Annotated in this window: 61 protein-coding genes (1 of these 61 only partly in view); 14 read left to right on the top strand and 47 right to left on the bottom strand. The window is 59.2% G+C overall.

From position 1 onward, the window contains the following. Positions 1–176: 176 nt before the first annotated feature. The 28 genes from rplQ to rpsJ all read right to left on the bottom strand — a co-directional run bounded on the left by rplQ (position 177) and on the right by rpsJ (position 13,800). The gene (gene rplQ / locus AAHA41_RS16650) at positions 177–560 is read right to left on the bottom strand and encodes a 50S ribosomal protein L17 (RefSeq protein ID WP_005307999.1); all 384 of its coding nucleotides are present in this window, start codon (positions 558–560) and stop codon (positions 177–179) included. Positions 561–603: 43 nt separating this feature from the next. Then, a complete protein-coding gene (gene rpoA, locus AAHA41_RS16645) occupies positions 604–1,593 on the bottom strand; it encodes a DNA-directed RNA polymerase subunit alpha (protein ID WP_005307997.1) in 990 nt (329 codons plus the stop codon). A 25-nt stretch (positions 1,594–1,618) separates the two neighbouring features. Beyond that, positions 1,619–2,239: a 30S ribosomal protein S4 gene (gene rpsD / locus AAHA41_RS16640; protein ID WP_005342696.1), complete on the bottom strand. Its 621-nt coding sequence runs from the start codon at positions 2,237–2,239 to the stop codon at positions 1,619–1,621. A 40-nt stretch (positions 2,240–2,279) separates the two neighbouring features. Next, positions 2,280–2,669, bottom strand: coding sequence for a 30S ribosomal protein S11 (gene rpsK / locus AAHA41_RS16635; protein ID WP_005307993.1), 390 nt, complete (start codon positions 2,667–2,669; stop codon positions 2,280–2,282). Between the two features lie 14 nt (positions 2,670–2,683). After that, the gene (gene rpsM / locus AAHA41_RS16630) at positions 2,684–3,040 is read right to left on the bottom strand and encodes a 30S ribosomal protein S13 (RefSeq protein ID WP_005307991.1); all 357 of its coding nucleotides are present in this window, start codon (positions 3,038–3,040) and stop codon (positions 2,684–2,686) included. Between the two features lie 139 nt (positions 3,041–3,179). Further along, a complete protein-coding gene (rpmJ, locus tag AAHA41_RS16625) occupies positions 3,180–3,293 on the bottom strand; it encodes a 50S ribosomal protein L36 (RefSeq protein ID WP_005319705.1) in 114 nt (37 codons plus the stop codon). 27 nt (positions 3,294–3,320) lie between these two features. Next, positions 3,321–4,649: a preprotein translocase subunit SecY gene (gene secY / locus AAHA41_RS16620; RefSeq protein WP_005340602.1), complete on the bottom strand. Its 1,329-nt coding sequence runs from the start codon at positions 4,647–4,649 to the stop codon at positions 3,321–3,323. Between the two features lie 8 nt (positions 4,650–4,657). After that, the gene (rplO, locus tag AAHA41_RS16615) at positions 4,658–5,095 is read right to left on the bottom strand and encodes a 50S ribosomal protein L15 (RefSeq protein WP_033115582.1); all 438 of its coding nucleotides are present in this window, start codon (positions 5,093–5,095) and stop codon (positions 4,658–4,660) included. Positions 5,096–5,097: 2 nt separating this feature from the next. Further along, a complete protein-coding gene (gene rpmD, locus AAHA41_RS16610) occupies positions 5,098–5,277 on the bottom strand; it encodes a 50S ribosomal protein L30 (RefSeq protein ID WP_005307985.1) in 180 nt (59 codons plus the stop codon). A 6-nt stretch (positions 5,278–5,283) separates the two neighbouring features. Next, entirely contained in the window at positions 5,284–5,784 is a 501-nt protein-coding gene (rpsE, locus tag AAHA41_RS16605; protein ID WP_005342686.1) for a 30S ribosomal protein S5, read from the bottom strand. 14 nt (positions 5,785–5,798) lie between these two features. After that, positions 5,799–6,152 carry a 50S ribosomal protein L18 gene (rplR, locus tag AAHA41_RS16600; protein WP_005340606.1) on the bottom strand — a complete coding sequence of 118 codons (354 nt, stop codon included), beginning with the start codon at positions 6,150–6,152 and terminating at the stop codon, positions 5,799–5,801. A gap of 9 nt (positions 6,153–6,161) precedes the next feature. Further along, positions 6,162–6,695, bottom strand: a complete 534-nt coding sequence (rplF, locus tag AAHA41_RS16595) for a 50S ribosomal protein L6 (protein WP_033115583.1) — start codon at positions 6,693–6,695, stop codon at positions 6,162–6,164. 13 nt (positions 6,696–6,708) lie between these two features. Beyond that, the gene (gene rpsH / locus AAHA41_RS16590; protein ID WP_033115584.1) at positions 6,709–7,101 is read right to left on the bottom strand and encodes a 30S ribosomal protein S8; all 393 of its coding nucleotides are present in this window, start codon (positions 7,099–7,101) and stop codon (positions 6,709–6,711) included. A gap of 20 nt (positions 7,102–7,121) precedes the next feature. Then, positions 7,122–7,427, bottom strand: coding sequence for a 30S ribosomal protein S14 (rpsN, locus tag AAHA41_RS16585; protein WP_005340609.1), 306 nt, complete (start codon positions 7,425–7,427; stop codon positions 7,122–7,124). A gap of 10 nt (positions 7,428–7,437) precedes the next feature. Beyond that, positions 7,438–7,977, bottom strand: coding sequence for a 50S ribosomal protein L5 (gene rplE / locus AAHA41_RS16580; RefSeq protein WP_033115585.1), 540 nt, complete (start codon positions 7,975–7,977; stop codon positions 7,438–7,440). 13 nt (positions 7,978–7,990) lie between these two features. Further along, a complete protein-coding gene (gene rplX / locus AAHA41_RS16575) occupies positions 7,991–8,308 on the bottom strand; it encodes a 50S ribosomal protein L24 (RefSeq protein WP_005307977.1) in 318 nt (105 codons plus the stop codon). An 11-nt stretch (positions 8,309–8,319) separates the two neighbouring features. After that, positions 8,320–8,688: a 50S ribosomal protein L14 gene (gene rplN / locus AAHA41_RS16570; protein ID WP_005307975.1), complete on the bottom strand. Its 369-nt coding sequence runs from the start codon at positions 8,686–8,688 to the stop codon at positions 8,320–8,322. 147 nt (positions 8,689–8,835) lie between these two features. After that, positions 8,836–9,084 carry a 30S ribosomal protein S17 gene (gene rpsQ / locus AAHA41_RS16565; protein ID WP_005307966.1) on the bottom strand — a complete coding sequence of 83 codons (249 nt, stop codon included), beginning with the start codon at positions 9,082–9,084 and terminating at the stop codon, positions 8,836–8,838. After that, a complete protein-coding gene (gene rpmC, locus AAHA41_RS16560) occupies positions 9,084–9,275 on the bottom strand; it encodes a 50S ribosomal protein L29 (RefSeq protein WP_005307965.1) in 192 nt (63 codons plus the stop codon). Before rpmC ends, rpsQ begins: the two co-directional genes overlap by 1 nt. After that, positions 9,275–9,688 carry a 50S ribosomal protein L16 gene (gene rplP, locus AAHA41_RS16555; RefSeq protein WP_005340612.1) on the bottom strand — a complete coding sequence of 138 codons (414 nt, stop codon included), beginning with the start codon at positions 9,686–9,688 and terminating at the stop codon, positions 9,275–9,277. The genes rpmC and rplP overlap by 1 nt, the downstream gene beginning before the upstream one ends. Positions 9,689–9,701: 13 nt before the next feature. After that, on the bottom strand, positions 9,702–10,415 hold the full coding sequence (gene rpsC, locus AAHA41_RS16550) for a 30S ribosomal protein S3 (RefSeq protein ID WP_005307962.1): 714 nt from the start codon (positions 10,413–10,415) through the stop codon (positions 9,702–9,704). Between the two features lie 3 nt (positions 10,416–10,418). Next, positions 10,419–10,763 (bottom strand): 50S ribosomal protein L22, encoded by a 345-nt coding sequence (gene rplV, locus AAHA41_RS16545; RefSeq protein WP_005319741.1) that lies wholly within the window; start codon positions 10,761–10,763, stop codon positions 10,419–10,421. Positions 10,764–10,773: 10 nt separating this feature from the next. Beyond that, positions 10,774–11,052, bottom strand: coding sequence for a 30S ribosomal protein S19 (gene rpsS / locus AAHA41_RS16540; RefSeq protein ID WP_005307960.1), 279 nt, complete (start codon positions 11,050–11,052; stop codon positions 10,774–10,776). A gap of 22 nt (positions 11,053–11,074) precedes the next feature. Next, the gene (gene rplB / locus AAHA41_RS16535) at positions 11,075–11,896 is read right to left on the bottom strand and encodes a 50S ribosomal protein L2 (protein WP_041209710.1); all 822 of its coding nucleotides are present in this window, start codon (positions 11,894–11,896) and stop codon (positions 11,075–11,077) included. A 15-nt stretch (positions 11,897–11,911) separates the two neighbouring features. Continuing rightward, positions 11,912–12,211: a 50S ribosomal protein L23 gene (rplW, locus tag AAHA41_RS16530; RefSeq protein ID WP_342690021.1), complete on the bottom strand. Its 300-nt coding sequence runs from the start codon at positions 12,209–12,211 to the stop codon at positions 11,912–11,914. Beyond that, positions 12,211–12,816: a 50S ribosomal protein L4 gene (gene rplD, locus AAHA41_RS16525; RefSeq protein ID WP_005340616.1), complete on the bottom strand. Its 606-nt coding sequence runs from the start codon at positions 12,814–12,816 to the stop codon at positions 12,211–12,213. The genes rplW and rplD overlap by 1 nt, the downstream gene beginning before the upstream one ends. A gap of 17 nt (positions 12,817–12,833) precedes the next feature. Continuing rightward, positions 12,834–13,466, bottom strand: a complete 633-nt coding sequence (gene rplC / locus AAHA41_RS16520) for a 50S ribosomal protein L3 (RefSeq protein WP_005307947.1) — start codon at positions 13,464–13,466, stop codon at positions 12,834–12,836. Between the two features lie 22 nt (positions 13,467–13,488). After that, positions 13,489–13,800 carry a 30S ribosomal protein S10 gene (rpsJ, locus tag AAHA41_RS16515; RefSeq protein ID WP_005307944.1) on the bottom strand — a complete coding sequence of 104 codons (312 nt, stop codon included), beginning with the start codon at positions 13,798–13,800 and terminating at the stop codon, positions 13,489–13,491. Between the two features lie 356 nt (positions 13,801–14,156). Here rpsJ and AAHA41_RS16510 point away from each other — a divergent pair, with 356 nt between their 5' ends. Next, complete coding sequence (locus tag AAHA41_RS16510; RefSeq protein ID WP_201962757.1) at positions 14,157–15,071, top strand: DMT family transporter; 915 nt, start codon at positions 14,157–14,159, stop codon at positions 15,069–15,071. A gap of 39 nt (positions 15,072–15,110) precedes the next feature. Here the strand turns inward: AAHA41_RS16510 and envZ are convergent, their stop codons facing one another. Both envZ and ompR read right to left on the bottom strand, forming a co-directional pair. Next, the gene (gene envZ, locus AAHA41_RS16505; RefSeq protein WP_323068822.1) at positions 15,111–16,421 is read right to left on the bottom strand and encodes a two-component system sensor histidine kinase EnvZ; all 1,311 of its coding nucleotides are present in this window, start codon (positions 16,419–16,421) and stop codon (positions 15,111–15,113) included. After that, positions 16,418–17,140 carry a two-component system response regulator OmpR gene (gene ompR / locus AAHA41_RS16500; protein ID WP_033115589.1) on the bottom strand — a complete coding sequence of 241 codons (723 nt, stop codon included), beginning with the start codon at positions 17,138–17,140 and terminating at the stop codon, positions 16,418–16,420. The genes envZ and ompR overlap by 4 nt, the downstream gene beginning before the upstream one ends. A gap of 247 nt (positions 17,141–17,387) precedes the next feature. Here ompR and greB point away from each other — a divergent pair, with 247 nt between their 5' ends. Both greB and AAHA41_RS16490 read left to right on the top strand, forming a co-directional pair. Next, the gene (gene greB / locus AAHA41_RS16495) at positions 17,388–17,861 is read left to right on the top strand and encodes a transcription elongation factor GreB (RefSeq protein WP_033115590.1); all 474 of its coding nucleotides are present in this window, start codon (positions 17,388–17,390) and stop codon (positions 17,859–17,861) included. A 110-nt stretch (positions 17,862–17,971) separates the two neighbouring features. Beyond that, positions 17,972–20,275 carry a Tex family protein gene (locus AAHA41_RS16490; protein WP_323068823.1) on the top strand — a complete coding sequence of 768 codons (2,304 nt, stop codon included), beginning with the start codon at positions 17,972–17,974 and terminating at the stop codon, positions 20,273–20,275. Between the two features lie 57 nt (positions 20,276–20,332). Here AAHA41_RS16490 and AAHA41_RS16485 read toward each other — a convergent pair whose 3' ends face one another. The 4 genes from AAHA41_RS16485 to bioH all read right to left on the bottom strand — a co-directional run bounded on the left by AAHA41_RS16485 (position 20,333) and on the right by bioH (position 22,544). Further along, the gene (locus AAHA41_RS16485; RefSeq protein ID WP_033115592.1) at positions 20,333–20,611 is read right to left on the bottom strand and encodes a hypothetical protein; all 279 of its coding nucleotides are present in this window, start codon (positions 20,609–20,611) and stop codon (positions 20,333–20,335) included. A gap of 85 nt (positions 20,612–20,696) precedes the next feature. Further along, positions 20,697–21,473, bottom strand: coding sequence for a putative metalloprotease CJM1_0395 family protein (locus tag AAHA41_RS16480; protein ID WP_323068824.1), 777 nt, complete (start codon positions 21,471–21,473; stop codon positions 20,697–20,699). A gap of 1 nt (position 21,474) precedes the next feature. After that, entirely contained in the window at positions 21,475–21,708 is a 234-nt protein-coding gene (locus AAHA41_RS16475; RefSeq protein ID WP_041209715.1) for a flagellar hook protein FlgE, read from the bottom strand. 71 nt (positions 21,709–21,779) lie between these two features. Then, positions 21,780–22,544, bottom strand: coding sequence for a pimeloyl-ACP methyl ester esterase BioH (gene bioH / locus AAHA41_RS16470; protein ID WP_323068825.1), 765 nt, complete (start codon positions 22,542–22,544; stop codon positions 21,780–21,782). Between the two features lie 38 nt (positions 22,545–22,582). Here bioH and AAHA41_RS16465 point away from each other — a divergent pair, with 38 nt between their 5' ends. Both AAHA41_RS16465 and nfuA read left to right on the top strand, forming a co-directional pair. Further along, entirely contained in the window at positions 22,583–23,308 is a 726-nt protein-coding gene (locus tag AAHA41_RS16465; protein ID WP_323068827.1) for a ComF family protein, read from the top strand. A gap of 80 nt (positions 23,309–23,388) precedes the next feature. Continuing rightward, the gene (nfuA, locus tag AAHA41_RS16460; RefSeq protein WP_033115597.1) at positions 23,389–23,967 is read left to right on the top strand and encodes a Fe-S biogenesis protein NfuA; all 579 of its coding nucleotides are present in this window, start codon (positions 23,389–23,391) and stop codon (positions 23,965–23,967) included. An 81-nt stretch (positions 23,968–24,048) separates the two neighbouring features. Here nfuA and gpsA read toward each other — a convergent pair whose 3' ends face one another. From gpsA to AAHA41_RS16445, 3 genes are read right to left on the bottom strand one after another with little or no spacing between them, the layout of a single operon-like run. Further along, on the bottom strand, positions 24,049–25,053 hold the full coding sequence (gene gpsA / locus AAHA41_RS16455; RefSeq protein ID WP_323068828.1) for an NAD(P)H-dependent glycerol-3-phosphate dehydrogenase: 1,005 nt from the start codon (positions 25,051–25,053) through the stop codon (positions 24,049–24,051). A gap of 2 nt (positions 25,054–25,055) precedes the next feature. Then, entirely contained in the window at positions 25,056–25,526 is a 471-nt protein-coding gene (secB, locus tag AAHA41_RS16450) for a protein-export chaperone SecB (protein WP_033115599.1), read from the bottom strand. Positions 25,527–25,585: 59 nt separating this feature from the next. Further along, a complete protein-coding gene (locus tag AAHA41_RS16445; RefSeq protein WP_033115600.1) occupies positions 25,586–26,017 on the bottom strand; it encodes a rhodanese-like domain-containing protein in 432 nt (143 codons plus the stop codon). Between the two features lie 244 nt (positions 26,018–26,261). Between AAHA41_RS16445 and gpmM the strand changes: the two genes are divergently transcribed. Further along, on the top strand, positions 26,262–27,791 hold the full coding sequence (gene gpmM / locus AAHA41_RS16440) for a 2,3-bisphosphoglycerate-independent phosphoglycerate mutase (RefSeq protein WP_323068830.1): 1,530 nt from the start codon (positions 26,262–26,264) through the stop codon (positions 27,789–27,791). 9 nt (positions 27,792–27,800) lie between these two features. Then, complete coding sequence (gene envC / locus AAHA41_RS16435; protein ID WP_041209720.1) at positions 27,801–29,129, top strand: murein hydrolase activator EnvC; 1,329 nt, start codon at positions 27,801–27,803, stop codon at positions 29,127–29,129. Between the two features lie 112 nt (positions 29,130–29,241). Here the strand turns inward: envC and AAHA41_RS16430 are convergent, their stop codons facing one another. After that, a complete protein-coding gene (locus tag AAHA41_RS16430) occupies positions 29,242–29,892 on the bottom strand; it encodes a Qnr family pentapeptide repeat protein (protein WP_323068832.1) in 651 nt (216 codons plus the stop codon). Positions 29,893–29,980: 88 nt separating this feature from the next. On the opposite strand from AAHA41_RS16430, the gene AAHA41_RS16425 reads away from it, so the two are divergent. Then, positions 29,981–30,988: a substrate-binding domain-containing protein gene (locus tag AAHA41_RS16425; protein WP_033115604.1), complete on the top strand. Its 1,008-nt coding sequence runs from the start codon at positions 29,981–29,983 to the stop codon at positions 30,986–30,988. Positions 30,989–31,101: 113 nt separating this feature from the next. After that, positions 31,102–31,491 carry a nuclear transport factor 2 family protein gene (locus tag AAHA41_RS16420; protein ID WP_323068834.1) on the top strand — a complete coding sequence of 130 codons (390 nt, stop codon included), beginning with the start codon at positions 31,102–31,104 and terminating at the stop codon, positions 31,489–31,491. On the opposite strand, the gene AAHA41_RS16415 is transcribed toward AAHA41_RS16420, so the two are convergent. The 4 genes from AAHA41_RS16415 to AAHA41_RS16400 form a co-directional block, all read right to left on the bottom strand. After that, the gene (locus AAHA41_RS16415) at positions 31,480–32,172 is read right to left on the bottom strand and encodes an AraC family transcriptional regulator (RefSeq protein WP_323068836.1); all 693 of its coding nucleotides are present in this window, start codon (positions 32,170–32,172) and stop codon (positions 31,480–31,482) included. The genes AAHA41_RS16420 and AAHA41_RS16415 overlap by 12 nt on opposite strands. A gap of 140 nt (positions 32,173–32,312) precedes the next feature. Next, positions 32,313–32,954 (bottom strand): bifunctional 4-hydroxy-2-oxoglutarate aldolase/2-dehydro-3-deoxy-phosphogluconate aldolase, encoded by a 642-nt coding sequence (locus tag AAHA41_RS16410; RefSeq protein WP_005342660.1) that lies wholly within the window; start codon positions 32,952–32,954, stop codon positions 32,313–32,315. A gap of 9 nt (positions 32,955–32,963) precedes the next feature. Beyond that, on the bottom strand, positions 32,964–34,760 hold the full coding sequence (edd, locus tag AAHA41_RS16405; RefSeq protein ID WP_323068838.1) for a phosphogluconate dehydratase: 1,797 nt from the start codon (positions 34,758–34,760) through the stop codon (positions 32,964–32,966). Beyond that, positions 34,757–35,266, bottom strand: a complete 510-nt coding sequence (locus AAHA41_RS16400; protein WP_005340649.1) for a gluconokinase — start codon at positions 35,264–35,266, stop codon at positions 34,757–34,759. Before AAHA41_RS16400 ends, edd begins: the two co-directional genes overlap by 4 nt. Before the next feature lie 245 nt (positions 35,267–35,511). Here AAHA41_RS16400 and gntU point away from each other — a divergent pair, with 245 nt between their 5' ends. From gntU to AAHA41_RS16380, 4 genes are all read left to right on the top strand, one after another. After that, complete coding sequence (gene gntU / locus AAHA41_RS16395) at positions 35,512–36,852, top strand: gluconate transporter (protein WP_041209725.1); 1,341 nt, start codon at positions 35,512–35,514, stop codon at positions 36,850–36,852. Between the two features lie 150 nt (positions 36,853–37,002). After that, positions 37,003–38,352, top strand: coding sequence for a CDP-diacylglycerol--serine O-phosphatidyltransferase (pssA, locus tag AAHA41_RS16390; protein ID WP_019445053.1), 1,350 nt, complete (start codon positions 37,003–37,005; stop codon positions 38,350–38,352). 189 nt (positions 38,353–38,541) lie between these two features. Further along, positions 38,542–40,611 (top strand): ATP-dependent DNA helicase RecG, encoded by a 2,070-nt coding sequence (recG, locus tag AAHA41_RS16385; RefSeq protein ID WP_019445054.1) that lies wholly within the window; start codon positions 38,542–38,544, stop codon positions 40,609–40,611. 58 nt (positions 40,612–40,669) lie between these two features. Next, on the top strand, positions 40,670–42,769 hold the full coding sequence (locus tag AAHA41_RS16380) for an AsmA family protein (protein ID WP_323068840.1): 2,100 nt from the start codon (positions 40,670–40,672) through the stop codon (positions 42,767–42,769). Between the two features lie 56 nt (positions 42,770–42,825). On the opposite strand, the gene AAHA41_RS16375 is transcribed toward AAHA41_RS16380, so the two are convergent. After that, positions 42,826–43,734 (bottom strand): bifunctional GNAT family N-acetyltransferase/hotdog fold thioesterase, encoded by a 909-nt coding sequence (locus AAHA41_RS16375; protein WP_323068842.1) that lies wholly within the window; start codon positions 43,732–43,734, stop codon positions 42,826–42,828. Between the two features lie 170 nt (positions 43,735–43,904). On the opposite strand from AAHA41_RS16375, the gene AAHA41_RS16370 reads away from it, so the two are divergent. Next, positions 43,905–44,585 (top strand): methyltransferase domain-containing protein, encoded by a 681-nt coding sequence (locus AAHA41_RS16370; RefSeq protein WP_323068933.1) that lies wholly within the window; start codon positions 43,905–43,907, stop codon positions 44,583–44,585. Here the strand turns inward: AAHA41_RS16370 and dtd are convergent. The 4 genes from dtd to AAHA41_RS16350 all read right to left on the bottom strand — a co-directional run. Continuing rightward, the gene (gene dtd / locus AAHA41_RS16365; RefSeq protein WP_033138812.1) at positions 44,574–45,011 is read right to left on the bottom strand and encodes a D-aminoacyl-tRNA deacylase; all 438 of its coding nucleotides are present in this window, start codon (positions 45,009–45,011) and stop codon (positions 44,574–44,576) included. The genes AAHA41_RS16370 and dtd overlap by 12 nt on opposite strands. Positions 45,012–45,103: 92 nt before the next feature. Beyond that, positions 45,104–45,976, bottom strand: coding sequence for a virulence factor BrkB family protein (locus AAHA41_RS16360; protein ID WP_041209731.1), 873 nt, complete (start codon positions 45,974–45,976; stop codon positions 45,104–45,106). A 176-nt stretch (positions 45,977–46,152) separates the two neighbouring features. Beyond that, the gene (locus AAHA41_RS16355; RefSeq protein WP_323068845.1) at positions 46,153–47,394 is read right to left on the bottom strand and encodes a malic enzyme-like NAD(P)-binding protein; all 1,242 of its coding nucleotides are present in this window, start codon (positions 47,392–47,394) and stop codon (positions 46,153–46,155) included. Positions 47,395–47,632: 238 nt separating this feature from the next. Next, positions 47,633–47,999 carry the final stretch of an aromatic amino acid transporter gene (locus tag AAHA41_RS16350; RefSeq protein ID WP_071913996.1) on the bottom strand. 860 nt of this gene lie beyond the right edge of the window, so the window shows 367 of its 1,227 coding nt (coding positions 861–1,227); its start codon lies off the right edge, out of view — the gene reads right to left on this strand; its stop codon occupies positions 47,633–47,635.

The following is a 47,999-nucleotide window of genomic DNA, read 5'->3' as shown; positions in this document are numbered from 1 at the left end:
TTGAGGCAGTTGAGGCAGTTGAGGCAGTTGAGGCAGTTGAGGCAGTTGAGGCAGTTGAGGCAGTTGAGGCAGTTGAGGCAGTTGAGGCAGTTGAGGCAGTTGAGGCAGTTGAGGCAGTTGAGGCAGTATCAAAATCTCTTAAAAGAAAAGCCGGGACAAGCCCGGCTTTTTCTTTATCACTCAGCAGCTGCTTCAGCAGCGGCCGGGCGGTCTACCAGCTCAATATAAGCCATAGGGGCGTTGTCGCCAGCACGGAAACCGCATTTCAGAATGCGAGTATAACCGCCGGCGCGCTCCAGGTAGCGCGGGCCCAGTTCATTGAACAGCTTAGCCACGATCGCGTTGTCGCGAGTGCGGGCAAATGCCAGACGACGATTAGCAACGCTATCAGTCTTGGCAAGGGTGATCAGCGGTTCAACTACACGACGCAGCTCTTTTGCCTTAGGCAGAGTCGTCTTGATGATCTCATGACGAACCAGGGAGCTGGCCATGTTGCGGAACATAGCCTGACGATGGCTGCTGTTCCGGTTCAGTTGACGACCACTCAAACGATGGCGCATGACCTTATCCTTCTAACTAAATCTGTGAAACCCGTAATCTGGATTACTCGTCAGCGATGCTGGCGGGCGGCCAGTTCTCAAGGCGCATGCCAAGAGACAGACCACGGGAGGCCAACACGTCCTTGATCTCAGTCAGGGACTTCTTACCGAGGTTAGGAGTCTTAAGCAACTCAACTTCGGTACGCTGTACCAGATCACCAATATAGTGGATAGCTTCTGCCTTCAGACAGTTCGCAGAACGAACTGTCAGCTCCAAATCATCGACAGGACGCAGCAGAATCGGATCAAACTCGGGTTTCTCTTCTTTCTTCTCGGGCACGCTGACATCGCGCAGATCCACGAAGGCTTCCAGTTGCTCAGCCAAGATAGTGGCAGAACGACGGATGGCTTCTTCAGGATCCAGAGTACCATTGGTCTCCATGTCGATAACCAGCTTGTCCAAGTCGGTACGCTGTTCCACACGTGCTGCCTCAACATTGTAGGCAATACGAACGATGGGGCTGAACGCGGAGTCCAGCAGCAGGCGACCAATCGGACGCTCTTCGTCATCGTTGTGAACACGAGCAGAAGCAGGCACATAACCACGACCGCGCTGAACTTTCAGGCGCATGCTGATTTCAGCATTTGCACCAGTCAGGTGGCAGATTACGTGCTCCGGGTTTACGATCTCGACTTCATCACCGTGAGTGATATCACCTGCGGTAACGGGGCCTGTTCCAGACTTGGTCAGGGACAGAGTTACCTCGTCCTTGCCTTCCAGCTTCACAGCGATACCTTTCAGGTTGAGCAGGATTTCAAGAATGTCTTCCTGTACACCTTCTTTGCTGCTGTACTCATGCAGTACACCGTCAATTTCGACTTCAGTAACTGCACAACCGGGCATAGAAGACAGCAAAATACGACGCAGGGCGTTACCCAGCGTGTGACCAAAGCCACGCTCAAGTGGCTCAAGAGTCACTTTCGCATGAGTCGGGCTAACTTGCTCGATGTCAACTAGCCGCGGTTTAAGAAAATCTGTTACAGAACCCAGCATTGTGTCCTCTCTTTAGAAGCTAGCTTTACTTGGAGTAAAGCTCGACGATCAGCTGTTCGTTAATGTCGGCAGACAGGTCGGAACGCTCCGGCAGGCGCTTGAAGGCACCTTCCATTTTAGCGGCATCAACCTCTACCCAAGTCGGCTTCTCGCGCTGACCAGCAACCTCAAGGGCAGCTTTGATACGCGCTTGCTTCTTAGCCTTCTCACGAACGCAGATCACGTCCTCAGGGGAAACCTGGAAAGAAGGAATGTTCACAACGCGGCCGTTTACCATGATGGCCTTGTGGCTCACCAGCTGACGAGATTCAGCGCGGGTAGCACCGAAGCCCATGCGGTATACGACGTTGTCCAGACGACCTTCCAGCAGCTGCAACAGGTTTTCACCGGTGTTACCCTTTTGACGGGCAGCGTCGCGGTAGTAGTTGCGGAACTGTTTTTCCAATACGCCGTAGATACGACGAACTTTTTGTTTCTCGCGCAGTTGCACACCGTAGTCGGACAGCCGCGGCTTACGAGCGCCGTGCTGACCAGGAGCGGTGTCAATCTTGCACTTAGAATCAATCGCGCGAACACCAGACTTCAGGAAGAGGTCTGTGCCCTCACGACGGCTAAGCTTAAGCTTAGGACCGATATATCTTGCCATCTTCTTTCTCCAACAATCCTAGACCAAGTAGCTACCAGCGTTACACGCGGCGCTTCTTGGGAGGACGACAACCGTTGTGCGGGATCGGAGTCACATCAGTAATGTTAGTGATGCGGAAACCAGCCGCGTTCAGGGCGCGGATGGAAGACTCACGACCGGGACCCGGACCTTTGACCATGACTTCCAGGTTCTTGACGCCATATTCTTTGGCCATCTCACCAGCGCGTTCAGCAGCTACCTGAGCAGCGAACGGGGTGGACTTACGAGAACCGCGGAAACCGGAACCACCAGAAGTAGCCCAAGACAGAGCGTTGCCCTGACGGTCAGTAATGGTCACGATTGTGTTGTTGAAAGATGCATGAACGTGCGCAATACCGTCGCTCACTTGCTTTTTAACGCGCTTGCGAGCACGAGTCGGAGTTTTAGCCATTTTCTACCTTCCCGTTACTTCTTGATAGCCTTGCGCGGACCCTTACGGGTACGAGCGTTGGTCTTGGTACGTTGACCACGAACAGGCAGGCTACGACGGTGACGCAAACCACGGTAGCAACCCAGATCCATCAAACGCTTGATGTTCATGGAAATCTGACGACGCAGGTCACCTTCAACGGTGAATTTACCTACTTGTTCACGCAGACTCTCGATCTGAGCTTCGTCCAGGTCTTTAATTTTCACATTCTCAGCGATACCGGCTGCGGCACAGATGGCCTTGGAGCGGGTACGACCGACGCCATAAATAGCAGTCAAAGCAATGACTGCATGCTTATGGTCAGGAATGTTAATGCCAGCGATACGGGCCACTATTCACTCCTACATATAGTAGATTACGACCACCACAAAGCCCGTGAGCGGATACGTGGCGGTCAACCAATACACAACAAAAGTTGGCTGGCTATATTAGCCAGCACAACTATTTGTTGCAAGTACTAACCGTAAAAAATTAGCCTTGACGCTGTTTATGCTTAGGCTCGCTGCAAATCACACGCACCACACCGTGACGCTTGATGATTTTGCAGTTACGGCAGATTGCCTTAACGGAAGCACGAACTTTCATTGCTTAACTCCGTAACTACGCCGACCTTTAGCGGCCGTAGCCCTTCAGGTTGGCCTTCCTCAGGACGTCACCATATTGATGAGACATCATATGGGTCTGAACCTGAGCCATGAAGTCCATGATAACCACCACGATAATCAGCAGCGAGGTGCCACCGAAGTAGAACTGTACGTTCCAGGCAGTCATCAAGAACTGGGGTACCAGACAGATAAAGGTTATATAGAGTGCACCTGCCAATGTCAGGCGAGTCATAACCTTATCGATATAACGTGCTGTCTGCTCGCCCGGGCGAATCCCCGGGATAAAGGCTCCACTCTTCTTCAGGTTATCTGCTGTCTCGCGGGGGTTGAACACCAGCGCGGTATAGAAGAAGCAGAAGAAGATAATGGCTGCTGCATAGAGCATCTCGTAAAGCGGCTGACCCGGCTGCAGGACCATAGAGACCTGTTGCAGGATGTCGGCTACTTTACCCTCGCCCTGACCAAACCAAGAGGTAATGGTCCCCGGGAAGAGGATGATGCTGGATGCGAAAATCGCAGGAATCACACCGGCCATGTTGACTTTCAACGGCAGGTGCGTGCTTTGCGCGGCGAATACCTGGCGGCCTTGTTGACGCTTGGCATAGTTAACGACGATACGACGCTGACCACGCTCCACGAACACCACAAAGTAAGTCACTGCGAAAACAATCAAGCCCAGCAACAACAACAGCAGGATGTGCAATTCCCCTTGACGTGCCTGTTCGGCCGTAGCGCCAATGGCATGCGGCAGACCAGCAACGATACCTGTGAAAATAATCAACGAGATACCATTACCAATCCCACGCTCGGTAATCTGCTCCCCCAACCACATCAAGAACATGGTACCGGTGACCAGACTCACAACCGCTGTGAAATAGAAGCCAAGACCCGGATTAGTCACGAGTCCATGCATCATATTCGGCAGACCGGTTGCAATACCAATGGCCTGGAAAGTTCCCAAAACCAGCGTGCCCCAACGGGTATATTGGCTAATCTTGCGACGGCCGGATTCACCCTCTTTCTTGAGTTCAGCAAGAGCGGGATGAACCACAGTCAGCAGCTGGATAATGATCGACGCCGAAATGTACGGCATGATCCCCAACGCAAGAATAGAAGCACGCGAGAGTGCACCACCACTGAACATGTTGAACATCTCAATGATGGTGCCCTTCTGTTGCTGGAACAACTCGGCCAGTACGGCGGCGTCAATACCAGGAATCGGCACATAAGAGCCTGCACGGAAAACGATAATCGCCCCGAGAACGAAGAGCAGACGGCTCTTCAGTTCACTCAGACCACCCTGTGCTTTAACATCCAATCCTGGTTTCTTAGCCATTGTACTGATTATTCCTCGATTTTACCGCCAGCGGCCTCGATGGCTGCGCGTGCACCTTTGGTGACGGACAGACCACGAACGGTCACAGCACGGTCAATGTTGCCAGACAGAACAACTTTAGCGAACACGATGTTTTTAGTAATAACACCGGCTTGCTTCAGAGTGCTCACGTCGACCACATCACCTTCTACCAGGGCGATTTCGTTCAGGCGCACTTCGGCAGAAACCAAAGATTTGCGAGAGAAGAAACCGAACTTCGGCAGACGGATTTTCAAAGGCATCTGGCCGCCTTCGAAACCGTTGCGAACTTTGCCGCCACCGGAACGAGAGGTTTGGCCTTTAACACCACGACCACCAGTCTTGCCCAGGCCGGAGCCGATACCACGGCCACGACGATGTTTTTCAGGCTTGGAACCAGCGGCCGGAGACAGAGTGTTCAGACGCATGCTTAGCCCTCCACCTTAACCATGTAATAAACCTGGTTGATCATACCGCGTACGCAGGGAGTATCTTCCAGCTCAACGGTGTGACCAATGCGACGCAGACCCAGACCACGCAGAGTCGCCTTGTGCTTGGGCAGACGGCCGATAGAGCTGCGAGTTTGAGTTACTTTTACAGTGTTAGCCATGTCGCATTACCCCAGAATTTCTTCAACGCGCAGACCACGCTTGGCAGCGATCTGTTCCGGTGATTGACCGTGAACCAGAGCGTCTACAGTTGCGCGAACAACGTTGATTGGGTTGGTGGAACCGTAGGTTTTAGCCAGCACGTTGTGGATACCAGCAACTTCCAGAACAGCACGCATAGCGCCGCCTGCGATGATACCAGTACCTTGAGAGGCCGGCTTCATGAACACGGTGGAACCGGAGTGAACACCTTTCACCGGGTGGTGCAGGGTGCCGTTGTTCAGCTCAACCTTGTTCAGGTTACGCTTGGCCTGTTCCATTGCTTTTTGAATAGCAGCCGGAACTTCACGGGCTTTACCGTAACCGTAACCTACACGGCCGTTACCATCACCCACCACGGTCAACGCGGTGAAGGACATGATACGACCACCTTTAACAGTTTTCGAAACACGGTTTACTGCAATCAGCTTTTCTTGCAGTTCGCCGGCTTGAGATTCGACTTTAGCCATCTTCGACTCCTAGCTTAGAACTGAAGACCAGCGTCACGTGCAGCAGCTGCCAGAGCAGCGATACGGCCGTGATACTTGAAACCGGAACGATCGAAAGATACGTTCTGAACGCCTTTGGCAATAGCACGCTCAGCGATAGCTTTACCTACAGCGGTAGCAGCATCTGCGTTACCGGTGTATTTCAGAGCTTCACTGATGGCTTTCTCTACTGTGGAAGCAGAGGCCAGAACTTCGGAACCGTTGGCTGCAATAACCTGCGCATAGATATGACGCGGGGTACGGTGAACAACCAGACGGGTAGCTCCCAGTTCCTGCATCTTTTTCCGAGCACGAGTAGCACGACGGAGACGAGCTGCTTTCTTGTCCATAGTGTTACCTTACTTCTTCTTAGCTTCTTTAGTACGCACTTGCTCGTTGGCATAGCGTACACCCTTGCCCTTGTAGGGCTCCGGAGCGCGGTAAGCACGGATATCGGCGGCGACTTGGCCAACCAGCTGCTTGTCAACGCCACGCAGAACGATTTCGGTCTGGGACGGGCACTCAGCGGTTACACCAGCCGGCAGCTCATGCTCTACCGGGTGAGAGAAGCCCAGAGCCAGAGCGACAGCATTGCCCTTGATGGAGGCTTTGTAACCTACACCAACCAGCTGCAGCTTGCGCTCGAAGCCTTGGGTAACACCGATTACCATGTTGTTGACCAATGCACGGGCAGTACCGGCCTGAGCGTCAGCACCAGCGATGCCGTCGCGCGGGGCGAACTTCAGTACATTGTCTTCTTTGGTCACTTCTACACCGGCGTGAATAGAACGAACCAGAGAACCTTTACCACCTTTGATGGACAGTTCCTGACCGTTCAGAGTCACTTCTACGCCAGCAGGAATAGTGACGGGTGCCTTAGCAACGCGAGACATTTCCGACCTCCTATTAAGCGACGTAGCAGATGATCTCACCACCCATGCTTGCTTTGCGAGCAGCACGGTCGGTCATCACACCTTTAGACGTGGACACGATAGCAACACCGAGACCGCCCATAACTTTCGGCAGATCAGTAGTGCGCTTGTAAATACGCAGGCCGGGACGGCTCACGCGTTGGATCAGTTCTACAACCGGCTTGCCCTGGAAATATTTCAGTTCAATTTCCAGTTCCGGCTTCACGTCACCAGCTACGGTGTAGCCAGCGATGTAACCTTCTTCTTTCAGCACTTTGGCAATAGCCACTTTCAGCTTGGAAGAAGGCATGGAAACCGCAACTTTGCTCGCCGCCTGACCGTTACGGATGCGGGTCAGCATATCCGCGATCGGATCTTGCATGCTCATAGTCTAACTCCCGAGATTCTTTACCAAGAGGCCTTTTTCAGGCCCGGAATTTCGCCCTTCATGGCATGCTCACGCACCTTGATGCGAGACAGGCCAAACTTGCGCAGGAAACCGTGCGGACGACCAGTAATGTTGCAACGGTTACGCTGACGGGACGGACTGGAATCACGGGGCAGCTGTTGCAGTTGCAGAACAGCATCCCAACGCGCTTCTTCAGAAGCGTTCATATCAACGATGATAGCTTTGAGCTCGGCACGCTTGGTTGCGTACTTGGCTACCAGCTTGGCACGCTTTGCTTCGCGCGCTTTCATGGATGTTTTAGCCATAACCCTAACCTTACTTGCGGAATGGGAAGTTAAAGGCAGCCAGCAGAGCACGGCCTTCTTCATCGGTATTCGCGGAAGTGGTGATGGTGATATCCAGACCACGGACGCGATCGACTTTGTCATAGTCGATTTCCGGGAAGATGATCTGCTCACGCACGCCCATGGAGTAGTTACCACGACCGTCGAACGCTTTAGCGTTCAGGCCACGGAAGTCACGGATACGCGGTACGGAGATGCAGATCAGCCGTTCCAGGAACTCCCACATACGCTCGCCACGCAGGGTTACTTTACAACCTATCGGGTAGCCTTCACGAATCTTGAAGCCCGCAACAGATTTGCGAGCTTTGGTGATCAGCGGCTTCTGACCGGAAATGGCAGCCATATCGGCAGCAGCATTTTCCAGCAATTTCTTGTCAGAGATCGCTTCACCAACACCCATGTTCAGGGTGATTTTCTCGATCCGAGGGACTTGCATGATAGTCTTGTAACCGAACTGCTTGGTCAGTTCACTTACTACATCGGATTTGTAGTAATCATGCAGTTTCGCCATCGTTAAACTCCAATTACTTCACAAGTTCGCCGGTGGATTTGAAGAAACGAACTTTTTTGCCGTCTTCAATCCGGAAACCAACGCGGTCAGCTTTGCCAGTGGCAGAGTTGAACAGCGCTACGTTAGATACATCGATGGGGGCTTCTTTGGTGACGATACCGCCAGCCTGACCCAGTGCGGGTACCGGCTTCTGGTGTTTCTTCACCTGGTTGATGCCTTCCACGATTACCTTACCTTTAGCAATCAGAACTTGAGTGACTTTGCCACGCTTGCCCTTGTCTTTGCCGGTAAGAACAATCACTTCGTCTTCGCGACGGATTTTAGCTGCCATCGTTCGACTCCTTACAGTACTTCGGGTGCCAGGGACACAATCTTCATGAACTTCTCATTACGCAGTTCACGGGTCACCGGGCCAAAAATACGAGTACCGATCGGCTGTTGGTTGTTGTTAAGCAACACAGCCGCATTGTTGTCGAAACGGATGACTGAGCCGTCCGGACGACGAACGCCTTTACGGGTGCGTACGACCACCGCGTTATACACATCACCTTTCTTCACTTTACCGCGAGGAATAGCTTCCTTGATGGAAACTTTGATGATGTCGCCGATGCCGGCGTAACGGCGGTGCGAACCACCCAGAACCTTAATACACATTACACTGCGAGCGCCGGAGTTGTCGGCAACACCCAGCATACTTTGCATCTGGATCATCTTAGTGCTCCGCTTTGTTTACTTCTTATCCCTTTCGGGATCTGGCTGCCTTCAAAAGGCGCGAAACTATAACACAGGATTTTTAGAAAAGGTAGCCTAAAAAACAAACGGCCCCTGAAAGGGGCCGTTTGGGCTAAAAAGTACCGATTAGGCCTTTTCTACAACGGCAACCAAGGTCCAGGACTTGGTCTTGGACAGCGGGCGGCATTCGCGGATTTCCACGAGGTCACCAGCTTTGCACTCGTTGTTTTCATCATGTACGTGCAGCTTGGTAGTGCGCTTGATGATCTTACCGTAGATCGGGTGCTTTACCTTGCGCTCGATGGCAACAGTGATGGACTTGTCCATCTTGTCGCTGATTACACGACCCTGCAGAGTACGGATTTTGTCAGTCATTACGCACCTGCCTTCTCAGTCAGTACAGTCTTGATACGTGCGACGTCACGACGCACTTGTTTCAGAGTGTGAGTCTGAGCCAGTTGGCCGGTGGAAGCTTGCATGCGCATGTTGAATTGCTCACGCAGCAGGCCCAGCAGCTCCTGGTTCAGTTCTTCGACGCTCTTTTGACGCAGATCTTGGGCTTTCATCACATCACCGTCTTAATTACGAAAGTGGTCTGAACAGACAGCTTGGCTGCGGCCAGGGCGAACGCTTCACGCGCCAGAGCCTCAGGTACACCGTCCATCTCGTACAGAACCTTGCCAGGCTGGATCGGGCAAACCCAGTATTCCACGTTACCCTTACCTTTACCCATACGAACTTCGAGGGGCTTTTCGGTAATCGGCTTGTCCGGGAACACACGGATCCAGATCTTACCCTGACGCTTAACGTGACGGGTCATGGCACGACGGGCTGCTTCGATTTGACGAGCAGTCAGCTGACCACGAGATGTCGCCTTCAGGCCAAAGGTACCGAAGGATACTTCGTTACCAGAGGTGGCCAGACCGCGGTTACGACCTTTGTGGGTCTTGCGGAATTTAGTACGCTTTGGTTGCAACATTTACCGAATCTCCTTACTTGGCAGCGCGGCGCTTGTTGTCACGCTTGGGCTTCGCAGGAGCTTGCTCTTGAGCAGCGGCAGCGTTGACAGCAGCCAGACCGCCCAGAACTTCGCCCTTGAAGATCCAAACTTTAACGCCGATCACACCGTAAGTGGTGTGGGCTTCAGAAGTTGCGTAGTCGATGTCGGCACGCAGGGTGTGCAACGGCACACGACCTTCACGGTACCATTCGGTACGCGCGATTTCAGCGCCGCCCAGACGACCGGAAACTTCCACTTTGATGCCCTTGGCACCCAGGCGCATTGCGTTCTGTACGGCGCGCTTCATAGCACGACGGAACATTACACGACGCTCCAGCTGGGAAGTGATGCTGTCGGCAACCAGTTTGCCATCCAGCTCCGGCTTGCGGACTTCGGAAATGTTGATCTGAGCAGGCACGCCAGCAATAGTGGCTACAGCTTTGCGCAGCTTCTCAACGTCTTCGCCTTTCTTACCGATCACAACACCCGGACGAGCGGTGTGAATGGTCACACGGATGCTCTTGGCCGGACGCTCGATGGTGATCTTGGACAAGGACGCGTTTTTCAGTTCCTTGGTCAGGAACTGGCGTACTTGAAAATCGCTGTACAGGTTGTCAGCGAAGTCTTTGGTGTTCGCGAACCAGGTAGAATTCCAAGGCTTGGTAATACCCAGGCGAATGCCATTAGGATGTACTTTCTGACCCATTGCTTATCTCCCAGCCTTAGCGTCGGATACCACTACGGTGATGTGAGCGGTACGCTTGAGGATACGATCCGCGCGACCTTTGGCACGAGGACGGATGCGCTTCATGGAGGGACCTTCGTCGACCATGATAGTAGCAACACGCAGGGCGTCGATGTCGGCGCCTTCGTTGTGCTCAGCGTTTGCAATGGCAGATTCCAGCACTTTCTTCACCAGAACAGCAGCCTTTTTCGGGCTGAAGGTCAGGATGTTCAGAGCCTTGTCTACGGACAGACCACGTACTTGATCGGCTACCAGACGAGCTTTCTGGGCAGAAGTACGGGCATAACGGTGTTTAGCGATAGCTTCCATCATTTATCCCTTAGCGCTTCTTAGCCTTCTTATCAGCAGCATGGCCGCGATAAGTACGAGTCGGTGCGAATTCACCCAGTTTGTGACCGATCATTTCTTCGGTAACGAAAACCGGAACGTGCTGACGACCATTATGGACAGCGATGGTCAAACCGATCATGTTCGGGATGATCATTGAACGACGGGACCAGGTTTTAACCGGCTTTTTATCCCCGCTTTCCACCGCTTTCTCTACCTTCTTCAGCAAGTGCAGGTCGATAAATGGACCCTTCTTGAGAGAACGTGGCATGGTGATTCCTCTATGTTAACAATTACTTGTTACGACGACGTACGATGTACTTGTCGGTACGCTTGTTCTTACGGGTCTTGAAGCCTTTAGCCTTCTGGCCCCATGGGGACACAGGCTGCATGCCCTTGTTACGACCCTCACCACCACCGTGCGGGTGGTCAACCGGGTTCATCGCCATACCGCGAACGGTCGGACGAATACCACGCCAGCGGTTTGCACCGGCTTTACCCAGTTGACGCAGCATGTGCTCGGAGTTACCGACTTCGCCGATGGTAGCGCGGCACTCGGCCAGAACTTTACGTACTTCGCCGGAACGCAGACGCAGAGTTACATAGTTACCTTCACGAGCCAGGATCTGGATGAAAGTACCAGCGGAACGAGCCAGCTGGGCACCTTTACCAGGCTTCATCTCAACAGCGTGAACGGTAGAACCGACCGGGATGTTGCGCATCGGCAGGGTGTTACCTACCTTGATTGCGGCATCAGCACCAGAAGCGATTGCATCACCAGCTTTCAGGCCTTTCGGAGCCAGGATGTAACGACGCTCCCCGTCTGCATACAGCACCAGGGCGATGTTTGCGGTACGGTTCGGATCGTATTCCAGGCGCTCAACTTTAGCCGGGATACCGTCTTTGTCGCGCTTGAAGTCGATCAGACGGTAGTGCTGCTTGTGACCACCGCCGATGTGGCGAGTGGTGATGCGGCCGTTGTTGTTACGACCACCGGTTTTGTCTTTCTTGTCCAGCAGAGCTGCAAAGGGCTTACCCTTGTACAGTTCCTGGTTGACGATCTTGACGACGTGGCGGCGGCCCGGAGAAGTAGGCTTGCACTTAACGATTGCCATTTTTCAGAACTCCTCTTACTCGGCTGCGCCCATGAAGTCGATGTCCTGACCAGCTTTCAGGGTCACATAAGCCTTTTTCCAATCGGAACGACGGCCTACGCGTGCACCTGCGCGCTTGGTCTTACCCTTCATGTTCAGGGTACGGACGGTCTCAACTTCGACCTCGAACAGTTTCGCAACTGCAGCTTTGACTTCCGCCTTGGTGGCATCAACAGCAACTTTGAACACGATAGTGTTCTGCTTTTCTGCAACCATGGTGCTCTTTTCAGAGATGTGCGGAGCCTTCAGAACTTTCAGCAGACGCTCTTCACGGATCATGCCAGCATCTCCTCGATTTGCTTAACTGCGTCAGCAGTCATCAGAACCTTGTCGAAAGCGATCAGGCTGACCGGGTCGATACCGGCAACGTCACGCACGTCAACTTTGTACAGGTTGCGAGCAGCCAGGAACAGGTTCTCATCGACTTCAGCAGTCACGATCAGAACGTCAGTCAGTTCCATTTCTTTCAGCTTGGCGATCAGTTCTTTGGTCTTCGGAGCTTCGATGCCGAACTTCTCAACAACGATCAGGCGCTCTTGACGTACCAGCTCGGACAGGATGCTACGGATAGCGCCGCGGTACATCTTCTTGTTTACTTTCTGGCTGTGATCTTGCGGCTTAGCAGCAAAAGTCACACCACCGGAACGCCAAATGGGCGAACGGATGGAGCCAGCACGGGCACGACCAGTACCCTTCTGACGCCACGGCTTTTTGCCGCCACCAGACACTTCAGAGCGAGTCAGCTGCGCACGAGTACCCTGACGGGCACCAGCGGCATAAGCAACGACAACCTGGTGAACCAGAGCTTCGTTGAATTCGCGCCCGAAGGTAGTCTCGGAAACTTCAAGAGCGCTCTTGGCGTCTTTCATTACCAATTCCATTACTATCTCCTCAGACGTTACGCTTTGACGGCAGGTTTAACGATCACGTTGCCGTTGGTTGCACCCGGTACTGCACCTTTGATGAGCAGCAGGTTGCGTTCAGCGTCAACACGAACCAGTTCCAGGTTCTGAGTCGTTACACGCTCAGCACCCATGTGACCAGCCATCTTTTTGCCCTTGAATACACGGCCCGGGGTCTGGTTTTGACCGATGGAGCCAGGTACACGGTGGGACAGAGAGTTACCGTGGGTCATATCCTGGGTACGGAAGTTCCAGCGCTTAACAGTACCGGCAAAACCTTTACCCTTGGATGTGCCGGTAACGTCTACCAGCTTAACGTCAGCGAGAAGATCTACTTTCAGCTCGCTACCAACAGTGAAAGTTTCACCGTTGTTCAGGCGGAATTCCCACAGACCGCGACCGGCTTCTACACCAGCTTTGGCGAAGTGGCCAGCTTCCGGCTTGGTTACGCGGCTAGCTTTCTTGGAGCCAGTGGTAACCTGAATAGCGTTGTAGCCGTCGGTTTCTACAGATTTGACCTGAGTTACACGGTTAGCTTCAACTTCGATAACAGTCACCGGGATAGAAACGCCATCTTCAGTGAAGATGCGAGTCATACCCACTTTGCGACCTACAAGACCGATTGTCATTGTTATCAACCTCTTTCCGTAATTAACCCAGGCTGATCTGGACGTCTACACCAGCTGCCAGATCCAGACGCATCAGGGCGTCTACGGTCTTGTCAGTCGGCTCAACGATGTCTACCAGACGCTTGTGAGTGCGGATCTCGTACTGATCACGCGCGTCTTTGTTGACGTGCGGGGAGATCAGAACGGTGAAACGCTCTTTGCGAGTCGGCAGCGGGATAGGACCGCGAACCTGCGCGCCAGTGCGCTTAGCAGTTTCAACGATTTCCGCAGTGGACTGATCAATCAGACGATGATCAAAAGCCTTCAGGCGGATACGGATTCTTTGGTTCTGCATTGACAGAGCTCCAATAGATAAAAGAACATAAATCAACACCGCCCGACCGAGATTACTCCCGCCAGAGGTGTGATTTTTCACGTTTCTCCCCATATCGGGGAGACTGTATGGCTGGTTCCCACAAAGGGGATACTCAGCAAGCAGACATATCGTCTGGCTGGCCTCATGGGCAAGCGGAGGGGATTATACGGATTTTTCAAATTTGCGCAAGTGAAGGCGAACAGATTGTGCGCAATTTTATGTGACAGATGGATCTCGCACTCACCGCCTCTGCTCCCCTGTCGGTAGCACTGACGACAAGCCGGCAAGCAGGCTGATAGACTGGGCTCCGCCTTCGTCAATGGAACGACTCCCACATGCTCAAAGATCAAAAGAAAGCCTATCAATATGGCCTCTGTGCCGTTGCGCTCTGGTCGACGGTCGCCAGTGCCTTCAAGATATCGCTCACCTACTTTGAACCGGTGCAACTACTGCTGGTCGCGGCGTTTACCTCGACCCTGACGCTGACAGCCATCGTGGCTAAGCAGGGTAAACTGGGTCTGCTGGGCAGCTACATCAAGGCACGCCCGCTTTACTATCTGGCGCTGGGTGTACTCAATCCCTTCCTCTATTACCTGCTGCTGTTCAAGGCCTATGACCTGCTGCCTGCCCAGCAGGCGCAGACCCTCAACTACACCTGGGCCATCACCCTCAGTCTGCTGGCCGTTCCCTTCCTCGGTCAGAAACTGCGTCGTCGCGATGGCGTCGCCATCGTGCTTGGCTACTTTGGCGCGCTGGTGATCGCCACCAAGGGGGATATATTCGGCCTGCAGTTCGACAGCCCGCTCGGCGTAACGCTGGCACTGGTGTCGACTCTGATCTGGGCCAGCTACTGGATCCTCAATACCCGCAATCAGGGGGATCCCGTTGTCAGCTTGCTGCTTGGCTTCATCATCAGCCTGCCCTTTATCGTCGCCGCGACCTGGCTGCTTTCCGATTTTGCCATGACCGCCTGGCAGGGATGGGCAGGCGCCATCTATGTAGGTCTGTTCGAGATGGGTTTCGGTTTCGTGCTCTGGTTGATGGCGCTGCGCCACGCCACCAACACCGCCCCCATCAGCAACCTTATCTTCATCTCGCCGTTTGCCTCGCTGGTGCTGCTCAACCTGCTGATCGGCGAAACCATTCACCCCGCCACCCCTATCGGGCTGGCCCTCATCGTCGCGGCCCTGCTTATCCAGCAGCTGAAATATGGCAAGCGCTATCGCAATACCGCCAAGCCACAAGCCTGACCAAGCAGAAGGGGCGTATCTCTCGATACGCCCCTTCTCTCAATCCATCCACTCCTGCGGCTGGTTCTTGGGTAACCGCAGCTCGACCAGCAAGCCACCCAGCTCGGATCGTCCCAACCTGATGGTGCCGTGATGCTGGGCCATGATCTTGGCTACGATGGCCAGTCCCAAGCCGCTCCCTCCCACGGTGCGAGCCACATTCCCCTGAGTAAAGGGCTTGAGTACCCGGGTGTAGTCCTGCTCCGGGATACCCGGGCCATCATCGGACAAGCGCAGGCGAACCCAGTGACCATCGTCTTTCAGCTCGGCATGCAGGCTGCCTGCCCCATAGCGTAGCGAGTTGCCTGCCAGATTGGTCAGCACCCGCCGCATACTGATCGGGTTGCAGACGACTCGCACCGCATCCTTCGGCAGGGCGAGGTCAACTTCGAGCCCCTGCTCGGTGTGCATCAACAAAGTGTCGTGTACCAGCTGAGTCAAATCGGCCGGTGAAAACTGCTGCCCTTCATCGGGACGGATGTAGTCGATGAACTGATCGATGATGGCATTCGATTCATCGATATCGGAGTTGATGCTCTCCTTGAGGTACTCGTCGCCCGACGACATCATCTCGGTCGCAAGACGAATCCGGGTCAGCGGGGTGCGCAGATCGTGGGACACCCCCGCCATCATCATATTGCGCTCCTCTATCAGGCTCTTGATGGAGTGCGACATATGGTTGAAGGTACGGGTCAGACGGCGAACTTCACGGGACCCCTGCTCGCCCAGCGCCTCGGGGAACTCCCCTTTGGCCACCGCAACGGCTCCCTCCTCCAGATCCTCCAGCGGGCGAACCAGCTGACGGGCAAAACGCCAGGCGGCAAAGAGGGTGATCACCAGCAGCACGCTCATATAGAGGATAAGCGGCTCGATATCGTCATCTTCAATCTCGGTCAGCCGGATTCGGACCCAGGTTTTGTTGGCCTGGGGAGGCTGGATCCAGATGATGTAGTGATCCTGGATCTCGACCCGCACCTTGGTCTTGCCACCAAGCTCGCGACTGATGTTCTCCTCCAGATAGGCATAGGGCTTGGAATCGTTAAGTCCATGCTGCTCCGCTTCGCTCTGGGTGTAGATATCGCTGCCGGTCGCCACATAGACCAGCGCCTCGGCGTCATCGCTCAGCGCCAGCTGATTGCTCTCGACCGGAAAGATGAGTTTGACCTGATTGGCAAGCAGGTGACTGATCTGCTTGACCGTCGGGGCCAGCAGATAGTTGTAGAAGGTAACGTAGGAGACTGCTTGATAGACGATCAGCACGGCCGCCAAAAACCAGAGCATGCGTGAAAACATGCTCCCGACTTTTTTCATGCTCTTTCACCATCAGGCACAAAGACGTAGCCCAGACCCCAGACAGTCTGCAGATAACGCGGCTGGGTCGGATCCTGCTCCAGCAGACGGCGCAGGCGCGACACCTGCACGTCGATGCTGCGCTCGGTGGCTGTGTATTCGCGACCCCGGGCCAGATTCATCAGCTTGTCGCGGGAGAGCGGCTCGCGCGGGTGGCTCACCAGCACCTTGAGCACGGCAAATTCACCGCTGGTCAGCGCCATCGGCTCACCATCGCGGCTCAGCTCGCGGGTCGCGAGATTGAGCTGATAGACCCCGAAGTTGACCACCTTCTCGGCGGCGGAGGGAGCACCGGGCAACTCGACGGTATGACGGCGCAGCACAGCACGGATCCGGGCCAGCAGCTCGCGCGGATTGAACGGCTTGGGCAGGTAGTCATCCGCCCCCATCTCGAGCCCGACGATGCGATCGACATCATCCCCCTTGGCAGTCAGCATCAACACAGGGATCTGGTTGCCCCCCTCGCGCAAACGGCGGCAGATGGAGAGACCATCCTCGCCGGGCAGCATCAGGTCGAGCACCATCAGGCTGAAGTTTTCACGGGTCAGCAGACGATCGGCCTGCTCGCCGTTGGCAACGCCACGCACCACGAACCCCTGTTCGGTGAGGTAGCGCTCCAGCAGGGAGCGTAATTTCAGATCGTCGTCCACCACCAGGACCTTGTATTGCTGCTGACTCATTGGATTGCCTCGTCGCCTTAATCTGCCTCCAATACTAGGGCGGGGCACTGCGGGAGCAAAGCATAAATATGTTACCGGTTATTGCTTGATGATTGCGGAAGCGGAAGTCAATCGAACGAAAATCGTATTGGCCATATCTTGTCGCAGCCACCCGGAGACCATGATTTCACTCGACAGCAGAGGGACAAAAGCTAATATTCCCGTGCAGTTAGCACCACCTCTCTATCAGACCAGGTCAGAGATCATCATGAAGACAAAGCTGATCACCCGCGAAGGTTACAACAAACTGAAGGAAGAGCTCGATTTCCTGTGGCGTCAGGAGCGACCCGAGACCACCCGCAAGGTAGCTTGGGCGGCCAGCCTCGGTGATCGCAGCGAGAATGCCGACTACCAGTACAACAAGAAGCGGTTGCGGGAGATCGACCGGAGGGTCCGTTACCTGCGCAAGTGTCTGGAAGAGCTGGGGATTGTCGATTACGCCCCCGCTCAGGAGGGCAAGGTCTTCTTCGGTGCCTGGGTCGAGGTGGAGAACGACGAGGGCGAGACCAAGCGCTTTCGCATCGTCGGCTATGACGAGATCTTCGAGCGCAAGGATTACATCTCCATCGACTCCCCCATGGCCCGCGCCCTGCTCAAGAAAGAGGTCGGCGACGAAGCCATCGTGCGCACGCCAGTCGGTGACGTCTGCTGGTATGTCAACGACATCAGTTACCCGCGCTAGCCCGTCCCCGATGCCAGCCATGTGGTTGGCATCCCCTCCTGCGCGCCCTATAGTGCTGGCACTTGGCGCCATTGAGCCAGACCCGACCACAGAGGTTCTTAACAGAAACCATGACACAGACTATCGAACATCTGATCGCCGCCGAGCTCAATGCTCGCCCGCAACAAGTCGAAGCCGCTGTACGCCTGCTGGATGAAGGCGCGACCGTGCCCTTCATCGCCCGTTACCGCAAAGAGGTGACCGGCGGTCTGGACGACAGCCAGCTGCGTACCCTGGAGAGCCGACTCGGCTACCTGCGCGAATTGGCAGATCGCCGCCAGGTGATCCTGCGCTCCATCGAGGAGCAGGGCAAACTGACCCCCGAGCTGGCCCGCGAGCTGAACGAAGCCGACAGCAAGACCCGGCTGGAAGACCTCTATCTCCCCTACAAACCCAAACGCCGCACCAAGGGGCAGATGGCCATCGAGGCGGGGCTGGAACCGCTGGCTGACCTGCTGCTGAGCGACCCGATGAAAGAGCCCGAACAGGAGGCGGTTCGCTTCCTCAACGCCGAGCAGGGGATCACCGACAGCAAAACGGCTCTCGATGGCGCCCGCTACATCCTGATGGAGCGCTTTGCCGAGCAGGCCGACCTGCTGGAGAAGCTGCGCGACTACCTGTGGCAAAACGCTACCCTGCGCGCTCGCATGGTGGCTGGCAAGGAGCAGGAAGGGGCCAAGTTCAAAGACTACTTCGAGCACGACGAACCGCTGCACAAGGCCCCCTCACACCGGGTGCTGGCCATGCTGCGGGGCCGCAACGAGGGTGTGCTCAATCTGGCGCTGGTCGCGGGTGACGATGAGGGTGCCAGCCCTTGCGAGGGGATTATTGCCCATCACCTCAAGCTCAACCTGCAAAATCGCCCGGCCGACAAGTGGCTGCAAGGGGTGGTGAGCTGGACCTGGAAGATCAAACTATCGCTCCAGATGGAGACCGAACTGATCGGTCGCATCCGCGAGTCGGCAGAGGACGAGGCGATCAAGGTATTTGCCATGAACCTCAAGGATCTGCTGATGGCGGCTCCGGCCGGCATGCGTTGCACCATGGGGCTGGATCCCGGCATCCGTACCGGCGTCAAGGTGGCCGTGGTCGATGCTACCGGCAAGCTGGTCGATACCGCGACTATCTATCCGTTCGAACCCAAACGCCAGCTCGACCAGAGCCTCAAGACCCTGAGCGAGCTGTGCCAGAAGCACAAGGTCGAACTCATCAGCATTGGCAACGGCACTGCCTCTCGGGAGACCGACCGCCTGGTGAGCGATCTGTTCGAACGCTATCCGACCGCCAAGGCGCAGAAAATTGTGGTAAGCGAAGCGGGGGCCTCGGTCTATTCCGCCTCCGAGCTCGCCTCTCTGGAGTTCCCGGATCTCGACGTCTCCCTGCGCGGTGCAGTATCCATCGCCCGCCGTCTGCAGGATCCGCTGGCCGAGCTGGTCAAGATCGATCCCAAGAGCATAGGTGTGGGTCAGTACCAGCACGATGTCGGCCAGAGCCAGCTGGCCCGCCGGCTCGATGCCGTGGTCGAGGATTGCGTAAACGCGGTCGGGGTAGATGTGAACACCGCTTCGGTCGCCCTGCTCAACCGGGTCTCCGGCCTCTCCCAGACCCTGGCCCAGAACATCGTCGCCTACCGCGACGAACACGGCGCCTTCCAGAATCGTCAGCAACTACTGAAAGTGAGCCGGCTCGGCCCCAAGGCGTTCGAGCAGTGTGCTGGCTTTCTGCGTATTCGTGGCGGCAGCAACCCGCTGGACGGCTCATCGGTACACCCGGAATCCTACCCTGTGGTAGAGCGGATCCTCGCCAGGCTGGAGCAGACCGTGGATAGCCTGCTCGGTAACAGCAGCCTGCTGCGTACCCTCAAGCCTGCCGACTATACCGACGAGCAGTTCGGTGTACCCACCGTCACCGACATCATCGGCGAACTGGACAAGCCGGGCCGCGACCCGCGCCCCGAGTTCAAAACCGCGACCTTCAAGGAAGGGGTGGAGAAAATCAGCGATCTGGTGCCCGAGATGGTGCTGGAGGGGGTGGTCACCAACGTCACCAACTTTGGCGCCTTCGTCGATATCGGCGTCCATCAGGATGGCCTGGTGCACATATCTTCCCTCACTGACCGCTTCGTAAAGGATCCCCGCGAGGTGGTCAAGGCGGGTGACATAGTGCGAGTGAAGGTGCTGGAGGTGGACGTGCCGCGCAAGCGGATCAACCTGACCATGCGCCTTGACGAGAAGGCTGGCCAGCCGGCACGCAAACCGGCCGAGCCGCGCCACTCCGGTAACACCAAGCCGAAACAGGCGCCCCGGCAGAGTGCTCCGACCGAGGGTGCCATGGGCAACGCCTTCGCGGCCGCCCTCTCCAAGCTGAAGAAATAAGCACCCCAGAAATGCAAAAAGCCCCGCAAGGGGCTTTTTTGTCACTGTTACTCAGCGTTATTGGGCCAGTGCGGCCAGAATGGCGTCAGCCTCCTGATGGGCTGCCAATACCTCCCGCAGCCGGTTGAAGGCCTTGCAGGCCTCCTGCGGGTATTTGCCGTAGGAGACCACCCCTGTGTGGCTCCAGCCTGCAGCAAGCATCACTTTCTTCTTGAAACTGGTGCCCTCGGTGCCACCACCACCCAGCTGCATCAGAAATTGCTCCATCTGCAGATGGGCCGGCGGTACACGGGAGAAGGTAGTGAAATCTTCCGGTTTGACTTCATCGAAATGCATGACAGCTCCTGTAAAAATAGGATGGGCCTGATCTTCAGGTTAGTTGCAAAAATGGGGTGTGCTGCCGAAAGTTGCTGGCACTGCGTCAGATGCGCAGACTAAGTGACTGGTTTGCAGCCGGGCTCACAGACTGCTGATAGCGGTTGGCAATCACCTGATTGCGCTTGTCCATGTAAGCGCTCAGCACCCCATCCGTACTATTGCTGCGTTCGGCCATCAGCTCTTTGCGCGCTTTGGCTTCGCTGGCAGCGGCACTGCGCGCAACCGACAGATCCTGAGCTGATGGCTCGGCAGGGGCCAGCGCTGCCGAACGGATTTGCTGCATTTTGGTGATGGTGGCAGCAGCATCACCGGGCACTGCGCTGGTGTCTATCTGGACTTCACCGCCGGTCGCATAGCGCTTGCCATCCGGCCCCTGAGTAAACTGGTAGGTCGGCATTCCCGCATAGCTACCGCCGGCAGAGTGGTGCGCCTGTTCATGGGTGCGCACCTCCTGATCCCGATCGGCCAGATCCTGAACCTGTTGCTCGTGCCGCCTTTGCTGTTCCTGCTCTTTATTATTCGGGTCTTGTTGCTTACGCTGACCATCCTCCCCCGTCGCTTCGACAAAACGGTGGTCGAGGGGGTTTTGCACTGTGGATTGATTGCCTTCCCGACTGCTCTGGGCGGCAGGGTTGGTGTTGGTCGCCTGACCGGCTTTGGATTTCTCTTTCTGGGAGCCGACTTCAGATTCGGCAACGGAGGCTTGGCTCGAGCGAGCCTGCGGGATCAGTTCTGCCCGGCGATTATCCGTCCGGGCCGCTTCCACTTGAGGTTGCAGCTGCGTCGGAATAAGGGGGGGTAGACTGACATTGATGTTCATCTCACACCCGGATGTCGATCAGGGTTCCCATCATGTCGCTGGCAGTCTTCATCACCTTGGCGGAGGCTCCGGCTTGCAGCTCGGCAGACTTGAGGTTTATGAGCTCGTCCGGCACTTGCACCTGATCCCCGCTTGGCGTGTTGAGACGGGCAAGCTGGCCGGATGCCCGATCGGCAACCTGCTCGGCTCGCTGGAATCCCTGCAGGCCACTGTTAAAGGCGGATTCAATACGCATGGCGTTACTCCTCTGATCACAGCTTAATTATCCGCCAGACCAGAGGATTAATGAAGCTTTGCGGCTATTTTTTAGCCAACAAAATCTCGAAGGATTTCAATGAATTCGTCAGGATGGGAAATAAAAGGTGCATGTGAGGCCTTGCTGAAGGTGACGCTTCGACTAGCGGGATAGCGTTCATCCAGCAGAGGAATGGCTGCTTTGGGCACCAGTGAATCCAGCCGACCATAGATGCGCAGCCAGGGCAACGCCAGGGATACCAGGTCATCGCGCAGATCAATATCAGCCAGCAAACCGAGCCCCGCTTCCAGTGCTGCGAACTGGGGAGCAGGTCGTTCCGCAAGCCAGTGGCGCAGCTGGCGGATATCATCCCGAGCATGTTCGCTGCCCATCGCCTGGATCGCCAGAAAGCGCTCTATGGTCTGGCGAAAATCCCCTGCCAGCATCTGGTTGAAGCCGGTCAGTACCTTGGGGGCAATCCCTGGCCACTCATCGCGGGCCATAAAGCAGGGGGAGCTGGCCACGGTGACAAGGGAGTGCAGCCGCTCGGGATGAGTCAGCGCCAGCCGGCTTGCCACCAGACCTCCGAGTGACCACCCCACCAGATGGCACTTCTCTGGCAACACGGTGGCGACCTGCTCCGCCAGCCATGGCAGGGTATAGTCGACCCCCTCGGCCAACGGGCTGTTACCAAAGCCGGGCAGATCCACCAGATGAACCCGGTAATGTACCGCCAGCTGCAGGGCGATGCCGTGCCACACTGCGCCGTTCATACCCCATCCGTGCAACAGCACCAGATCGGGTCCCTGACCAAACTGCTCTACCGATACGCTCATCTAGACTCAAGATCCCTGTTCATGCTCTTGGGGTCAGCATGTTAAAGCGCCTGCTTGCCAAAGCAAGTCCACTGTTCGGCAGCCACGCCGACTGGCAGGGGAGCTGCCTGCTCTGTCGGCAGCCTTGTGATGAGGAACCTTTGCTATGCAGCTGGTGTCGGCAGTCCCTGCATCAGCCACAGCAGCGCTGTCGACTCTGCGCTGCGCCGCTGCCGGAAGAGATACAGACCGGGGTAGTATGCGGCCGCTGCCAGCGCAGGCCACCGCCGTGGGAGCGACTCCAGGTGATCGGTGACTATCAACCGCCCTACCCGGCCCTGATCCCGCGCCTGAAGTATTCGGGGCAAATTCTGCTGGCCCCCCTGTTGGCCCGCTTGCTGGCAGATCATCTCGATTGCGATGGCCTGCCAGAGGCGATTATTCCCGTCCCTCTGCACTGGTGGCGTCAGTGGTGGCGCGGCTTCAACCAGGCGGAGGAGATCGCCAGTCACCTGAGCCAGCTAACCGGAATTCCTTGCGATAACCGGCTGCTGCGCAGGATCAGAGCGACGCCACAGCAGACCAAGCTCAGCGCAGGGCAGAGACGGCGCAATCTGCGCGGCGCATTTCACATTGCGCCGCACCACTATCGCCATATCGCCCTGTTAGATGACGTGGTTACCACCGGCGCCACCGCCGGTCAGCTTACCCGCCTGCTTCATGAGAGCGGGGTCACAAAGGTGGAGGTCTGGGCCATCTGCCGCACCCAGAGGCATCTCAAGTAGCCATCGGCATGCTACCCAAGCCTTGCTAACCGCGTTATCATGAATACCCTAGTCGTACACTCAGGTTTATGAGGATAGTGATGATCAGCATTTCCGACGCCGCCCAGGCCCATTTCCGTAAACTGCTGGAAAAACAGCCTGATGGCACCAATATCCGGGTGTTTGTGGTCAATCCGGGAACCCAGAATGCCGAGTGTGGCGTATCGTATTGCCCACCCGATGCTGTGGATCCGGAAGATCAGCACCTGCCTTTCAGCGGTTTCGACTGCATGGTCGATCCCCTGAGCGCCCCCTTCCTGGTGGATGCCACCATCGACTTCGTTACCGATCAGATGGGCTCCCAGCTCACCCTGAAGGCGCCGAACGCCAAGATGCGCAAGGTTGCCGACGATGCCCCGCTGATCGAGCGCATCGAGTACACCCTCATCTCCGAGGTGAACCCCATGCTGGCCGGTCACGGCGGCAAGGTAACCCTGACCGAGCTGACTGAAGATGGCTACGCCATCCTGCAGTTTGGCGGCGGTTGCAACGGCTGCTCCATGGTCGATTACACCCTGAAAGAGGGTATCGAGAAGCAGCTGCTGGAGAAATTCCCGGGCGAACTCAAGGGTGTCAAAGACGCCACCGAGCACCAGCGCGGCGACCACTCCTACTACTGATTTGCAGCCCTTGTGGCAAAACATGCTGCAAAGAAAAGGCCCCGCCATCCGGCGGGGCCTTTTGCATGGGCAATCGGCAGATTACTCGTCCTTCTTGTCGCGCGACAGCAGGGCGATGGCGGCCTCTTTCGGGTTTTTCCCCTCATAGAGCACCTTGAAGATCTGTTCGCAGATGGGCATCTCGACGCCGCAGCGCGCCGCCAGCAGATGCACCTCGTTGGTGTTGCGATACCCTTCCACCACCTGACCGATCTCGGTCATGGCGGTGTCGACATCTTTACCGGCGCCGAGCGCCAGTCCGAAGCGACGGTTGCGCGACTGGTTGTCGGTACAGGTGAGCACCAGATCCCCGAGCCCGGCCATCCCCATAAAGGTTTTGGCATCGGCTCCAAGGGCGGCACCCAGACGCTGCATCTCCACCAAACCCCGGGTGATGAGCGCGGTTCTGGCGTTGGCGCCAAAACCCAACCCGTCGGAGAGACCGGCACCGATGGCGATGACGTTCTTCACCGCCCCACCCAGTTGCAGACCGACAAAGTCCGGATTGGTATAGACCCGGAACGAATGGCCACAGTGCAGCAGATGGGAGAGATCGTCGGCGAAATCATCGTGGGTCGAGGCAACCGAGATGGCGGTCGGCATACCGGCAGCCAGCTCCTTGGCGAAGGTGGGGCCGGAGATGACCGCCAGCGGCATCTCGTCACCCAACACCTCGCGGGCCACATCCTGCAGCAGGCGGCCACTGTCAGGCTCCAGCCCCTTGGTGGCCCAGGCGATACGGGTATCGGGGCGCAGGAAGGGTTTTACCTGAGTCAGCACCTGGCCGAATACGTGGCTCGGCACAACCAGCAGCAGTACGGGGGCAGCCTGTACCGCACGTTGCAGATCCGCAGTCAGCTGCAGATCAGCAGGAAAAGGGACATCCGGCAAAAATGCCTTGTTGCAACGATCCTGTTCCAGCTCGGCGAGATGGGCAGGGTCATGACCCCACAGCAGGGTCGGATGACCGTTGCGCGCCAGAGAAATGGCAAGGGCGGAGCCGTAAGACCCCGCCCCCAGGACCGAGATAGCGATCTGGTCAGCCATTATCAGGCTTCCGCAGTCGCCTGCTGGGCCTGAGCTTGCGCCATGTGCTGGGCAAACAGGGCATCGAAGTTGACCGGTGCCAGGTTCAGCTGCGGGAATGAACCCTTGCTCACCATGTTGGCCACGGCTTCGCGGGCATACGGGAACAGGATGTTCGGGCAGAAGGCAGCCAGGCAGTGAGCCAGTTGCGGCTCCGGCAGGTTGCCGATGGTGAAGATACCGGCTTGCTGAACTTCGCACAGGAAGGCAGTTTCGGTTTCCAGCTTGCAGGTGACGGTCAGGGTCAGCACCACTTCGTAGACGCTGTCAGCCAGGATGTTGGTCTTGGTGTCCATGTCCAGCTTGACGTCCGGCTGCCACTCTTTCTGGAAGATGTGCGGGGTGTTGGGCGCTTCGAAAGAGACATCCTTGGTGTAGACACGCTGGATGTGGAATTCCGGTTGTACTTCCTGGTTGTTGATCTCGTCAGCCATTTCGTTTGCTTCCTTTTATATGGATAAGTGGGCACAGGCCCTGCTTGAATCAGCGTTAATCAGCGCTTCTTGGTGACCGGCAGATTTTCTGCACGCCACTGGGCCATGCCACCGCCGAGCACATATACCTGCTGGAATCCGGCCTTGCTCAGTTGACGACCTGCGCCGCCCGCAGTCATTCCCGACTCGCATACCACTATGATGGGGGCATCTTTATGCTTTTCAACCGGGCCCAGGTTATTGCTCTGGATCTGGGTGAGCGGCAGGTGCTGGGCACCGGCCAGATGGCCCTTGGCGTACTCTTCCTGACTGCGAATATCCACCACGGTGGCGTTTTCACGGTTGATCAGCAGGGTCGCGGTGTGGTTGTTGACGGTTTTTACCGGAGAAAAACGGGCACGCACAGTGGTGTAAACCAGAGTGCCTGCCAGGCCGAACCAGGCTGCGGTCAGCAGCGGGTTGCGAGCCGCGAAATCCAAATACTCTTGCATCTTCTACTATCCAGGGATCAAGACAAGGGCCCGAGTATACATGGGGGAATAGCCAAGATCAGCCATCTTGGCGGGAAAGCGCGAGCAGGCTCCCATCACGATTCGGTATGTTGCACCCCTGAAACGGCGCTGTGCGGAGCCGAGGGGGTCGCCCTTGGCTATCAGGTGACTATTTCGGCAGATGTAGTAATATTACGCTAGTTTCATTTCCCGCATTTTTTCCAATCCGAGAGGACATAGTCTTATGTCAACAGCTAAGAAACCTTTGGTTCTGGTCATCATGGACGGTTGGGGCTACAGCACCAAGCAGGAGTTCAACGCCGTCGCTGCCGCCAAGACTCCCAACCTCGATCGTCTGGCCCGTGATTACACCAGCACCCTGATCTCCGGCTCCGGCCTGGATGTCGGTCTGCCGGATGGCCAGATGGGCAACTCCGAAGTGGGCCACGTCAACATCGGTGCCGGTCGTATCGTCTATCAGGAGCTGACCCGCATCTCCAAAGACATTCAGGACGGCCCCTTCTTCGAGAACGTGGAGATTGCCAAGGCTGTTGATGCTGCCGTGAGCAACGGTAAAGCCGTTCACATCATGGGTCTGATGTCTCCGGGTGGCGTACACAGCCACGAAGAGCACATCATGGGCATGATCGAGATGGCCGCCAAGCGTGGCGCCGAGAAGATCTACTTCCACGCCTTCCTGGATGGTCGTGACGTACCGCCGCGCTCCGCCCAGTCCTCCATCGAGCTGTTCGACGCCCTGTTTGCCAAGCTGGGCAAGGGCCGTTTCGCCTCCATGATCGGCCGTTACTACGCCATGGACCGCGACAACCGCTGGGATCGCGTGCAGCAAGCCTATGACCTGATGACCCAGGGCAAGGGCGAGTTCACCGCTGAAAGCGCCACCGAAGCACTGGCTGCCGCCTATGCTCGCGACGAGAACGACGAGTTCGTCAAAGCCACCCGTATCGGTGAAGCTGCCCCGATGGTTGACGGCGATGCTTTGATTTTCATGAACTTCCGTGCCGACCGCGCCCGTGAAATCACCCGTGCCTTCGTTGACAGCGACTTCACCGGCTTCGCCCGTGTTGCCCAGCCGAAACTGAACTTCGTGATGCTGACCGAATACGCGGCCGACATCAAAACCGCCTGTGCCTACCCGCCGACCGCTCTGGTCAATACCCTGGGTGAGTGGCTGGCCAAGCAGGGCAAAACCCAGCTGCGCATCTCCGAAACCGAGAAGTACGCTCACGTCACTTTCTTCTTCAACGGTGGCGAAGAGGCCTGCTTCACTGGCGAAGATCGCGAAATCGTCGCCAGCCCGAAAGTGGCTACCTATGACCTGCAGCCGGAGATGAGCTCCGAAGAGCTGACCGACAAGCTGGTTGCAGCCATCAAGAGCGGCAAGTACGACGTCATCATCTGTAACTACCCGAATGGCGACATGGTTGGTCACACCGGTGTGTTCGATGCCGCCGTCAAAGCCTGTGAAGCCGTTGACCACTGCATCGGTCGCGTTACCGACGCGCTGGCCGAAGTGGGTGGCGAGTGCCTGATCACTGCCGACCACGGCAACGCCGAGAAGATGATGGATGAAGAGACTGGTCAGGCTCACACAGCCCACACCAATCTGCCGGTTCCGCTCATCTACTTCGGTCGTAAAGCCGAGGTTGCCGAGGGTGGCAAACTGTCCGATCTGGCCCCCACCATGCTGACCCTGATGGGTCTGCCGGTGCCGCCGGAAATGACTGGCAAGCCCCTGATGATTCTGAAATAATCCTTCCCCATGCGGGGATGCGAAGTTATTTCACCAAAAACCAGTCGCGTCGGCCTGTTGGCCGGCGCGCTGTTTTTTTGCCTGTCATTTGGCGCCAGCAAACCGGTTTTGGCCGCCAATCAGCAGCTGGGCGCCATGCAGTCCCAGATCAAGGAACAACAGCAGACCATCAAGCTCAGCAAGCAGGAGCTGGCCAAGCTCAACGCCCAGCTCAAAGCTGACGAGCAGGCCATCTCGGCCGCTGCCGCCAAGCTTGATGAGACCAGGCAACAGCTCAAGCAGAACCAGCAGAAGCTGGCCAATCTGCAAAAAGACAAGCTGGCGCTGGAGCAACAAGCCAAACATCAGAAGCAACTGCTGGCCAAGCAGGCGGAAAGCGCCTTCACCGCCGGCAGTCACGATTACCTCAAACTGCTGCTCAATCAGCAGGATCCGGCCAAACTGAGCCGCTCCCTCGACTACTACGACTACCTCAACAAGGCGCGCATCGAAGCCATCGAGGCGCTGCGTGCTACCCGCGACAAGCTGGCGAAAAACCAGCAAGCCACCAAAGAGACCGAAAGCAAGCTGCAGGCCCTGCTGAGTGAACAGCAGGAGCACCACCAGACCCTGCTGGCCAGCCAGCAGAGCCGGGCCAAGGTGCGCAACCAGCTGCAGCAGTCGGTCGAGGATGACGAACAGAAGCTGACCCAACTGGTCAAGGCGGAGAAAGCGCTGAAGGCCCGACTGGAAGAGCTGCGTCGCAAACGGGAAGAGCAGGAGCGCCGCGAACGGGCCGAACGGGAACGGCTGGCCAAGCTGAAGGCGGAACAGGAGCGTCAGCGCCGTCTGGCAGAACAGCGCCGTGCCGAGCAGCAGCGTCAGGATCAGGCGAGCCAGCAGGAGGTCGCCAGCACCAAGCCGGAGCGCGGTTCCGGCATCAGCAGCGCCGGCCACTACACCGGGCTCAAGACCAACGGCAGCCTGCGCTGGCCGGTACAGGGGCCGATCCTCATCGCCTACGGCTCGCCGCGTACCGCCGAACTGAAGTGGAAAGGCACCCTGATCGGCGCCAGCGAAGGCACTCAGGTCAAGGCGGTCGCCCCGGGTCAGGTGGTCTACGCCGACTGGCTCGACGGCTTCGGTATGCTGCTGGTGATCGACCACGGCAGCGGCTACATGAGCCTCTACGGTCACAACCAGTCGCTGCTGCGCCAGGTGGGCCAGAATGTGGAGCAGGGCGAACCGGTGGCGCTGGTCGGCGACAGCGGCGGACAGGACAGGCCCGGCCTCTACTTCGAGATCCGCTATCAAGGCGAGGCCATCAACCCGACCAAATGGCTGGGCAAGCGCTCGTAACGCCGCGCACCAGCCCACATCAGCCAAAAGCCTGCCCTGCGCAGGCTTTTGTCATTCAAGGGGAAGAGGCTCCTCCCCTCTTTGGTGAAAAATTACATATTTTTCAGTCAGCTCAGGGGAAGACGATCAAACCGACCTGCTCCAGCAACGTCTGCTGCTGATCCTCGTTAATCATCACCCCCTGCAGATCGATCCGGCGCAGATCCAGCCCCGGCAGATCGCACTGGCGCAGGTCGCAGCCCTGCAGGCTGAAGCTGCTCCAGTCGATCTGGCCAAACTCGGAACCACTGAGATCAGACCCTGCCAGCGAGGCGCCGAACAGGTTGGCCCCCTGCCAGCGGTTGCCACTGAGCTCGCACTTCTCCAGCAGGCAGCCTTCGAAACTGGCATAGCTGAAGTTGTTGCCGGTCAGGTGCGCCTCGCAGAAGTAGCTTTTGGCGGTGATCCGGTTGGCAAAACTGGCATGGGCAAAGTTGATGCCTACCGCCTGACAGTCGCGCAACTCCAGCCCCAGACACTGGCTGCGACTGCAATCGACCATGGTGAGATCGCAGCGCAGAAAGCTCGCCTCACGCAGATCGCAGCCCTGCATCAGACTGCTCTGCTCGCTCTCCCGATCGTAGAAGCTGCAATCGACGAAGCGGCTCTCGCCAAGATCGAGCCAGGAGAAGTCACAGCCGATAAAACGGCACTCCGAGAAGTGCTCCCCCTCCACTTCATCCTGCGTGAAACGCACCTGTGCGAACTGCTTGCCTTTTACCATCGGAAATCTGCCTCTTTACGGTTTCATATGCTGACTTTCGCCGCCAAAAACGGTAATGTTACAAGTAACATTCATCCTGGATACCGTCATGAGCCCCACTCGCAAGCGCCGCCCCACCCTGCAGGATATCGCCGACCTGACCGGGGTCACCAAGATGACCGTCAGCCGCTATCTGCGCGATCCGCAGACCGTGGCCGAGGGCACCCGCGAACGGATCGCCGCAGCGGTGGAGGAGCTGGGCTATATCCCCAACCGGGCGCCGGACATTCTCTCCAATGCGACCAGTCGTGCGATCGGGATCCTGATCCCCTCCCTCTCCAACCAGGTCTTCTCGGCGGTGATCCACGGCATCGAAGCGGTGACCCGGCCGGCGGGTTACCAGACCCTGCTCGCCCACTACGGCTACAGCCCGGAGCGGGAGGAGGAGCAGATCGCCTCGCTGCTCTCCTACAACGTGGATGGCCTGATCCTCTCCGACAGCCGCCACACCGAGCGCACCCGCAAGATGATCGCCACTGCCGGCATTCCGGTGGTGGAGACCATGGATCTCCCCCCCGACCCCATCGACATGGTGGTCGGCATGGATCACAAGGCGGCCGCCCGGGCCATGGTATCAGAGATGCTGCGCCGGGGCCGACGTCAGGTGGTCTATCTCGGCGCCCGTCTCGACGTGCGGACCCAGCTGCGGATGGAGGGCTACTATCAGGCGATGCAGGACTTCGGCCTCACCGGCCAGCACCTGCTGACCGAGCAATCGTCCACCTTTACCCTCGGCGGCGAGCTGCTCGATCAGGCGCTGGCGCGCTACCCCGACCTCGACGGCATCTTCTGCACCAACGATGACCTGGCCGTCGGCGCCCTGCTGCAGTGCCAGAGCCGCTGGATCCCGGTGCCGCAGCAGATTGCCATCGCCGGCAGCAACGCCCTCGACATCGGCCATGCCATGACCCCCAAGCTGGCCAGTATCGTCACCCCCCGCGAAGAGATCGGCCGCGAAGCGGCCACCATGCTGCTCGCCCGCCTCGGCGGCAAACCGCCAGCCGAGAGCCGCAAGGATATGGGCTTCACCCTCTATGAGGGGGAAAGCCTCGGCTGATCCCTTGCCATCATGGCGCGTTGGCCCGTCATGATGGCGCATCCTGCCACCGCTTCTCACCATCCTCTGCTCTATGCTGGCCCGGCATTCCAGCCACATGTCAGGAGCAGAAGATGAACAACACCGAACGATTGCAAGCCTGCCTGCAGCGCGTTGTCTGCGATCCCCGCTTTACCCTGGCCGAGCTCGACCAGTGGTTCACCCCGGATTACTGCCAGCAGGTGAACGGCGAGCAGCTCGACTACGCCGCCTTTCGCCAGCACATCGCGACGCTCAGAGATCATCTGGCCGAAGCCACCATCGAGTTTGTCGCCACCATCGCGCAAGGGGACAGGGTGCACTCGACCCATGTGGTACGAGCCACCCGCCACGATGACGCCCCGCTGGTCTGCAAGGTGAGCGGTCTCTTCACCTTTCGCGACGGCAAGATCTGCCAGACCGACGAGGTGACCTGCCTGTTGAGCGGCAGCGAGCAGGATGCCGACATAGGTTCACGACGCTGAGTCGCGCCGGGCGAAACGCTGGAGCGCGCGGGAGAAGGCGGCGGGGTCTTCGTAACCGAGCAGGTCGGCAATCTGCGCCGATGTGAACCCCTGATACTGCAACTGGCGGGCCCGCCCCATCACCACCTGCTCGCGCCACTGGCGGAAGGTACAGCCCAGCTGCTGAAGGCAAAGCCGGTTGAGGGTGCGCAGCGAAGCGCCGCAATCCATGGCCAGCTCGGCAAGCGTGGTGTTGATGGAGGGAGCCTGACAGAAGCGCTCCAGCACCCGCAGCAGGCGCGGATCGAGGTTGGCCGCCAGCGCAGGCTGGGCCGCTTGCGGGGCAGCTCGCGCCAACTCGTGGCCAATCACCGTCAGATAGGCCTCCCGCTCGGCCCCCTCCTCCAGCTCGCTGAGGCGGGCAAAGAGGCCGGCCAGCAGCGGTGTCACCTGGCGCAGGCCAAAAGGGGCTGATACGGAAGAGGCGGTATAGACAAGCGACAGGCGAGAGTGGCGCAGCACGCGAAATTCGTGCTCCCAGCCCGCCGGAATAAAGCAGAGCTGGCCGGCAACCAGCAGCTCGCTGGCAGCACCGCCGGTGATAACGCCGCCACCGTCGTGCATGTAGCAATACTGGGCCTGCGGATGGCTGTGCAGCGGAGTGAAGTGCCCTTGCGGGCAGGAGCGATGGAGAAAGGACATGTCGGCCAGCCGGATAAGAAACCGACCACGACCATAAGGGAGCAGACGGCACCCTGTAAATGGCTTTTCCGCCGTCATAATGGCCAAAAGAAGCAGGCCACCCGAGGGTGGCCTGTTCGATTTATCTACACGACTTGCGCTTAGCGTTTAACCAATTCAACCGCTTCGCGGGAGAGGCGGGTCACCTCTTCCCAGTTGCCGCTCTTGACCGCATCGGCCGGCAGCATCCAGGAGCCGCCGACGGTGGCCACGCATTTGAGTGCCAGATAGTCGGCCACGTTTTTCGGGCCGATACCGCCGGTCGGGCAGAACTTCACCTGGGGCAACGGCGCGGCAATGGCAGAGAGCGCCTTGGTGCCGCCGTTCGCTTCAGCCGGGAAGAACTTCAGATGGTCGTAGCCCGCTTCCAGCGCCTGCATCACCTCGGAAGGAGTGGCAACGCCCGGGATCAGCGGTGCAGTGCTCTTGGCGGCGTGGGCCAGCAGGGCCGGCGTCATCCCCGGGGAGATGACGAAACGGGCACCGGCAGCAACTGCTGCGTCAAACTGCTCGCAGTTGAGCACGGTACCGGCACCGACCATGGCATCCGGCATCGCCTTGGCGATGAGGGCGATGGCATCGAGCGCCACCGGGGTGCGCAGGGTGATTTCGAAGACAGAGATGCCGCCGTCAAGCAGCGCCTTGGCCATCGGCAGGGCCTGATCCAGCTCGTTGATAACCATCACGGGTACCAGCGGGGAGGCGGCAAACACCTCGGCCGGGGTCACTTTCCAGTTCTGCATAGCTCTTCCTTAGTCAAAGATGGTGGCGCCACACTCGGCGCTCGATACCGCGCGACGCATCACGCTGAACAGTTCACGGCCCCACCCCTCTTGTTCCAGAGTGAGGTCAATCTCGGCCTGGGTACGGCCACTCAAATCGGTCAGGCAGTCGAGGCTGCCGTTTACCGCGTCAACCCGCAGCAGGTCGCCGTCAGCCAGCAGGCCGATGGCCCCGCCGTGCAGCGCTTCCGGGGTGACGTGGATGGCGGCCGGGATCTTGCCGGAGGCACCGGAGAGACGGCCATCGGTGACCAGCGCCACCTTGTAGCCTGCCTTCTGCAGGTTGCCGAGCACCGGCATCAGCTTGTGCAGCTCCGGCATGCCGTTGGCGGCTGGGCCATTGTGGCGCACCACAATCACGGCGTCCTGATTGAGATCGCCCGCCTTGTAGGCCGCTTCTACCGCATGCTGGGAGGAGAAGACCCGCGCTGGCGCCTCGATGACGCGATACTCGGGAGCTACGGCGGAGACCTTGACCACGGCGCGGCCCAGATTGCCCGCCAGCAGCTTGGTGCCGCCGGTGGCCTGGAATCGGCTACCGGAAGGCGACAGCACGCTCGCATCGCCGCTCTCACCGACCGGCTGCCATACCAGCTGGCCGTCGACCAGAGTCGGACGGCTGAGGTAATCCTGCATCTCGCCAAAGACCGGGGTGGCATCCATATGGATCAGCCCCTCTTCGGCCAGACGGCGCATCAGACCGGGCACACCGCCCGCCTGTTCGAAGGCGTTGACGTCGGCCGGGCCGTTCGGGTACATGCGAACCAAGAGCGGCACCACGTCGGAGAGATCGCTGATGTCATCCCAGGTCAGAACCAGACCGGCGGCACGAGCCAGCGCCACCATATGGATGCTGTGGTTGGTGCTGCCGCCGGAGGCGAGCAGGGCCACCAGACCGTTGACCAGCGAGCGCTCATCCAGCACTTCGCTCAGCGGGCGATAGGCGGGGGAGCCTGGGATCATGGCGCTGATGCGGCGTGCCGCCTCAACGGTCAGGGCATGGCGCAGTTCGCTGTGCGGGTGGACGAAGGCAGAGCCCGGCAGCATCAGGCCCATGGCCTCGAACACCAGCTGATTGGTGTTGGCGGTACCGTAGAAGGTGCAGGTGCCCGCCGCGTGGTAGGCGCCGCACTCCATCTGCAGCAGGGCGTCGCGGCCCACTTCACCGGCGGCGTACTGCTGGCGAACCTTCACCTTCTCGTCATTGCTGATACCGCTCGCCATCGGGCCGGCCGGCACGAAGGCAGTCGGCAGGTGAGCGTGGGAGAGGGCCCCCATGATCTGGCCCGGAGCGATCTTGTCGCAGATGCCAAGCAGCAGGGTGGCATCGAAAGTGTTGTGAGAGAGCGACAGCGCGGTTGCCTGAGCAATCAGATCGCGGGAGAAGAGGGACATGTCCATCCCCGGCTGACCCTGAGTCACCCCGTCGCACATGGCGGGCACGCCGCCGGCAACCTGAGCACTGTGGCCCAGCTCGGCCAGCGCGCCCTTGATGATATCCGGATAGCCCTGATAGGGCTGATGGGCACTCAGCATGTCGTTGTAGGCGGTGACGATGCCGACGTTGGCACGGGTCATGTCGAGGATGCGACCCTTCTCGTCACTGCTGCAGGCGGCCACGGCGTGGGCCAGGTTGCCGCAGGCCAGTGCGGCGCGGGTCTTGCCCTGCTCGGCCTGACGCTGGATGCGGGCCATAAAGGCCTGACGACGGGCGGCACTGCGCTCGCGGATGCGGGCAGTGACGTCGGAAATTACCTTATGAATCATTGGGCTTGCTCCAATGCTGTGACGGCGCGGTCAACCACCTGTTCGAAGGTGCCGTCGATATCGATGTGGAATACACCGGCTTCGCCATCCGGGCGCTCCAGAGTATCGAACTGACTTTGTACCATGCTTTCGCGCATGAAGTGGCCCTTGCGGGCACGCATCCGCTCGAGGATCAGCGGCTGGCTGCCATCGAGGAAGATGAAGCTGACCGACTCGTTGCCTTCGCGGATCTGGTCGCGGTACTTCTTCTTGAGGGCGGAACAGACGATGATGCCGGTCTCGTTCTTCTGCTCGAGACTGTAGGCGGCGTCGCGGATCCGCTCCAGCCAGGGGGCGCGATCCTCATCGTTGAGGGGGTTGCCGCCAGCCATCTTCTGGATGTTGGCCTTGGGGTGGAGATCATCACCATCGATGAACTTGGCGCCCAGCGCTTCTGCCACCTTGAGGCCCACGCTGGATTTACCGCTGCCACATACACCCATCACGATAATGCACTTACCCGCCATAATTTGACCTCTGTCCCACTTTTCAAAAAACCAGCTGTTGATGGGTTCTAATCTAGCACGTTACCGGTAACATGTTACCGGTAACGATTAAAAATGTGAAGTCTGCCACAGACTGAGCAAACCCATAGTCACCTGGGCATATGATGTTGAGCCCTTGCCATAAATCTAAATAAATCATAAAGATATGGTTTGTCGACGGATCGACAGGGTGTCACTACCGAACTTGGATTAAGGAACGCATAACAATGTCTGACCTCTCCCTGATCATGACGGCCGCCGGCTCGATCGTGCTGCTGCTCTTCCTGGTGATGAAGGCTCGTCTGCACGCCGTCGTCTCCCTCATTCTGGTCTCCATGGTGGCCGGTCTTGCCGCCGGCATGAACCCGGCCGACATCGCCGCTACCATCCAGAAAGGGATGGGCGGCACCCTCGGCTTCGTCGCCGTGGTGGTGGCGCTGGGTGCCATGTTTGGCAAGGTGATGGAAGTGACCGGTGCCCTCGACCGGGTGGCTCACACCCTGCTCGGCAAGTTCGGCGTCAAGCGCGCCAACTGGGCCATGGCTCTGACCGGCTTTGTCTGCGCCCTGCCGCTCTTCTTTGACGTGGCCGTGGTGCTGCTGATCGGCGTCGCCTTCGCCATCGTCCGTCGTGGCGGCGGCAGCGTGGTGAAGATCGGTATCGCCCTGCTGGCCGGTATCGCCACCTGTCAGGCCTTCCTTATTCCGGCGCCGGGCCCGATTCTGGTGGCTTCCCAGCTGGGTGCCGACTTCGGCTACATGATCCTGTTCGGCCTGATCGCCGCCGTACCGGCGCTGATCCTGGCAGGCCCGCTGTTCGGTGACTTCATCAGCAAGATCGTCGATGTGCCGCTGCCCGCCGATGCCCAGAACAGCGTCCACGATGACAGCAAATCTCTGCCCTCCTTCGGGCTGGCCATGGGCCTCATCGGCCTGCCGCTGCTGCTGATCGGCCTCAAGACCATCGTCGGCCGCTTCGTCGAGGCGGGCTCTACCCTGCACAACTGGCTGGAGTTCATCGGTCACCCCTTCACCGCCATCATGGTCGCCTGCCTGGCCGCCTTCTATCTGCTGGGTATTCGCCGCGGCATGTCCCGTGACGAGGTGATGAGCGTCTGCAACAGCGCCATCCAGCCGGCGGGCGTCATCATTCTGGTTACCGGTGCCGGTGGCGTGTTCAAGCAGGTGCTGGTTGATTCCGGCGTGGGTGCCGCCCTTGGCAACATGCTGGCCGACTCCGGTCTGCCCATCGTCGCGCTGGCCTTTATTCTGGCCGCCGCGGTGCGGGTGATTCAGGGCTCCGCCACCGTCGCCATGCTGACCGCCTGTGGTCTGGTGCTGCCGATGCTGGAGCCGCTCGGCCTGAACGGTGCCCAGCTGGCTGCCGTCACCATCGCCATCGGCGGCGGTGCCATCGTGCTCTCCCACGTCAACGACTCCGGTTTCTGGCTGGCCAACCGCTACCTCGGCCTCTCCGAGAAGCAGACCCTGCAGACCTGGACCGTGATGGAGACCATCATCGGCACCACCGGCGGCGTGATGGCGATGATCATTTACAGCTTCCTCTGATCACTGCCAACGCGCACAAAAAAGGCCTCACTTGTGAGGCCTTTTTCATCTTTCTGACGATTCTTTCTTTGGCTGAGAGGGCGAGATTGCTAGAATCGCCTATTCATCGCTCCGAGTGGAACGCTTAACCCCGTGATTTCAGGTCTCTCTATGCATTCATCGGCCCATTATCGACAACTGCTGACACGCCTGCCCCAGATCGCCGTCGCGGCAGACCAGTTTGAAGTGCTCTACAGCGCCAAGGATTTCAAGCGCCGCATTCTTGCACTCATTGCCAGTGCTACCCAGCGTATCTATCTGGTCGCGCTCTATCTGCAGGATGACGACGCGGGTCGCGAGATCCTCACCGCCCTCTACGAGGCCAAGCAGCGCAACCCGGCTCTCGACGTCAAGGTGTTCGTCGACTTCCACCGTGCCCAGCGCGGCCTGATCGGCAAGGGCAAGCAGGGTGGCAACCACCTGATGTATCAGGAGATGGCTGCCCGCTACGAGCACAAGATCGAAATCTACGGCGTTCCGGTCAAGGGGCGCGAGCTGCTCGGCGTGTTGCACCTCAAGGGCTTCATCTTTGACGATGCGGTGCTCTACTCCGGTGCCAGCCTCAACGACATCTACCTGCACCAGCAGGATCGCTACCGCTTCGACCGCTATCACCAGATCATCAGCCCGGAGCTGGCCCGCAGCATGGTCAACTACGTGGATGACCTGTTCGTGAAGAGCGACGCGGTGCAGCGACTGGATCGCAGCGACGTGCCCAGCGCCAAACAGCTGAAGGGGCCGATCCGCCGCTTCAAGCTGAGTCTGCGTCAGGGGCAGTACCGCTTCGCCACCATGCCGGTCAACACCCAGGAGGTGGCCATCACCCCGATGGCGGGTCTGGGCAAACGCAACAACCAGCTCAACCAGATGATCCGCAATCTGGTGCGCTCCACCGAGCGGGAGATCTTCATCTGCACCCCTTACTTCAACCCGCCCAAGGAGTTGAGCAAGGATATCGAGGATCTGCTGCAGCGCGGCTGCAAGGTAACGATTGTGGTGGGCGACAAGACCGCCAACGACTTCTTCATCCCGCCGGAGGAGAAGTTCTCCACCATCGGCGGCCTGCCCTATCTCTACGAGACCAACCTGCGCAAGTTTGCCGAGCGCAACCAGCATCACATCGATGATGGTCGTCTCAACCTGATGCTCTGGTGCTGCGAGCGCAACTCCTACCATCTCAAGGGGATCTTCGTGGATGACGAGTGGGCCCTGCTCACCGGCAACAACCTCAACCCGCGCGCCTGGGCGCTGGATCTGGAGAACGGCCTGCTGGTGCACGATCGTCGCCACCACCTGCGTCCCCAGTTCAATGCCGAGCGGGAGAACATTCTGGCCAACACCAAGCGGATCAGCCACTTCGATCAGGTAGAGCAGATCCACGACTACCCGGAGCAGGTGCGCAAGCTGTTGGGACGGATCCACCGGGTCAAGGCCCATCTGCTGCTCAAGCGGATCATCTGACCCCGGGGCGCGCCGCGCCCACCCAGCCCAACGGCAATCAGACCAAGGCCTCCCGTTTTCGGCAGGCCTTTGTTATATCCGCCATTTCCCCCGCGTTGGCAGCCCTGCCAGCAGCAACTCGGCTTGCATCGGCCCCTCAACAACCCCTATCATCTGGACATATTTACAGTGTTTTCGGGCATCTAATTGATGAAATTGGATAAAATTCCTCTCGACAGCCTCAAGGGTGTCGGCAGCAAGATGCAGGAGAAGCTCGAGCGGCTGGGACTGGCCACGGTACAGGACCTGCTGTTCCATCTCCCCCTGCGCTACGAGGACCGCACCCAGGTGTGGCCCATCGGCGATCTGCCGCCCGGGCTGCACGGCGCCGTCGAGGGGGAGATCCAGGACACTCAGCTGGTGATGGGGCGTCGTCGCATGCTGGTCTGCCGTATCAGCGACGGCACCGGTACCCTCACCCTGCGCTTCTTCAACTTCACCGCCGCCCAGAAGAACAGTCTGGCGACGGGCCGCCTGATCCGCTGCTTTGGCGAGGTGCGCCCCGGCAAATACGGGCTGGAGATGGCCCACCCCGAGTACAAGCTGCTCGGCGAGGAGCAGGCCGGCCAGACCGAAGAGGCGCTCACCCCCGTCTACCCGACTACCGAAGGACTGCGCCAGCTCACCCTGCGCAACCTCACCGATCAGGCGCTGGCCCAGCTCGACCTCTATGGCGTCGAGGAGCTGCTGCCCGCCGGCCTCTATCCCCACCAGATTGAGCTGGCCGCCGCTCTGAAGCTGCTGCACCGTCCGCCCCCCTCGGTGGCGCTGCCGCTGCTGGAAAGCGGCCAACATCCGGCCCAGCAGCGACTGGTACTGGAGGAGCTGCTGGCTCACAACCTCTCGGTCTTGAAGGTGCGTGCTCAGGCACAAACCCAGCTGGCCCGCGCCCTCAAACCGGCTCCCGCGCTGGTCGAACAGCTGCTCGGCGCCCTGCCGTTCAAGCCCACCGGTGCCCAGAGCCGGGTGGTGGCCGAGATAAGCAAGGATCTGCAACAGAGCCACCCCATGATGCGGCTGGTGCAGGGTGACGTGGGCTCCGGCAAGACCCTGGTCGCAGCGCTGGCCGCCCTGCAAGCCATCGGCAACGGCTGTCAGGTGGGTTTGATGGCGCCGACCGAACTGCTGGCGGAACAGCACGCCATCAACTTCGCCAAGTGGCTGGAGCCGCTCGGCATCGGAGTCGGCTGGCTGGCGGGCAAGCAGAAAGGCAAGGCGCGGGAGGAGGCGCTGGCCGCCATTGCCGATGGCAGCGTCAAGATGGTGGTGGGCACCCACGCCATCTTTCAGGAGCAGGTGGTGTTCCAGCGCCTGGCGCTGGTCATCATCGATGAACAGCACAGATTCGGGGTGCATCAGCGCCTCGCCCTGCGCGAGAAAGGGGAGCGGGAGGGGGTACATCCCCATCAGCTCATCATGACCGCCACCCCGATCCCCCGCACCCTGGCGATGACCGCCTATGCCGACCTCGATACCTCGGTCATCGACGAGCTGCCGCCGGGCCGAACCCCCATCACCACGGTAGCGCTGCCCGACAGCCGTCGCGGCGATGTGATCGAGCGGGTCAAGCTCGCCTGCACCGAGGGCAAGCAGGCCTACTGGGTCTGCACCCTGATCGAGGAGTCGGAGGTGCTGGAGTGTCAGGCCGCCGAGGATACCGCCGCCGAGCTGCAGAACCTGCTGCCCGGCCTGCATATCGGGCTGGTACACGGCCGGATGCGTCCGGTCGAGAAACAGCGGGTGATGGAGGAGTTCAAGGCAGGCATACTGCAACTGCTGGTCGCCACCACCGTCATCGAGGTGGGGGTGGATGTACCCAACGCCAGCCTGATGATCATCGAGAACCCGGAACGGCTCGGGCTGGCGCAGCTGCACCAGCTGCGCGGCCGGGTCGGACGCGGAGCGGTAGCCTCGCACTGCGTGCTGCTCTATCATGCCCCCTTGTCCAAAACGGCCCAGAGCCGGCTCGGGGTGCTGCGTGAGACCAACGACGGCTTCCTCATCGCCCAGCGCGATCTGGAACTGCGCGGCCCGGGGGAACTGCTCGGCACCCGCCAGACCGGTCTGGCCGATCTCAAGATCGCCGATCTGGTGCGGGATCAACCGCTTATTCCGCAGGTACAGAAGATGGCGCGCTTCCTTATGGATAGGCATCCGAGTCATGTCGAACCCTTGATACGGCGCTGGCTTGGCTTACGGGATCACTATTCCAATGCCTGACCTGCGGAATCTCGCTGCCAACGCCTGATCACTCAACCAATACAGGAGGAAAGCACTTATGAATTCCTGGCTACGCGGCCTGCTCTACACCTTTGCCTTCCTGCTGCTCTTTGTCTGGGTTGTCCTCGGTCTGTTCGACGCCGAGCGCGCCAAAGGCCCCATCGCCAGCTGGATCAGCCAGCAGACCGGCGTACCGGTCACCATAGGGCGGCTGGTATTCAACCCGCTCCACCCCTACACCCTGCTGGCGGAGCAGGTGCGCTACGGCGATGCGGTTTCTCTCGACAAGATCTATCTGGAGATCGAGAGCATCGACTGGCTGAACCGCGATGTGCGGATCGCCCATCTCGACCTCATTCGCCCCGCCATCAAGCTGCCGCTGCCCAACCAGCTGCCCAGCCTGCCGGTGCACTCCCTCTCCATCGGTGACAGCACCATAGACCGGCTGAGCCTTGAGAGCGACGGGCTGACCCTGCGCGGCCTCAACGCCACCCTGAGCGACTGGGATCTGATCGATCCGAAACGCCAGCCACAGGCCAACCTGACCCTCAACATCGGCCAGCTGGAGACACCACAGTTCACCTTCGCCCGTCTCAGCCTGAAAGGGCGGCTGGAGGGAGAGGTGCTGCGCAGCGACAAGCTGGTGACCAACCTGTTCGACGGCCTGCTGGAGAGCGGCATGGTGCTCGACTGGCCGGCTCGAACCCTCGAACTGCACGATCTCAAGGCGCGCGGCATGCGGATCGAACTGGGGGATCTGGCACAGCACCAATTCCCGCTGCGGCAGGTATCGCTGGATCGCGGCCAGTTCGACCAGGTGAGTATCAACTCCATCGAGCAGGAGCTCTCCTTCAACAACTTCAGTGGCCAGCTCACCGCCTTCAACTGGCAGGCGGGCAACCAGCCCACCGGCTATCTGAGCGGCACCCTGGGCGACATGGGGCGCGGCCTGTTCCAGCTGGAGGGGATCAAGGGCAAGCTCGCCTTCTCGCCCCAGCAGCTCGACGGCGAACTGCAGGGCAAAGCCTATGAAGGGGAGTTCAATGTCGAGCTCTCCCTCGATACCCAGCAGCAGAAGCTGACCCTGAAAGACGTGGCGCTGAGCGGCATGGATATCAGCCTGCCGCAAGGTTGGTGGCAGGATTGGCAGGGCTGGCGCCCGCAGCAGGTGGATATCCGCAAGCTGGCGTTCGACAAGCTCAAGGTGCTCTCCTTCGACGATTCCATCCCTCTGTCTCTGACCGGCTGGCAGCTCTACCTGAGCGATCTCGCCCTGCGTGGCAATCAGCCCGGCCCGCTGCTTGGCCGTGCCCGTATCGAGAGCAAGTGGTTCGAGCTGGTGTGGGATGGCCTCAGCGCCCGCAACGGTGAACTGGATGGCGAGCTGACCCCCAGCTCCTGGCAACTGGGCAAGCTCACCAGCTCGCTGCAGGATGAGGGCAGCCTCAGCATGAGCGGCCAGTGGGCACGCGAACCGGGCCAGAGCAGCACCCTGCAGTTGAAGGCGACCAAACTCGATCTGGAGCAGTGGGGCAAGATGTTCGGCTCTCCTGTCTCCTTCTCCGGCAAGGCAGAGCTGAGTGCCGACCTGCAGGCGGAGCACGGCAGCGCACCGGGTGAGTGGCGCAGCACCCTGCAGGGCAGTTTCGCCCTCGACGCCAACGAACCCTTCTGGGACAAGGTGAAGATAGACCCGCTGCTGGATCAGTGGTTCAAGCAGGCAACAGCGCCGGCGCTCAATCCGGATCAGCTGTGGCAGGCGATGCAGGGTGGCGATACCCCCTTCTACCGCGTCAGGCTGCAGGGCAAGATCGACAAGGGGCAGCTACAGCTCGAACAGGCTGGCGCCTCCACCATCACTCACCTGCTGGGTGCGCAGGGCGGTATCGATCTGGTCAAGGAGCAGTGGCAACTCGATCTGGGAGTACTCAACGGCAACCGCTGCGCCGAGCTTATCGGCCAGTGGCGCGGCCCGCTCACCGCGCCTACTCTGAGCTGGGATTTCAAGCAGAAGCCGGATGGCTGCGGCTGGGAGACCGGGGTGCGCTACCCGCCGCAGGGCAACAGCGCGCCACTCTGGCGACCGGCTCCTGCGCCAAAAGCCCAAGCCCAAGCCCAAGCCCAAGCCGAGCAGGCGACCAACAGCCCGCAAGGGTAAAACAGACAAGGCCTCATGATGAGGCCTTGTTTGTTTTGTGGCGAAGCACGTTGCCGTTAATGGCCCGGTCGCTTGACCGGCTGCACCACGTAGTGACCGCAGAACTCCGCCGCCAGCTTGCCGCCGCTGAACAACTGGATATTGAGGCTGAAGGTGGCAGGCTCGCCCCGTTTGAGCGGCTGCAGCACGGCGGGCATCCCCTCGCGGGCCACCCGCGCCTCCGGCTCCTCATCGACCGGGCCATGATATTTGATGGTGCTCTCGGCCAGCACTGGTTCGCCCACCAGCCCCTCTTCTTTAAGTTGCAGCCAGATTAGTCCCCAACCCGCCAGCACACACTGGCTGTAGACACTGCCGGCAAACATGCTGCCGTGCACGTTAAGGTTGGCCGCCAGATTGGCCTTGAGGTGGAAGGTCTGGCCATCGTAGTGGCTGATGTGCATCCCCATCTTCTCGCTGATGGGCACCCCGCGCGACCAGCGGGTGGTGAGATCCTGACACCACTCCGGCCGATACTGGATAGTCTGCAACGGGCTCAGGGATTTGATCATCTGGCGATGGGGAATGCGGCCAAAGGAGACGGGGCCGCCCCCCACTTCGAGAAAACCACACTTGCGATAGAACTCCACCGCCTCCTGACGGGCGTTCATCACCAGCCGTTTCACCTTCTCGCTGCGGGCCAGCTGCTCGAGATCCTCCACCATTTTGGCGCCCAGCCCCTGGCCGCGATATTCGGGACGCAGCGCCATAAAGCGGATCTGCGCCTCGTCGCCACCGATAAAGAGGCGACCCACCGCGATGGGGGTGCCATCGGGTGCCAGCATCAGTCGGTGAATGGCAACGGAGTCGTATTCGTCCCGCTCGGAACCGACGGGCAGATTGAAGGGTTTACGCAGAAGTTCCCAGCGCAACTGGTAATAGGCATCCAGCTCGGCGGCTGTCTGAGGGGTGACTACCCGATACATAGTTTCATCCTTGAGTTTGCGCCGACTGGCAGATGGAAGGGCTTACACAGACGTTTCCAGCGCAGCTCGCAGTAAGTACCCGGCTCGGCTGCCGTTTGGGGGGTGACCACCCGGTACATAGATCGATCCTTGAGTTACACTGGTCGGAAACCATCTTGCCGTGCAAATTCATGGACTTCAATCTGCAAGCGTACCAAGCCGATCACTTGTTGCACCTCAGCGTCAAACCCCAGCGCCGCCTCACCGTGCAGGAAAATGAGCAGCACCGCTGGCTGGAGATAGACGGTGTGGTGCAATCTGCCATGTCGCTCGCCGACCCCGCCGCCCTCTGTCTGCCCCATCAACGGGTCATCGCCAGCCTGCTGCCGGAGCAGGCCGGGCAGATCCTCGAACTGGGGTTGGGTGGTGGTGATCTCACCCGCCATCTGAGTCAGCGCTGGCCCGATGCCCGCCACGAGTGCGTCGATCTCGACGAAGAGGTGCTGACCGTTTATCAGCAGTTTTTCCAGCATCAGGAGAGCGATGAACGCGCTGCTCCGGCACTCCATCAAGCCGATGCCCTCGCCTTTCTGGAGCAGAGCGAGCAGCAGTACGACCTCATCCTGCTCGATCTCTTCAGTCAGGATGGCAACCCGCTGCTGCTGTTTCAGGAGCGGCTCTACCGGGCGCTGGCTCCCCGCCTCTGCGGCACTCTGGTCATCAACCTGTTGCCGCGCACCGAACTGGAGCTAACCCACGCCCTGACACTGATAGAACAGTGGATTGGCCCGGCCACCCCCTATCCGGTCGCAGGGCTCATCAACGTGATCGTCCACGTCATACCGCGGGATCAGGCATCCTCAGACCTGTAGCCAGAAGGTAACCGGGCCGTCGTTGACCAGCGCCACCTTCATGTCGGCGGCAAAACGCCCGGTTGCGGTCGGGATGCCGCTGGCAGCAGCCTTCGCCACGAAGTAGTCATAGAGGCGTTCGGCCTCGCTCGGGTGGGCACCGCAGGAGAAGCTGGGGCGCATCCCGCTCTTGGTATCGGCCGCCAGGGTAAACTGGGAGACCACCAGCAGGCTGCCACCGATCTGGCTGACATTGAGGTTCATCTTGCCGTTCTCGTCACTGAAGACCCGATAGCCGCTCACCTTGTGCAGCAGTTTGTCGGCCTTGGCCTCATCATCACCCTGCTCCACCCCGAGCAGCACCAGCAGCCCCTGACCGATGGCGCCGGTCACCTCCCCTTCGACGGTCACGCTGGCCTCGGAGACCCGCTGAATCAGTGCAATCACATCCCTCTCCTCTCAAAACAGAACGACCGCCCCGGCTCGATTGCAGGGGCGGTCGTCGATGCTACCAATAAACCGGTGGCCAAGGCGATGGCTTAGCCCAGCTCCTCGCTCGCCGGCTTCTCGTACTCGCCGAGGCAGGCGGTAGTCTCCGCACCAAGCAGCACCACCAGCCAACTCAAATAGACCCAGACAAACAGGATCGGGATGGTGGCAAGCGCACCGTAGATCGCCTGATAGGAGGGGAAGCTGGTGATGTAGATGGCAAAGCCGCGCTTGGCCAGCTCGAACAGAGTCGCCGCCACCAGCGCGCCGATAAAGGCGTGGGCCAGCCGCACCTTGCAGTTCGGTACCACGGTATAGACCAGCAGGAAGGTGAGCACCGAGAATAGGAACGGCAAGCCGCGCAGCAGCAGATAGCCGATGCCGAACAGGCTCTCGGCGCCAAACAGCCGCAGCGAGAAGATGTAGGAGGAGATGGCGATACTGGCCCCGATAAGCACGGGCCCCAGGGTGAGGATCATCCAGTACATGGCAAACGCCTGCGCCAGCGGGCGGCCTTGGGTCGAACGCCAGATGTAGTTGAGGTTCTTGTCGATGGCGGAGATCAGCATCAGCGCCACCACCACCAGCGCCCCGATCCCCACCGCCGTGGTGTTGGTGGCATTGGCGACGAAGCCGTCGATGTACTCCTTGAGCACCTCTCCCGCCGTCGGCACGAAGTTGTGGTAGACGAACTGCTCCATCGCCTGTTTGAGGCTCTGGAACACCGGGAAGGCGGACATCATGCCAAAGACCACGGCGATCATCGGCACCAGTGAAAGCAGAGTGACATAGGCCAGATAACCGGCAGTGACCGTCAATCTGTCCTGCTGGAAACGGCCCCAGACAAACTGGGCAAAGTGGCGACCATCATGGCGCAAGAAGGAGAGGGCGTGGGCCAAACGGCCGCTGACAGGCTGCTGCATCTTGATTCTCGTTAGCGTCATAGTGGCAATATTGTGTCAGAGGAGAGCGCTGTTTGACCACCTTTGAACCCGATTTGCCCCCATCTCCCCCAACCTGTCACCCGTATGGCGTCTCTGGCTGTCGCCAGAAGCAGAGATAAAAACGGCCCCGCTATGGGGCCGTTTGCAACGCCGGATTACAGCATGTAGTCCACAGGCAGCTCGATGCGGGCGACGCCGGAGGCCACCGCCGCCAGCGCTACGGCGCGGGCAACCCGCGGCAGCAAACGGGCATCCATCGGCTTGGGAATGACGTAATCCTTGCCGAAGGCGAGCTCGCTGACCCCGGCGGCGGTCAGCACCTCGGCCGGCACCGGCTCCTTGGCCAGCGCGCGGATCGCCTCGACCGCGGCAATCTTCATGGCATCGTTGATACGGCTGGCACGGGCATCGAGGGCGCCGCGGAAGATGAAGGGGAAGCAGAGCACGTTGTTGATCTGGTTCGGGTAATCGGAGCGACCGGTGCCCATGATGAGGTCGCTGCGCACCCCGTGGGCCAGTGCCGGTTTGATCTCCGGATCCGGGTTGGAGCAGGCGAAGATCACCGGATTGGGCGCCATCAGGGCGACCGCTTCGGCGGGCAGCACATCGGGGCCGGAAACACCGACAAACACATCCGCCCCTTCGATGACATCCATCAGGGTGCGCAGCGGGGTCTCGTTGGCGAAGCGCTGCTTGTACTTGTTGAGATCGCTGCGGCCGGTGTGGATAACACCCTGACGATCCAGCATGAAGATGTTGTGCGCTCTGGCGCCACACTTGATCAGCAGGTCCATGCAGGCGGTGGCGGCAGCCCCCGCTCCCATGCAGACGATGCGGCTGTCGCTGATGAGCTTGCCCTGGATCTCCAGTGCATTGAGCAGACCGGCGGCGGTGACGATGGCAGTGCCGTGCTGGTCATCATGGAACACCGGAATATCGCAGCACTCGATCAGCGCCTGCTCGATCTCGAAGCACTCAGGTGCCTTGATATCTTCCAGATTGATGCCGCCGAAGGTATCGGCGATAGCCGCCACCGTGTCGATGAACTGCTGGCTGGTCTCGTGCTTCACCTCGATGTCGATGGCGTCGATGCCGGCGAAGCGCTTGAACAGCAGGGCCTTGCCCTCCATCACCGGCTTGGAGGCCAGCGGCCCCAGATTGCCCAGACCCAGAATGGCGGTGCCGTTGGAGATGACGGCCACCAGATTGCCCTTGCCGGTATAGCGGTAGGCATCGGCCGGGTTGGCAGCGATCTCGCGCACCGGCTCGGCGACCCCCGGGCTGTAGGCCAGCGCCAGATCGCGGGCGGTTTCGGCGGGTTTGGTCAGGGCGATGGCAATTTTGCCCGGTACGGGCTGAGCGTGGTAATCGAGTGCTTCTTGACGCAGATCGGACATGGGGGACCCCGATGTGGTTGGTGCAAATGAGGTGCCGGCAGGGGGCACGCAGAAGGGCGGGGATCATAAAAGAAAGCGGTGGGCATGCCCAGCAGATCATGCTGCCATTAGCCAGATCAGACCAGTTCGTTTAGCACCATCCCCCAGTCACAGATACCACTTTAGTTATAGATACTGCATTACAGGTGAAAAATGGCGGCAAGTTACCCTGCCGCCATCATGTGACCCTGCGTGACGACTACTGACCCGAGTAGACCGGCAGCAGGTTCGCCATCGCGAGGAAGTGGAACAGTGCGGTCGCCAATCCGAACAGGATCAGCAGCCAGGCCACCAGCTTGCCACCCGGGGTGACGAAATGGGGGGCTGCGCTGCCACCGGCTGCCCGGGCGCGGAACTTCAGCACCAGCAGCGCCGGAATGAGACAGGTCCACACTGTGGCCACCGCGCCGGCATAACCGATGGCCAGCAGGAAGCCGAACGGGAAGAGCAGGGAGAGCAGCAGCGGTGGCAGGAAGGTAACAGCCCAGCTCTTGCAGCGACCGGCACGACTGTTGTCGAACTTGAACAGATCCGCCAGATAGTCGAACACCCCGAGCCCCACCCCG

Origin of the sequence: Aeromonas sp. SER (assembly GCF_038739615.1) — a bacterium.
GTDB lineage: Bacteria > Pseudomonadota > Gammaproteobacteria > Enterobacterales > Aeromonadaceae > Aeromonas > Aeromonas jandaei.
This window is presented reverse-complemented; position numbering and strand designations above follow the sequence as displayed.

Excerpts from the sequence above, each read along its gene's own strand:
- gpmM (WP_323068830.1), top strand. The coding sequence starts at position 26,262 with ATGTCAACAGCTAAGAAACCTTTGGTTCTGGTCATCATGGACGGTTGG.
- rplV (WP_005319741.1), bottom strand. The coding sequence starts at position 10,763 with ATGGAAGCTATCGCTAAACACCGTTATGCCCGTACTTCTGCCCAGAAA.
- rpsJ (WP_005307944.1), bottom strand. The coding sequence starts at position 13,800 with ATGCAGAACCAAAGAATCCGTATCCGCCTGAAGGCTTTTGATCATCGT.
- gpsA (WP_323068828.1), bottom strand. The coding sequence starts at position 25,053 with ATGGCTGACCAGATCGCTATCTCGGTCCTGGGGGCGGGGTCTTACGGC.
- rplN (WP_005307975.1), bottom strand. The coding sequence starts at position 8,688 with ATGATCCAGATGCAAAGTATGCTGGGTGTTGCCGACAACTCCGGCGCT.
- rplC (WP_005307947.1), bottom strand. The coding sequence starts at position 13,466 with ATGACAATCGGTCTTGTAGGTCGCAAAGTGGGTATGACTCGCATCTTC.
- AAHA41_RS16420 (WP_323068834.1), top strand. The coding sequence starts at position 31,102 with ATGAACAACACCGAACGATTGCAAGCCTGCCTGCAGCGCGTTGTCTGC.
- AAHA41_RS16425 (WP_033115604.1), top strand. The coding sequence starts at position 29,981 with ATGAGCCCCACTCGCAAGCGCCGCCCCACCCTGCAGGATATCGCCGAC.
- AAHA41_RS16445 (WP_033115600.1), bottom strand. The coding sequence starts at position 26,017 with ATGCAAGAGTATTTGGATTTCGCGGCTCGCAACCCGCTGCTGACCGCA.
- ompR (WP_033115589.1), bottom strand. The coding sequence starts at position 17,140 with ATGAGTCAGCAGCAATACAAGGTCCTGGTGGTGGACGACGATCTGAAA.
- AAHA41_RS16410 (WP_005342660.1), bottom strand. The coding sequence starts at position 32,954 with ATGCAGAACTGGAAAGTGACCCCGGCCGAGGTGTTTGCCGCCTCCCCG.
- secY (WP_005340602.1), bottom strand. The coding sequence starts at position 4,649 with ATGGCTAAGAAACCAGGATTGGATGTTAAAGCACAGGGTGGTCTGAGT.
- rplQ (WP_005307999.1), bottom strand. The coding sequence starts at position 560 with ATGCGCCATCGTTTGAGTGGTCGTCAACTGAACCGGAACAGCAGCCAT.
- rplP (WP_005340612.1), bottom strand. The coding sequence starts at position 9,688 with ATGTTGCAACCAAAGCGTACTAAATTCCGCAAGACCCACAAAGGTCGT.
- AAHA41_RS16370 (WP_323068933.1), top strand. The coding sequence starts at position 43,905 with ATGGACTTCAATCTGCAAGCGTACCAAGCCGATCACTTGTTGCACCTC.
- rpmD (WP_005307985.1), bottom strand. The coding sequence starts at position 5,277 with ATGGCTAACACTGTAAAAGTAACTCAAACTCGCAGCTCTATCGGCCGT.
- rplX (WP_005307977.1), bottom strand. The coding sequence starts at position 8,308 with ATGGCAGCTAAAATCCGTCGCGAAGACGAAGTGATTGTTCTTACCGGC.
- edd (WP_323068838.1), bottom strand. The coding sequence starts at position 34,760 with ATGATTCATAAGGTAATTTCCGACGTCACTGCCCGCATCCGCGAGCGC.
- AAHA41_RS16415 (WP_323068836.1), bottom strand. The coding sequence starts at position 32,172 with ATGTCCTTTCTCCATCGCTCCTGCCCGCAAGGGCACTTCACTCCGCTG.
- rplR (WP_005340606.1), bottom strand. The coding sequence starts at position 6,152 with ATGGACAAGAAAGCAGCTCGTCTCCGTCGTGCTACTCGTGCTCGGAAA.
- greB (WP_033115590.1), top strand. The coding sequence starts at position 17,388 with ATGAAGACAAAGCTGATCACCCGCGAAGGTTACAACAAACTGAAGGAA.
- secB (WP_033115599.1), bottom strand. The coding sequence starts at position 25,526 with ATGGCTGACGAGATCAACAACCAGGAAGTACAACCGGAATTCCACATC.
- rplF (WP_033115583.1), bottom strand. The coding sequence starts at position 6,695 with ATGTCTCGCGTTGCTAAGGCACCCGTCACTATTCCTGCTGGCGTAGAA.
- rpsE (WP_005342686.1), bottom strand. The coding sequence starts at position 5,784 with ATGGCTAAAGTCGAATCTCAAGCCGGCGAACTGCAAGAAAAGCTGATT.
- AAHA41_RS16485 (WP_033115592.1), bottom strand. The coding sequence starts at position 20,611 with ATGCATTTCGATGAAGTCAAACCGGAAGATTTCACTACCTTCTCCCGT.
- gntU (WP_041209725.1), top strand. The coding sequence starts at position 35,512 with ATGTCTGACCTCTCCCTGATCATGACGGCCGCCGGCTCGATCGTGCTG.
- rpsH (WP_033115584.1), bottom strand. The coding sequence starts at position 7,101 with ATGAGCATGCAAGATCCGATCGCGGATATGCTGACCCGCATCCGTAAC.
- AAHA41_RS16510 (WP_201962757.1), top strand. The coding sequence starts at position 14,157 with ATGCTCAAAGATCAAAAGAAAGCCTATCAATATGGCCTCTGTGCCGTT.
- rplO (WP_033115582.1), bottom strand. The coding sequence starts at position 5,095 with ATGCGTCTGAACACTCTGTCTCCGGCCGCTGGTTCCAAGCCTGAAAAA.
- AAHA41_RS16400 (WP_005340649.1), bottom strand. The coding sequence starts at position 35,266 with ATGGCGGGTAAGTGCATTATCGTGATGGGTGTATGTGGCAGCGGTAAA.
- rplB (WP_041209710.1), bottom strand. The coding sequence starts at position 11,896 with ATGGCAATCGTTAAGTGCAAGCCTACTTCTCCGGGCCGCCGCCACGTC.
- AAHA41_RS16475 (WP_041209715.1), bottom strand. The coding sequence starts at position 21,708 with ATGCGTATTGAATCCGCCTTTAACAGTGGCCTGCAGGGATTCCAGCGA.
- pssA (WP_019445053.1), top strand. The coding sequence starts at position 37,003 with ATGCATTCATCGGCCCATTATCGACAACTGCTGACACGCCTGCCCCAG.
- rplD (WP_005340616.1), bottom strand. The coding sequence starts at position 12,816 with ATGGAATTGGTAATGAAAGACGCCAAGAGCGCTCTTGAAGTTTCCGAG.
- rpsS (WP_005307960.1), bottom strand. The coding sequence starts at position 11,052 with ATGCCACGTTCTCTCAAGAAGGGTCCATTTATCGACCTGCACTTGCTG.
- envZ (WP_323068822.1), bottom strand. The coding sequence starts at position 16,421 with ATGAAAAAAGTCGGGAGCATGTTTTCACGCATGCTCTGGTTTTTGGCG.
- rpsN (WP_005340609.1), bottom strand. The coding sequence starts at position 7,427 with ATGGCTAAAACATCCATGAAAGCGCGCGAAGCAAAGCGTGCCAAGCTG.
- bioH (WP_323068825.1), bottom strand. The coding sequence starts at position 22,544 with ATGAGCGTATCGGTAGAGCAGTTTGGTCAGGGACCCGATCTGGTGCTG.
- rpsC (WP_005307962.1), bottom strand. The coding sequence starts at position 10,415 with ATGGGTCAGAAAGTACATCCTAATGGCATTCGCCTGGGTATTACCAAG.
- AAHA41_RS16430 (WP_323068832.1), bottom strand. The coding sequence starts at position 29,892 with ATGGTAAAAGGCAAGCAGTTCGCACAGGTGCGTTTCACGCAGGATGAA.
- rpsD (WP_005342696.1), bottom strand. The coding sequence starts at position 2,239 with ATGGCAAGATATATCGGTCCTAAGCTTAAGCTTAGCCGTCGTGAGGGC.
- rplE (WP_033115585.1), bottom strand. The coding sequence starts at position 7,977 with ATGGCGAAACTGCATGATTACTACAAATCCGATGTAGTAAGTGAACTG.
- AAHA41_RS16375 (WP_323068842.1), bottom strand. The coding sequence starts at position 43,734 with ATGTATCGGGTAGTCACCCCTCAGACAGCCGCCGAGCTGGATGCCTAT.
- AAHA41_RS16480 (WP_323068824.1), bottom strand. The coding sequence starts at position 21,473 with ATGAACATCAATGTCAGTCTACCCCCCCTTATTCCGACGCAGCTGCAA.
- rpmC (WP_005307965.1), bottom strand. The coding sequence starts at position 9,275 with ATGAAAGCCCAAGATCTGCGTCAAAAGAGCGTCGAAGAACTGAACCAG.
- rpsQ (WP_005307966.1), bottom strand. The coding sequence starts at position 9,084 with ATGACTGACAAAATCCGTACTCTGCAGGGTCGTGTAATCAGCGACAAG.
- AAHA41_RS16465 (WP_323068827.1), top strand. The coding sequence starts at position 22,583 with ATGTTAAAGCGCCTGCTTGCCAAAGCAAGTCCACTGTTCGGCAGCCAC.
- AAHA41_RS16490 (WP_323068823.1), top strand. The coding sequence starts at position 17,972 with ATGACACAGACTATCGAACATCTGATCGCCGCCGAGCTCAATGCTCGC.
- rpsK (WP_005307993.1), bottom strand. The coding sequence starts at position 2,669 with ATGGCTAAAACTCCGACTCGTGCTCGCAAGCGCGTTAAAAAGCAAGTG.
- rpoA (WP_005307997.1), bottom strand. The coding sequence starts at position 1,593 with ATGCTGGGTTCTGTAACAGATTTTCTTAAACCGCGGCTAGTTGACATC.
- AAHA41_RS16360 (WP_041209731.1), bottom strand. The coding sequence starts at position 45,976 with ATGCAGCAGCCTGTCAGCGGCCGTTTGGCCCACGCCCTCTCCTTCTTG.
- recG (WP_019445054.1), top strand. The coding sequence starts at position 38,542 with ATGAAATTGGATAAAATTCCTCTCGACAGCCTCAAGGGTGTCGGCAGC.
- rpmJ (WP_005319705.1), bottom strand. The coding sequence starts at position 3,293 with ATGAAAGTTCGTGCTTCCGTTAAGGCAATCTGCCGTAACTGCAAAATC.
- AAHA41_RS16355 (WP_323068845.1), bottom strand. The coding sequence starts at position 47,394 with ATGTCCGATCTGCGTCAAGAAGCACTCGATTACCACGCTCAGCCCGTA.
- envC (WP_041209720.1), top strand. The coding sequence starts at position 27,801 with ATGCGGGGATGCGAAGTTATTTCACCAAAAACCAGTCGCGTCGGCCTG.
- AAHA41_RS16380 (WP_323068840.1), top strand. The coding sequence starts at position 40,670 with ATGAATTCCTGGCTACGCGGCCTGCTCTACACCTTTGCCTTCCTGCTG.
- nfuA (WP_033115597.1), top strand. The coding sequence starts at position 23,389 with ATGATCAGCATTTCCGACGCCGCCCAGGCCCATTTCCGTAAACTGCTG.